52 protein-coding genes, 5 pseudogenes and 1 other annotated feature are annotated in these 57,671 nt (G+C 35.7%); of the genes and pseudogenes, 21 read left to right on the top strand and 36 right to left on the bottom strand.

What is annotated here, in order from left to right:
• Positions 1–345: 345 nt before the first annotated feature.
• A complete protein-coding gene (locus MHB48_RS09680) occupies positions 346–1,350 on the top strand; it encodes a nucleoid-associated protein (protein ID WP_342601229.1) in 1,005 nt (334 codons plus the stop codon).
• 215 nt (positions 1,351–1,565) lie between these two features.
• On the opposite strand, the gene MHB48_RS09675 is transcribed toward MHB48_RS09680, so the two are convergent.
• From MHB48_RS09675 to MHB48_RS09665, 3 genes are all read right to left on the bottom strand, one after another.
• Positions 1,566–4,736, bottom strand: coding sequence for an ATP-binding cassette domain-containing protein (locus MHB48_RS09675; protein WP_342601228.1), 3,171 nt, complete (start codon positions 4,734–4,736; stop codon positions 1,566–1,568).
• Between the two features lie 135 nt (positions 4,737–4,871).
• Positions 4,872–5,288: an SRPBCC domain-containing protein gene (locus MHB48_RS09670; RefSeq protein ID WP_342601227.1), complete on the bottom strand. Its 417-nt coding sequence runs from the start codon at positions 5,286–5,288 to the stop codon at positions 4,872–4,874.
• Positions 5,285–5,611 carry a metalloregulator ArsR/SmtB family transcription factor gene (locus tag MHB48_RS09665; RefSeq protein WP_342601226.1) on the bottom strand — a complete coding sequence of 109 codons (327 nt, stop codon included), beginning with the start codon at positions 5,609–5,611 and terminating at the stop codon, positions 5,285–5,287. The genes MHB48_RS09670 and MHB48_RS09665 overlap by 4 nt, the downstream gene beginning before the upstream one ends.
• Positions 5,612–7,083: 1,472 nt before the next feature.
• On the opposite strand from MHB48_RS09665, the gene MHB48_RS09660 reads away from it, so the two are divergent.
• The 3 genes from MHB48_RS09660 to MHB48_RS09650 all read left to right on the top strand — a co-directional run bounded on the left by MHB48_RS09660 (position 7,084) and on the right by MHB48_RS09650 (position 10,268).
• Positions 7,084–8,175 carry a CotH kinase family protein gene (locus MHB48_RS09660; protein WP_342601225.1) on the top strand — a complete coding sequence of 364 codons (1,092 nt, stop codon included), beginning with the start codon at positions 7,084–7,086 and terminating at the stop codon, positions 8,173–8,175.
• A 258-nt stretch (positions 8,176–8,433) separates the two neighbouring features.
• On the top strand, positions 8,434–8,814 hold the full coding sequence (locus MHB48_RS09655; RefSeq protein ID WP_342601224.1) for a YmaF family protein: 381 nt from the start codon (positions 8,434–8,436) through the stop codon (positions 8,812–8,814).
• Between the two features lie 488 nt (positions 8,815–9,302).
• A complete protein-coding gene (locus MHB48_RS09650; protein ID WP_342601223.1) occupies positions 9,303–10,268 on the top strand; it encodes a DUF2268 domain-containing putative Zn-dependent protease in 966 nt (321 codons plus the stop codon).
• A gap of 135 nt (positions 10,269–10,403) precedes the next feature.
• On the opposite strand, the gene MHB48_RS09645 is transcribed toward MHB48_RS09650, so the two are convergent.
• The 6 genes from MHB48_RS09645 to MHB48_RS09620 form a co-directional block, all read right to left on the bottom strand.
• On the bottom strand, positions 10,404–10,823 hold the full coding sequence (locus tag MHB48_RS09645; protein ID WP_342601222.1) for a GNAT family N-acetyltransferase: 420 nt from the start codon (positions 10,821–10,823) through the stop codon (positions 10,404–10,406).
• Positions 10,824–11,278: 455 nt separating this feature from the next.
• Positions 11,279–12,394: an endospore germination permease gene (locus tag MHB48_RS09640; protein WP_342601221.1), complete on the bottom strand. Its 1,116-nt coding sequence runs from the start codon at positions 12,392–12,394 to the stop codon at positions 11,279–11,281.
• Between the two features lie 367 nt (positions 12,395–12,761).
• Complete coding sequence (locus MHB48_RS09635; RefSeq protein WP_342601220.1) at positions 12,762–13,883, bottom strand: endospore germination permease; 1,122 nt, start codon at positions 13,881–13,883, stop codon at positions 12,762–12,764.
• Positions 13,884–13,916: 33 nt separating this feature from the next.
• Positions 13,917–14,150: a hypothetical protein gene (locus MHB48_RS09630; RefSeq protein ID WP_342601219.1), complete on the bottom strand. Its 234-nt coding sequence runs from the start codon at positions 14,148–14,150 to the stop codon at positions 13,917–13,919.
• 2 nt (positions 14,151–14,152) lie between these two features.
• The gene (locus MHB48_RS09625; protein WP_342601218.1) at positions 14,153–15,343 is read right to left on the bottom strand and encodes a Ger(x)C family spore germination protein; all 1,191 of its coding nucleotides are present in this window, start codon (positions 15,341–15,343) and stop codon (positions 14,153–14,155) included.
• 2 nt (positions 15,344–15,345) lie between these two features.
• The gene (locus MHB48_RS09620; RefSeq protein ID WP_342601217.1) at positions 15,346–16,965 is read right to left on the bottom strand and encodes a spore germination protein; all 1,620 of its coding nucleotides are present in this window, start codon (positions 16,963–16,965) and stop codon (positions 15,346–15,348) included.
• Between the two features lie 940 nt (positions 16,966–17,905).
• Here MHB48_RS09620 and MHB48_RS09615 point away from each other — a divergent pair.
• Both MHB48_RS09615 and MHB48_RS09610 read left to right on the top strand, forming a co-directional pair.
• On the top strand, positions 17,906–19,129 hold the full coding sequence (locus tag MHB48_RS09615; protein WP_342598100.1) for an IS110 family transposase: 1,224 nt from the start codon (positions 17,906–17,908) through the stop codon (positions 19,127–19,129).
• Positions 19,130–19,308: 179 nt separating this feature from the next.
• Positions 19,309–19,710: a hypothetical protein gene (locus MHB48_RS09610; protein WP_342601216.1), complete on the top strand. Its 402-nt coding sequence runs from the start codon at positions 19,309–19,311 to the stop codon at positions 19,708–19,710.
• A 225-nt stretch (positions 19,711–19,935) separates the two neighbouring features.
• On the opposite strand, the gene MHB48_RS09605 is transcribed toward MHB48_RS09610, so the two are convergent.
• A complete protein-coding gene (locus tag MHB48_RS09605; RefSeq protein WP_342601215.1) occupies positions 19,936–20,535 on the bottom strand; it encodes a hypothetical protein in 600 nt (199 codons plus the stop codon).
• Positions 20,536–20,692: 157 nt separating this feature from the next.
• Positions 20,693–20,881, bottom strand: coding sequence for a hypothetical protein (locus MHB48_RS09600; protein WP_342601214.1), 189 nt, complete (start codon positions 20,879–20,881; stop codon positions 20,693–20,695).
• A gap of 343 nt (positions 20,882–21,224) precedes the next feature.
• Between MHB48_RS09600 and MHB48_RS09595 the strand changes: the two genes are divergently transcribed.
• The gene (locus tag MHB48_RS09595; protein ID WP_342601213.1) at positions 21,225–21,482 is read left to right on the top strand and encodes a hypothetical protein; all 258 of its coding nucleotides are present in this window, start codon (positions 21,225–21,227) and stop codon (positions 21,480–21,482) included.
• Positions 21,483–21,897: 415 nt separating this feature from the next.
• Here MHB48_RS09595 and kdpC read toward each other — a convergent pair whose 3' ends face one another.
• From kdpC to kdpA, 3 genes are read right to left on the bottom strand one after another with little or no spacing between them, the layout of a single operon-like run.
• Complete coding sequence (kdpC, locus tag MHB48_RS09590; RefSeq protein ID WP_342601212.1) at positions 21,898–22,536, bottom strand: potassium-transporting ATPase subunit KdpC; 639 nt, start codon at positions 22,534–22,536, stop codon at positions 21,898–21,900.
• 13 nt (positions 22,537–22,549) lie between these two features.
• Positions 22,550–24,616, bottom strand: coding sequence for a potassium-transporting ATPase subunit KdpB (gene kdpB / locus MHB48_RS09585; protein ID WP_342601211.1), 2,067 nt, complete (start codon positions 24,614–24,616; stop codon positions 22,550–22,552).
• 15 nt (positions 24,617–24,631) lie between these two features.
• On the bottom strand, positions 24,632–26,326 hold the full coding sequence (gene kdpA / locus MHB48_RS09580; RefSeq protein WP_342601210.1) for a potassium-transporting ATPase subunit KdpA: 1,695 nt from the start codon (positions 26,324–26,326) through the stop codon (positions 24,632–24,634).
• 495 nt (positions 26,327–26,821) lie between these two features.
• Between kdpA and MHB48_RS09575 the strand changes: the two genes are divergently transcribed.
• The gene (locus MHB48_RS09575; protein ID WP_342601209.1) at positions 26,822–29,533 is read left to right on the top strand and encodes a sensor histidine kinase KdpD; all 2,712 of its coding nucleotides are present in this window, start codon (positions 26,822–26,824) and stop codon (positions 29,531–29,533) included.
• Positions 29,526–30,230, top strand: coding sequence for a response regulator transcription factor (locus MHB48_RS09570; protein WP_342601208.1), 705 nt, complete (start codon positions 29,526–29,528; stop codon positions 30,228–30,230). Before MHB48_RS09575 ends, MHB48_RS09570 begins: the two co-directional genes overlap by 8 nt.
• Positions 30,231–30,621: 391 nt before the next feature.
• Here MHB48_RS09570 and MHB48_RS09565 read toward each other — a convergent pair.
• The 4 genes and pseudogenes from MHB48_RS09565 to MHB48_RS09550 all read right to left on the bottom strand — a co-directional run.
• A pseudogene (locus MHB48_RS09565) lies at positions 30,622–30,729 on the bottom strand (hypothetical protein); the annotation flags it as partial.
• Between the two features lie 84 nt (positions 30,730–30,813).
• Positions 30,814–30,954, bottom strand: a complete 141-nt coding sequence (locus MHB48_RS09560) for a hypothetical protein (protein ID WP_342601207.1) — start codon at positions 30,952–30,954, stop codon at positions 30,814–30,816.
• Between the two features lie 382 nt (positions 30,955–31,336).
• Positions 31,337–32,023 (bottom strand): ABC transporter ATP-binding protein, encoded by a 687-nt coding sequence (locus MHB48_RS09555; protein WP_342601206.1) that lies wholly within the window; start codon positions 32,021–32,023, stop codon positions 31,337–31,339.
• A gap of 1 nt (position 32,024) precedes the next feature.
• Positions 32,025–33,059, bottom strand: a complete 1,035-nt coding sequence (locus MHB48_RS09550) for an ABC transporter permease (protein ID WP_342601205.1) — start codon at positions 33,057–33,059, stop codon at positions 32,025–32,027.
• Between the two features lie 246 nt (positions 33,060–33,305).
• Here MHB48_RS09550 and MHB48_RS09545 point away from each other — a divergent pair.
• Positions 33,306–33,422: pseudogene (locus tag MHB48_RS09545) on the top strand ((2Fe-2S)-binding protein); the annotation flags it as partial.
• On the opposite strand, the pseudogene MHB48_RS09540 reads toward MHB48_RS09545, so the two are convergent.
• Positions 33,419–33,806, bottom strand: a pseudogene (locus tag MHB48_RS09540) (cation diffusion facilitator family transporter); the annotation flags it as partial. The pseudogenes MHB48_RS09545 and MHB48_RS09540 sit on opposite strands and share 4 nt — an antisense overlap.
• Before the next feature lie 79 nt (positions 33,807–33,885).
• Here MHB48_RS09540 and MHB48_RS09535 point away from each other — a divergent pair.
• On the top strand, positions 33,886–34,095 hold the full coding sequence (locus tag MHB48_RS09535; protein WP_342601204.1) for a cation transporter: 210 nt from the start codon (positions 33,886–33,888) through the stop codon (positions 34,093–34,095).
• Between the two features lie 58 nt (positions 34,096–34,153).
• A pseudogene (locus MHB48_RS09530) lies at positions 34,154–34,703 on the top strand (YdhK family protein).
• A 270-nt stretch (positions 34,704–34,973) separates the two neighbouring features.
• On the opposite strand, the gene MHB48_RS09525 reads toward MHB48_RS09530, so the two are convergent.
• The gene (locus MHB48_RS09525; RefSeq protein ID WP_342601203.1) at positions 34,974–35,585 is read right to left on the bottom strand and encodes an FMN-binding negative transcriptional regulator; all 612 of its coding nucleotides are present in this window, start codon (positions 35,583–35,585) and stop codon (positions 34,974–34,976) included.
• A 96-nt stretch (positions 35,586–35,681) separates the two neighbouring features.
• Between MHB48_RS09525 and MHB48_RS09520 the strand changes: the two genes are divergently transcribed.
• Positions 35,682–35,954 (top strand): DUF2277 domain-containing protein, encoded by a 273-nt coding sequence (locus MHB48_RS09520; RefSeq protein WP_342601202.1) that lies wholly within the window; start codon positions 35,682–35,684, stop codon positions 35,952–35,954.
• A 111-nt stretch (positions 35,955–36,065) separates the two neighbouring features.
• On the opposite strand, the gene MHB48_RS09515 is transcribed toward MHB48_RS09520, so the two are convergent.
• From MHB48_RS09515 to MHB48_RS09500, 4 genes are read right to left on the bottom strand one after another with little or no spacing between them, the layout of a single operon-like run.
• Positions 36,066–37,013 carry an ROK family protein gene (locus MHB48_RS09515; RefSeq protein ID WP_342601201.1) on the bottom strand — a complete coding sequence of 316 codons (948 nt, stop codon included), beginning with the start codon at positions 37,011–37,013 and terminating at the stop codon, positions 36,066–36,068.
• Positions 37,014–37,038: 25 nt separating this feature from the next.
• On the bottom strand, positions 37,039–37,734 hold the full coding sequence (locus MHB48_RS09510) for a copper homeostasis protein CutC (RefSeq protein WP_340920505.1): 696 nt from the start codon (positions 37,732–37,734) through the stop codon (positions 37,039–37,041).
• The gene (locus tag MHB48_RS09505; RefSeq protein WP_342601200.1) at positions 37,731–39,170 is read right to left on the bottom strand and encodes a leucyl aminopeptidase family protein; all 1,440 of its coding nucleotides are present in this window, start codon (positions 39,168–39,170) and stop codon (positions 37,731–37,733) included. The genes MHB48_RS09510 and MHB48_RS09505 overlap by 4 nt, the downstream gene beginning before the upstream one ends.
• 26 nt (positions 39,171–39,196) lie before the next feature.
• Positions 39,197–40,198 carry an asparaginase gene (locus tag MHB48_RS09500; RefSeq protein ID WP_342601347.1) on the bottom strand — a complete coding sequence of 334 codons (1,002 nt, stop codon included), beginning with the start codon at positions 40,196–40,198 and terminating at the stop codon, positions 39,197–39,199.
• Positions 40,199–40,503: 305 nt separating this feature from the next.
• Between MHB48_RS09500 and MHB48_RS09495 the strand changes: the two genes are divergently transcribed.
• A complete protein-coding gene (locus MHB48_RS09495) occupies positions 40,504–40,887 on the top strand; it encodes a hypothetical protein (protein ID WP_342601199.1) in 384 nt (127 codons plus the stop codon).
• Between the two features lie 73 nt (positions 40,888–40,960).
• Here the strand turns inward: MHB48_RS09495 and MHB48_RS09490 are convergent.
• Positions 40,961–42,323 (bottom strand): annotated as a pseudogene (locus MHB48_RS09490) (sodium-dependent transporter).
• Positions 42,324–42,556: 233 nt separating this feature from the next.
• Positions 42,557–42,783, bottom strand: a binding site (T-box leader).
• A gap of 385 nt (positions 42,784–43,168) precedes the next feature.
• Positions 43,169–43,474: a hypothetical protein gene (locus MHB48_RS09485; protein WP_342601198.1), complete on the bottom strand. Its 306-nt coding sequence runs from the start codon at positions 43,472–43,474 to the stop codon at positions 43,169–43,171.
• Positions 43,475–43,752: 278 nt separating this feature from the next.
• Here MHB48_RS09485 and MHB48_RS09480 point away from each other — a divergent pair, with 278 nt between their 5' ends.
• Positions 43,753–44,430 carry a response regulator transcription factor gene (locus MHB48_RS09480; protein WP_342601197.1) on the top strand — a complete coding sequence of 226 codons (678 nt, stop codon included), beginning with the start codon at positions 43,753–43,755 and terminating at the stop codon, positions 44,428–44,430.
• Positions 44,420–45,901: a HAMP domain-containing sensor histidine kinase gene (locus MHB48_RS09475; protein ID WP_342601196.1), complete on the top strand. Its 1,482-nt coding sequence runs from the start codon at positions 44,420–44,422 to the stop codon at positions 45,899–45,901. Before MHB48_RS09480 ends, MHB48_RS09475 begins: the two co-directional genes overlap by 11 nt.
• A gap of 284 nt (positions 45,902–46,185) precedes the next feature.
• Here MHB48_RS09475 and MHB48_RS09470 read toward each other — a convergent pair whose 3' ends face one another.
• The 4 genes from MHB48_RS09470 to MHB48_RS09455 form a co-directional block, all read right to left on the bottom strand.
• Positions 46,186–46,644: a (2Fe-2S)-binding protein gene (locus MHB48_RS09470; protein WP_340920487.1), complete on the bottom strand. Its 459-nt coding sequence runs from the start codon at positions 46,642–46,644 to the stop codon at positions 46,186–46,188.
• An 87-nt stretch (positions 46,645–46,731) separates the two neighbouring features.
• A complete protein-coding gene (locus tag MHB48_RS09465; RefSeq protein ID WP_340920485.1) occupies positions 46,732–47,175 on the bottom strand; it encodes a hypothetical protein in 444 nt (147 codons plus the stop codon).
• A gap of 194 nt (positions 47,176–47,369) precedes the next feature.
• Positions 47,370–47,789, bottom strand: a complete 420-nt coding sequence (locus MHB48_RS09460; RefSeq protein WP_342601195.1) for a GNAT family N-acetyltransferase — start codon at positions 47,787–47,789, stop codon at positions 47,370–47,372.
• A 30-nt stretch (positions 47,790–47,819) separates the two neighbouring features.
• Positions 47,820–48,857 carry a serine hydrolase domain-containing protein gene (locus MHB48_RS09455; protein ID WP_342601194.1) on the bottom strand — a complete coding sequence of 346 codons (1,038 nt, stop codon included), beginning with the start codon at positions 48,855–48,857 and terminating at the stop codon, positions 47,820–47,822.
• A 455-nt stretch (positions 48,858–49,312) separates the two neighbouring features.
• Between MHB48_RS09455 and MHB48_RS09450 the strand changes: the two genes are divergently transcribed.
• The gene (locus tag MHB48_RS09450; RefSeq protein WP_342601193.1) at positions 49,313–50,251 is read left to right on the top strand and encodes a magnesium transporter CorA family protein; all 939 of its coding nucleotides are present in this window, start codon (positions 49,313–49,315) and stop codon (positions 50,249–50,251) included.
• A gap of 316 nt (positions 50,252–50,567) precedes the next feature.
• On the opposite strand, the gene MHB48_RS09445 is transcribed toward MHB48_RS09450, so the two are convergent.
• The gene (locus MHB48_RS09445; RefSeq protein ID WP_342601192.1) at positions 50,568–51,035 is read right to left on the bottom strand and encodes a DUF3291 domain-containing protein; all 468 of its coding nucleotides are present in this window, start codon (positions 51,033–51,035) and stop codon (positions 50,568–50,570) included.
• 447 nt (positions 51,036–51,482) lie between these two features.
• Here MHB48_RS09445 and MHB48_RS09440 point away from each other — a divergent pair, with 447 nt between their 5' ends.
• Genes MHB48_RS09440 through MHB48_RS09430 form a run of 3 tightly spaced genes read left to right on the top strand, consistent with a single transcriptional unit; the run spans position 51,483 to position 52,826 of the window.
• Positions 51,483–51,824, top strand: a complete 342-nt coding sequence (locus tag MHB48_RS09440) for a helix-turn-helix transcriptional regulator (protein ID WP_342601191.1) — start codon at positions 51,483–51,485, stop codon at positions 51,822–51,824.
• Entirely contained in the window at positions 51,817–52,299 is a 483-nt protein-coding gene (locus tag MHB48_RS09435; RefSeq protein WP_342601190.1) for a hypothetical protein, read from the top strand. The genes MHB48_RS09440 and MHB48_RS09435 overlap by 8 nt, the downstream gene beginning before the upstream one ends.
• Positions 52,296–52,826 (top strand): permease, encoded by a 531-nt coding sequence (locus tag MHB48_RS09430; protein WP_342601189.1) that lies wholly within the window; start codon positions 52,296–52,298, stop codon positions 52,824–52,826. Before MHB48_RS09435 ends, MHB48_RS09430 begins: the two co-directional genes overlap by 4 nt.
• A gap of 180 nt (positions 52,827–53,006) precedes the next feature.
• Here MHB48_RS09430 and MHB48_RS09425 read toward each other — a convergent pair whose 3' ends face one another.
• Entirely contained in the window at positions 53,007–53,549 is a 543-nt protein-coding gene (locus tag MHB48_RS09425) for a hypothetical protein (RefSeq protein WP_342601188.1), read from the bottom strand.
• A gap of 1,052 nt (positions 53,550–54,601) precedes the next feature.
• Here MHB48_RS09425 and MHB48_RS09420 point away from each other — a divergent pair.
• Complete coding sequence (locus MHB48_RS09420; RefSeq protein WP_342601187.1) at positions 54,602–55,201, top strand: SET domain-containing protein; 600 nt, start codon at positions 54,602–54,604, stop codon at positions 55,199–55,201.
• 134 nt (positions 55,202–55,335) lie between these two features.
• Here the strand turns inward: MHB48_RS09420 and MHB48_RS09415 are convergent, their stop codons facing one another.
• The 4 genes from MHB48_RS09415 to MHB48_RS09400 form a co-directional block, all read right to left on the bottom strand.
• Entirely contained in the window at positions 55,336–55,590 is a 255-nt protein-coding gene (locus tag MHB48_RS09415; RefSeq protein ID WP_342601186.1) for a hypothetical protein, read from the bottom strand.
• A gap of 138 nt (positions 55,591–55,728) precedes the next feature.
• On the bottom strand, positions 55,729–55,863 hold the full coding sequence (locus MHB48_RS09410; protein ID WP_342601185.1) for a hypothetical protein: 135 nt from the start codon (positions 55,861–55,863) through the stop codon (positions 55,729–55,731).
• A gap of 249 nt (positions 55,864–56,112) precedes the next feature.
• Positions 56,113–56,619: a nucleoside deaminase gene (locus MHB48_RS09405; protein ID WP_342601184.1), complete on the bottom strand. Its 507-nt coding sequence runs from the start codon at positions 56,617–56,619 to the stop codon at positions 56,113–56,115.
• 122 nt (positions 56,620–56,741) lie between these two features.
• Positions 56,742–57,290: a histidine phosphatase family protein gene (locus tag MHB48_RS09400; protein WP_342601183.1), complete on the bottom strand. Its 549-nt coding sequence runs from the start codon at positions 57,288–57,290 to the stop codon at positions 56,742–56,744.
• Positions 57,291–57,671 lie beyond the last annotated feature (381 nt).

Below are 57,671 nucleotides of genomic sequence, written 5' to 3'. Positions count from 1 at the left end.
TTCTCCCCCTTTTTACCATTGCTGAATAACATCTAAAGTTTAACATAATGACAGAATTATTTAACCAATCCTTATTCAACTAATCTGCCCCTTTAGCCACCCATGAAAGCCTGCTTTACCACAGAATATGCAAAAAATTACGTTCTTCCATGGTAGTTAAAGAACAAACTTTACTCAATTGTTATTTATCCAAAACCAATAACCTCCTGTTTGAGGTTCGAGTGAAAGAGGAAGTATTTGGCTTACACCTAAAAATAATCATCAATGTATGTAAAATGTATGAAAATATTGTATAGAGTGTGATATGGTAGATTATCTACAACTAATGATTAGAAGGTGATGACCATGCTAGAAGTAAGTGAAAGTAAATTAGGACAGTATGTCGTACATTATGTAAGCGATACGCTTGTTTTGGGAGATGAGGTCTTCTCTCAACCAGATGTAATGCTTGAAGCAGCTTTTACACAATTGGCGTTTAACAAAATTGATTATGAGCAGCAGTACGAATTTTTTCACGAAACGGATATTGGATTAAATGAGGTCTATACATATGTAAATTCCATTTTTGATCAGAAGAGCAGTTTCCTTGAACAATCTAAGCATATCGCCACTCACTTACAAAGTGTATCCCAACACCCAAATATTAAAAGTGGTGAATTGTTTATTGGATTATTCGATAATTGTTTATGGCATACAGAGGTAAAAAAGGTAATTGCCATTGTAAAAATTGATGAAAAAGAAATGTTTTTAGATGTGAAAAACGAGCAGAACAAAATGATTGTGAATGGCATCGACGGTATTAATGTGAAGAAAATCAATAACATGGCCGTAATCATGGACATGGGGCCAGACGTAGCACCTGCTGTCTTTATCAAAACCAAAAAGAAAGAAGATGTTGTTTACTGGCAAGAGCGTTTTTTAAAAATTAAGGTAGCGGATGAACATTATCATAAAACCAATTTAGCGTTAACAGAATGCAAAAAATATATATTAAAAGAAGAAAGTTTTACGAATACGGAGAAACTCGGTTTTTTAAACAAAACGCTCGATTATTTTAGAAATGAAGAAGAATTCCAGGTAAATGATTTTATTGATACCGTATTTAAAAAGGCAGATCCGGTACAAAAAGAAGTCATCGTAAATTCGGTAAAACCCTACGAAACTGTCATTTCCGAAAGTGCGATCGAAAAGGTAGAAAAAACTTATAAACGCAAAATAAAACTTGATTCTAATATTGAAATTCAGGTTAACGTACGAAATATCGAGCAAGTCGATGAACTGATTGAAGTAGGCTATGATGAAGCAACCAATCGAAAGTTTTATAAAATCTTTTTTCATGAAGAAATATAATCAAAAAACGATAGAATCCCACAACTCGTAGGAAACTCCAATGTAAAAAGCCTGATTCTCAGTATTGCAACTGAGAAAATATTCTATTAAACCAACAAGTTCCTCTTCAGAATAGAATAAAAACTCATTTGCAATTTATTATTGCAAATGAGTTTTCTATCACTAGCTGACATCTAGCTTTGTTTTAAAATGTGACTTGTTTTAATAATATTAATTTACTTGTTTTGCTCAAGAAATTCGTAAACAGCCATCATTTCTCGTTTATTCAATTCCCGAATACGATTGAAAATTGGAATATCCGCAACAGCGTCAATATTTAAGGTTTCAGTAACAACATCACTAACTGTGCCCGTTAGCCATGTTTCTACATCTATGCCTTCGACTATTTCCTTAAGTCCTTCATTATTAACACCAGTTTCATTACACGTCACACAAGGGATCGTTAGTTTAAATACGCCATCATGGAGATTTTCTTCTGTAATAGCTTTCTTTCCGTTACAGAATGGACACGGATGACTTTTTCTAATCTTATTAATTAAAGTGACTATCTTTTTGTAACCTAACGCTTCATAGACATACGTCAGCTTTTTATATTTTCCATTAGTGAAGTACTTATCAATGATCGTTTCTCTCGTTTCTGTGATATTGTCAAAATCACAGATGGTAATTCGATTGTTAACGCCGATAGATTCGATATTGTTGCTAATACTGCTCCAGAATGGCAGTACATTTTGTAAAACCATTTCATAGTGGGCAAAGCTAGCCTGCTCCAATTCAAACATTTTCAGAGCGACTTGCGTTTCTCTCGGTAATAAGGACACATCTTCGCATAAAGTCATATCACCGCCGACAATATCCTTTAATTTTACTAGTTGCTGTAAGTTGCCAACTGTTTTTATTACTTGATCGAGTGGCTGGTTAATAATCTCACGAATATCCGTGTCGCCAAATTTCAGCTTTTTATGATGGTTTAGTACGGTTCCTTCACAGACTGGACACGTAATCATCTCTTTGGATTCTTTTATATGCTCTTTAATAATTGATTTGGATACAAATATATAGCGTCCAATGATTAAATTAAAGCCTTCCCAAGTCCTCCTTGTCTTGCCTTCTTTGTCATAAAATGACTTTTCCCAATACCCGTATAAAAAGGTATGCTTTTCTGCTTCTGTCATATCATTAAAACTTTTGCTTATATCCTGACCGAGCTCATTTTTAATCTCTTCAAAGAGGAATTCTAATTTTGAAAACTGATAAAACTTTAAAACTTCCATTACATCTTCATGTAATTGGCCATCCCAAAATGGCACGGTTTTATCCTGAAGAACAACATCAAAATCAAATTTTTCAATCACTCGACGGCCCGAACAACAAGGGCAATGATTGTCTTGATGATAGAAATCGAAGCTTCTCGTATCTTTAATTGTCGGATGTGATGCTACAATATGGTTAATCACGCCGCCAAGTTCATAAAGAAAACTATATTGACTATACAAGTGGCGTTCCAAGTCTATAGCGATAACAGGTGCAATTATGTCTGTTTCGTATTCACCATAAATCAAACGAGCCATGGAGGATAAGCTTTTTAAAATGCCACCCTTATAGACGTTTTCTGCATTTTTAAAATAGTCAACATGATTTTCTGTTAAGTAGTCTATGCCATTTGGTTGATTTAGTGTAGAAGAAATTTGCAATGGTGCAACCTGTTCTGGACCGTTTTGCCCGCGATAATAATCATCATGACTGACAACATCAAGACGCTCGACAGGTGCAATCTGCCTGTTCCCAAAATCAACGATAAAATCAGAGTTGTCTATCATATAAGCATTATGCTCAATCATCATAATGGAGACAGATTCATCTTGCAGAATGACCCTTGCACTATCAATGAATTGATTTAAAATATTTTGTGATAATCCTTTGGAAGGCTCGTCAAAAATAAAGAGCGTATGTGGGTTTCTTGAGTTAGCAAACAGCTCAGAAACTAAATGGACACATTGAAATTCACCCGTCGATAAAGACTGCGTTTTTCTTTCCAACGTCAGATAACCAAGTCCAAGTTTGATCAATAAGCTCAAGCGTTTATGAGCAATATCTTCCTTTGGCAGTTCTTCAATAATATCTTCAATCGAACGCTGAAAAATATCATCAATATCTTCACTATATTTTGTAAGTTTCCTTTTAATATCAAGAAACGTCGCAACTGTAGACCGACTAGTAATCGATTGGTTTCGATCTTGCCCAACTATTACGAGTTTATCTTTTGGATATCTCTTCTGGAAATCTTTGGCGATACACTCATTAACAAGTGTAGACTTCCCACATCCTGATTCCCCAGTAAAAGTGACAATTCTATTTTTAGGAATCTGAATTTCTTTCATTTGAATATTACGGCAGTAAAGATCTTGAAATTGATAGTACTCTATTGGCATTTCTTTATTTCTTTCCGAAGTGATTGGTTGTGGTCGTGGGGATTCTTCTACAATTTTCCCACCGTATTTTCCACTACCAGGTCCAAAGAATAATTGTTCTTCCGATGTGTTAAGCACCGTGTCAGAATGGTCAATGAGCCAAATCTGATTCTTGTAGCCCAATTGTTTAATCTCTTCTAAAATTTTCAATAGTGTTTGGTGGTCTAGACCTACTGAAATTTCATCAATAATAATAACGGTATTTTCACTTGTTGCCATAAATTCAGCCAAGTAAAGTCGTGTTATTTCTCCACCTGACAAGGTACCCATAATACGATTTAATGTTAGGTAACCGATATTCATATTGATAATATTTTTAAGAATATGCTGTTTCGCTTCACTAATATGTAATTCTTCTCCAAGAGAAAGAATCGATTCAATGCTTAAGTTGTTAATATCGGAAATACTATGTGCTCGATTCAATATTTCTATCTTATGTTGCTCCACTTCTGGATTATAACGCTTGCCCTCACACTTTTTACATTCGATATTTTTCGTAGTGCCGCGCCCTTTACATGCAGGACACCAACCTAATTCATTATTAAATGAAAAAACTTCTGGAGAAAAATTAAATTTTTCAGCAAGCAGCACGCGAATCTCTTTAAAAACGCCCGTATGGGTGCCAATCGTTGACCGTGGATTCGAAGAAATGGATGATTTTCCGAGAAAAAGTACTAAAGGCATTTCTTCCATCTTAATGGCACTGAAATTGGTTTCCATAATATTAGGAAACAAATATTGATATTCAGCCTTTGGCAATAAAGAAACGAGACGCTTCTTGGATTCTTCACCAATTGTTTGACAAAAAGTGGTTTTACCAGAACCAGACAAACCAGCAATTCCTAAAGATTTATCTACTGGAAGTGCTACATCCAATTTGTTAATATTGTTCGCAATTAATTGATTTACTTTCATAGTGGTATCATCTCCATTCTCTAAATTTAGTATTGCCATATTAGTAAAACTTCATCTGTTATCCGATAAAGTAGATAAATAAGAAAGAGCACAATTCTTGTTACGGAATTGCGCCCTATTGTTGAAAAAGCGTTTTTACAGTTCTGCTAAAACTTTTTCGAGCTGTTCACCCATTTTCATCCAAGCATATTTAGCTCCCTCGATAGCTCCCTCACGTGCTTTTGTTTCTTCACTAAATCCAGTTTGATCGAAATGTAGATGTATAGTTCCATCTGAACCTTCTTTCAAAGTCCATGTAACAGTAGTGCTTTCTCCGGCACTCACCCAAGTGTAAGAAAGTTTATTAGGCTCTTCCACTACTAATACTTCACTATCTACAATTCCATTCCACCATTCATTTGGCTCAGCTCGGAATTGAAATTTATGTCCGACGATTGGTTTAAAGTCATTATTCCATATCCATTTTGCAAGAGTATCCGAATCTGTTAATGCGTTCCACACTGTATTGATTGAACTTGTAAACTGAAAATCTAATGATACATCTGATTTCATTTTTTTTCCTCCAATAAAAGATTTAATTTACCAATTCTGTCTTTCCAGAATCCTTCGTAAAAAGATACCCAATCTTTAATTTCCCTTAAGGGGGCTGCATTTAGTCGATACCTTGTTTCTCTACCAACTTTACGATCAGCAACTAGACCCGCTTCTTTAAGTATAGCCAAATGTTTAGAAACAGCAGTACGCCCCATTTGAAATTGAACGGTTAATTCGTGAAGTGGTAACTCTTCCGCATCTGCCAACAAACGAAGCAATTTCCGTCTTGTTGGGTCAGCAATAGCCACATAAACATCACGTTCATGATTTATATCGTTCAAAATCACCCACCCCTTTATAAATTGGACACCAATTGGTGTTATTATTATATGACACTAATTGGTGTCCTGTCAAAATTTATTTTATTCATAAGGCAACCATTCTATACATTTGTCATTCATATCTTTATTTTAATATCCTTATACATTCATTTGGCCCAATACAAAAAGTCGCCTTCTTACATGGAATCATTTGTTTCCCACTGTCCTTATTTTTATTGTTTATTTAACTAACATGCCCCGTTAGCCACTCATGAAGACCTGCTTCACCACAAAATTTGCAAGAAAATTACGTTCTTCCATGGTAGTTCAAAAAGAACATATCAAACCATTAAGTTAATGAATAATTGGTTCTAGATGCCAATTATGAGTGGCTGTAGAAGAGGTGATTTACGGAACAATCAAAATCATTTCACACAAAGATTTCGAACATGGGTTTTAGTCTAAGCCTTTTCGTTCATTATACATAGCCTATATTATATCCTAGAAAAGGAGTTAAAAAATGGAAGGTACAATGCGTTTTAGTGGAGGATGGTAAATGTTTTTCGGTTTTCCTAGATAAATAGGAGGATCGCCTGACGGTCCCTGCCCGTTAAAGTGAAATCTTTTTCGAATTTCTGGTTTGAACGGAAAAAGTGCATATACTACAGTGATTTAAACAATTCTGATAGATTATGTGTAATTCACAACAATATCAATTCATCTAGAAGAATATACATACAAGAAAAGATCAGACAGACCCCCCCCAGCCTACCTTTCATTTTTCATTCAACCTTGGATTTTGATAAGAATAACACGAAAAAAAGTTAACTAGTAAGAACTAGTTAACTTTATAATACAGACGCATTCAAAAGTCCATTGAAGAACATTAAGTGACATACTCTTCAGATAGCGATAAATCGCCTCGAAGTTTTTTAAAATAATAAGTCATTCCAAAAGGAGTTCCTTCTCGTACATCGTTTGTTTCGTGAAGTTCGACGTCTACTGCTCGTGCGTCGTTGGTTTCGCGAAGTTCTACGTACTCTGCTCGTGCGTCGTTGGTTTCTCGAAGTTTGACGGACTCTGCTCGTGCATCGTTGGTTTCGAGAAGTTCGACGTATATTGCTCGTGCGTCGTTGGTTTCGCGAAGTACGACGATTCCTACTCGTGCATCGTTCGTTACTAAAAGGATCCTGGTGCATGAAGTGACCTAGCCCTGTGTTGTTAGCCCGATATACTGCATTCTGTATAAGTGACATGTTCAAACCTCCTTTCATCTTTATTAAAGAAAGAAGGTAAATGATTATTCTTTTTTCAAAAAAAATCAACCAGTGCTGTTGCATTTTTCTTTCCCTTATCGCAATATATGAGATTGTACTTAATATGTTAGAGACAATCGTATAGTTTTCGAAAGTATAAAATAATTTTGTATCTTTCTGCGGCATCTTACAATTTTGTTTCATACGAATAATTTAAAATGAAGGGAGAGAATTCGCGTGGATAACGGCATAAAAATACCTGAATATCAGCTTTTTATTCATCCTTTAGATTTAAGTGAACTTCGGAAAGATATTTGGTGTGACGATCCTATATCTGCCAAGCTTACGATTAACAAAAGAAAGTATGATATTGATATCGCCTATCGTGGCTCCCATATCCGAGATCTTCGAAAGAAGTCATATCACATTTCGTTTTATAAGCCAAATACGTATAGGAATGCCAAAGAAATTCATATCAACGCAGAATATAAAGATCCTTCTCTATTAAGAAATAAATTATCGCTCGATTTTTTCAATGAAATAGGGTGCTTATCGCCAAAGTCCCAATTTGTATATTTGAAATTGAATGGAAAAAATGAAGGGCTTTATTTGGAATTAGAATCAGTGGATGAGCATTTCCTTACGAATCGACAACTACCGCAAGGACCAATATTCTATGCGGTTGATGGCGATGCTAACTTTTCGTTAATGAGTGATCTTGATAAAGAAGTTAAGAAATCACTTAAAGCTGGCTATGAACTAAAATATGGGAAAGAATCTGATGAATTTCATTTACAAAACATGATCATTGAAATTAATACTATTTCAAAAGCGGAATTTGAAAATGAAATTGTGAAATACCTCAATGTTGATAAGTATCTCCGTTGGTTGGTTGGCGTTGTTTTCACCCAAAATTTTGATGGTTTTGTTCATAATTACGCACTTTACCAGAATAGCGAAACAAGGCTATTCGAAGTCATCCCGTGGGACTACGATGCAACATGGGGAAGAGATGTAAATGGGAGAGTGATGGAGGAAGACTATTTACGAATCGAAGGATTTAATACGCTAACCGCAAGGATTCTCGACGTGAAAACATTTCGACGTCAATACAAAAATTTGCTAGAAGTTATTTTAAACAACCAATTTAATGTAGACTTTATGAAACCAATAATACAAAGTATGCATGATTTAATAAGACCTTATATACAAATAGACCCTTATAAAAAAGACGATATCCATTTATTTGATCAGGAACCGGAGTATATATTGAATTTTATTGAAGCAAGGTCGAAATATATAAGGGAGAAATTAGATACATTAGATTAAGTTGTTGCATCATCCTACAAACCCCTCTATCTATTTGGTTAGGGGTTTTTGTTCCCCCTATTATTTTTAAAAAACATTCAACCTTTATTACGCATTTCCTTCTTTAACAAAAAAGCGCCAAACCTTCTTAAATCAAGGCCACCGAACTTGTGATCATCTCCTAAGAGGACATTGTACTACTCTCATTTTTAATACAATTTGTAACCTTATTTATCTCAATTACATAAATTATTGAAATTGGCAAAAGGAGTTGTACATTTGGAAATACCTGTTTCAGGATTCATGTATCATTCTGACGATTCGGATCCTCAGCATTCCCACCAACTATTTATCACTTCATGGGATGGTAGACCTGTCCCTGCCCATGTCCATGGATTTAGAGGCGTAACTTCTTTTGAAGCGGGACATAATCACATGTACGCTGGAACTACGGAACCAGCACCAAGTGGAGTCCAACACACCCATCAATACTTTACCTTTACATCTGTGGACGATCAACATCAACATGAAATTCGTGGAGTTACTGGTCCATCTATTTCCCTTCCTAACGGCGGTCATTATCATGAGTTTAGTGGAGTTACTACAGTAAACGGAATGAATCCTCATAGACACAATTATAGCGGGAATACTAGTTTATAAGGTTAGTTTCTTGACTCCTAATTTATAACTAAAAGAATCTTTCTAACCATTCATTTTCTTTTAATAGATACATCATCTTAAAGCCAGATTTATGAAAATTTGGCTTTTTTTCATATTTTCTTTTTTTAATAACCTGCCCCTTTAGCCATCCATGAGACCTACTTCAGCACAGAATATAGAAGAAAATTACGTTCTGCCATAGTAGTTTAAATGTAACAATTCACAATGAATTGCCGAAATCTACTTGATGTTTCGGACGTAAAAATAGAGCATCGAAATGATAGTCTTGATTGACTAAAGCCTCCGTTAGTTGAATTAGATAATTTAATTCAACTTGTTTGTCTTTACTTCATTAGTCTTTAGTGAATTTTTTCCGATAGTTGAAACTTGTCTTCATTCATACCGTATTTATATTACTGCATCCATTATTAGATTCAATAGTTAAAATTATGTGGAGATAAAAGAGGTTCTTTGAGAGGAGTAATAAAATGAAGAGAATAGTTGGCTTGGTAATCTTTGTTTCAGTATTATTTGCAAGTTGTTCTGATGACATAGTGCAAGATAAAGAGGAAGAAAATAATCTACCTTCCCAAAAAGAAGTTAGTTTTTCATATGAAGGAAAGAATTTTAAAATAATTCCATTTTATGAGGAAGTACTTGAGTACACTGACTATGTTAAAAAGAACCCATCTGAAAGTAACCCAGGGGCATATGTGGAAAAAGTGTTAAAACCTCTTAAGGAAAAATCCTCGTTAGATTTACCTTTGGAATATCCTTTTACAGCTTCTACCGAGGTTGAACAGTTTGAAAAAAATACGGTTCAGCTCCTTCAAAAACAAGAGCAAATAAATGAGTTAATACAAGAAGCACTTATAAAGTCAGCAGAACAACTACCAGGTGGAGATAAAAACATATATATTATGCCTCTAAGACCTGAAGACAACTTTGCCATTAGTAAAATGGAGGGAGTAAATGGAGTAACATATAACGATAAGGATATATTCATCCAGATAGACACTTCCATTAGTGAAGATAAGTTAAAATATCTTGTTGCACATGAATATCACCATGCAATTAATATTTTAGCAAATGGTGAGAGGGCTTTTTATACTGTTTTAGACATGATTCTTTCTGAAGGAAAAGCAGATTCCTTTGCCCATATTGTCTATCCTGAAATAAGTGCTCCATGGACTGAACCGTTATCAGAGGAATCTACAGCAATCGTTTTAGAGGAGCTAAGGAAAAACGCTGATTCGACTTCTGTTAAAATATATAAAGATTTCTTCCATGGGAATTCAGCAAAAGGAATACCATTATGGTCAGATTACAAAATAGGCTATGAAATTACTCAAAGTTATATAGAGAATAACCCAGATACTTCAATCTCAAAATGGACAAGACTTTCTTCTAAAGAACTCCTTCAAAATAGTGAATATAATAATTTATTAAAGTAAAAAAGCTATATTAGCCATCCATGAAGCCCAGCTTCCCCACAGAATATGAAAGAAAATTACGTTCTTCCATTGTAGTTGAAGAACAATAAAGGCTGTCTACTAAATCATCACATTAATTGAATAACTCAGAATTACTTATATTGATTTAAAGTAAATTATCTCTGGATCTCCTTCGTCTAAATTTTCAACAAATCCACTTTGGATAAATCCATTTGCTCTAAATACCTCTTGCATTCTTTTATTTGACTGATTGGTTGAAGAGAATATTTTCTTAGTTGGCGATATGCTTATAAAATACTCCATAAGGGATGTTGCATATCCTTTTCGTCTTTCAGTCGGTTTAATTATTATCAAGGATATAAAGCTACAATCAAAGAAGTGAGTATCAAAAATTAAAAAGCCTACAATTGAGAACTCGTTTTTAACAACTATACACCTTTCTTCCTCAATAGCTTTTTTTATGTATTTTCGTCTGCTATCACTACCAGTTACTACTCTATCAATATTCACTATTTCATCTACATCGTTTAATTGAGATTTAATCAAAAATTCCATATTAAAGTTCCCCTTCTTGAAGTAAAGCTTCCGTTAGTTTTAGTACATTCCTTCACAATCTATCATATAAAATTCCATATATCTGAGTGGAGATAATAACATCGTTTAAATTTCTAAAGGCGAATAGTTCATAATCGTCCCCGATTTTATAGTAACATTTTTTTAAACTCGATAAATTTTCTTCAATAAATAAAGCATTTTTTTCAATTACAAGATGTACTTTAATATCTTCCTTCACTTTATTCAACTAAACTGCCTTTTTATTTATTATACCTACCTCTGCGTGTAGCACTTGTAATTAGTTTTCTTGGAGAAGTTTTTTATCAATCTTCCAAGTTAACTTTACTTTCGTTTCTCACTAATGCACATATTTTATAGAAAAAAAGCCGAATTCCACATTTTGAAAATCGGCTTTTTTCTATAAAAATGATAATTTATTATACCATTCTTTACACTTAAGAACTTTCAGGATCTTTTTTCAATTGTTTTTTTCGTATGGCATATACGACTACCAGTAAAAGAGGTAAAAAAAGTCCGATTAATAATGATAAGGATTTACCCGTTGTACTGTCAAATTTTTGTTGATAGATGACGTTAGGAAAAATCACGATAGAAAGGACAACGGCAATCATGCCTAACGGTAATGTTATAGGGCGGTAATCTTTCAAATTTAGAATTTGTGCCATCCCTAAAACGGAAGCGTAAAAATAAAGAATCGTCTTAAAGTAGAGAGAAATAATCCAAAGCGTGGACATCAACCCCTCAATACGCTGTACAAAGTTCCCGATATTTATCCTTTTTGCTAATTCATAACTAGGATACATCTGTCGTGTAGTATCCGCAGCACCTAATACAGAAATACTTAAAAATGTAAGGACGATGATGATGATGCCGCCTATTAAGTTTCCAATTAAAAAAATTTTTTTAACTTGTTTCATTTTGTTAATACAGGAAGGAAAAATCATTAATAAAACAATGGCATTAACTGAAGATATTGCTACATAAAATAAGGATGATTGAACGATCTTTTTTGTACCCATCTCAAATACAGGCTGTATGTTTTCAAACTTGATGTCAGGTGAAATAAATACCACTAAAATGAGAAAAAGAATGAAGAAACCGACAATTATGATTTCTGCGGAACGCGCGATGGTTTCCAATCCAAGACGGACTCCCATCACCACTATCGCCGCCATAAGAAGATTAAGAGCTACCATTGGAGTATTTGGCAGCGTATGGATGTTTAGGAATGACCCACAATAATATATAAGTTCTGAGGTAAAAAGAAAAGAAATGAGTACAAACAAAACAGAAAAGGTTTTACCTACCCATTTTCCAAATACTTTTTCATTGATTTGGATAAAGGTGAGGTGAGGGAACCAAAGAGCTATAGTGATGAATAGCCATATAAACAATAAACCGATTCCCGTACCAATTATAGCGGAAATCCAAGCGTCTTGTTTCGCGCCGGCTGCTAATACTGATGGTACAGTTAAGATGCTCGTACCAATCGTAAAAAATATAACTAAAATTAGAAATTGGTACGAATTTATTTTAACGTTTTGTATCATTTCAAATCATGCCGTCCCCTCCATTAGGTTCTTTTACTTCAACAAAAGAGCAATAACATCATTACGCGGTTTAAACACAAAAAAAGAAGAGTTGAAAAAACTAGCAACTCTTTTTTATACTTTTTTCCAAGAGAGGTGGAACTTCAATCAACAGAATGGCAGCTGCAAACAAAAGTATTCCTATACTTATCCGAACTTTTTCCAAGTGTATCTTTTAGAGTCTGAATGTTTTGTTGAAGACTAGTTTTTAAGGCATCTTTTTGATTGGTATCCACCTCGTGAATGAGTAGAGGTTTCACGGGCTAGTTGATAATTAATATCCTTCTGGTCTTCAAAGGCCCCTATTTACTGATTAATCGAATCAACCTTACACTTTGGAACTTTCAGGATCTTTTTTCAATTGTTTTTTTCGGAGGGCATATACGACTACCAGCAAAAGTGGTAAAAAAAGTCCGATTGATAATGATAAGGAATTACCCGTTGTACTGTCAAACTTTTGTTGGTAGATGACGTTAGGATAAATCACGAGAGAAAGGGCAACAGCAATCATGCCTAACGGTAATGTTATAGGGCGGTAATCTTTCAAATTTAGAATTTGTGCCATCCCAAAAACGGAAGCGTAAAAATAAAGAATCGTCTTAAAGTAGAGCGAAATAATCCAAAGGGTGGACATTAACGCCTCAATACGCTGCACAAAATTCCCAATATTTATTCTTTTAGCCAATTCATAACTAGGATACATCTGTCTGGAAGTATCAGCAGCACCTAATACAGAAACACTTAAAAATGTAAGGATGATGATGATGATGCCGCCTATTAAGTTTCCAATTAAAAAAGATTTTTTAACTTGCTTCATTTTGTTAATGAAGGAAGGAAAAATCATTAATAAAAAAATGGCATCAATTGAAGATACTACGACATAAAATACAGATGATTGAATGATCTTTTTTGTACCCATTTCAAATACAGGCTGTATGTTTTCAAACTTGATATCAGGTGAAATAAATACCACTAAAATCAGAAAAAGAACGAAGAAAACGATAATTAAGATTTCTGCAGAACGCGCGATGGTTTCCAATCCAAGACGGACTCCCATCACCAATATCGCCGCCATAAGAAGATTAAGAATGACCATTGGAGTATTTGGCAACGTATGGATGTTTAGGAATAACCCACAATAATATATAAGTTCTGAAGTAAAAAGAAAAGACGTGAGTACAAACAAAACAGAAAAGATTTTACCTACCCATTTTCCAAATACTTTTTCAATGATTTGGGTAAAGGTGAGGTGAGGGAACCAAAGAGCTATAGTGATGAATAGCCATATAACCAATAACCCGATTCCCATACCAATTATAGCGGAAATCCAAGCGTCTTGTTTCGCGTCGGTTGCTAATACTGAAGGTACAGTTAAGGTGCTCGTACCAATTGTAAAAAAGATAACTAAAATTAGAAATTGGTACGAATTTATTTTAACGTTTTGCATCATTTCATTTCATACCATCCCGTCCATAAGTTTCTTTTACTTCAACAAAAGATCAATAACATCATTAAGCGGTTTAAACACAAAAGTTAGTAAATCCATTGGATTCGGAATAGGTTTTCCAAATCCTTGTGGAATACTTATCCCAACCCCAATTGCAAGAAGAATTGAAAACACAAGTAACTCTTTTTTATATTTTTTTTCCAAGAGAGGTGGAACTTCAATCCACAGAATGGCAGCTGCAATCAAGAGTATTCCTATACTTTTTATCATGATTATTTATCCTTTATCTCTTCTAAGAAGGAATTAGTTATTGTACCCGTATGTTGAAGTTCCATGACAACTTTAACATTCACTGTTAAGTTAGAAAATTCCTCATCCCAGTTTTCTTTCATCTTATTCCACTCTTTCGGATTGGATCGATGAATGGCTTCACCAAATCCAAAAATATCTGTTTCATATTTGTTTTGAACAGTGTTAATGGTATCGCTAATGATCTCTTTCAAATCCTTTTCGTAAATTTTCTCTAACTGGTCAATTGTTTCTGGTTTTGTAAGATCTATTTCACATTCTACTTCCCCTACATTTCCCTTTACCTTAATATTGACATCCACTTCGGCCTTTCCTTTGTTTATTTTACCTTTAACATCAGAATTGAATTTAATAACCTCTATAGTGGCTTTTCCCTCTTTAGGGCACGATATTGTATTTACTGTTGTTTTTACTTTGTTGGTGATATCGTTATACCCCCTACTTTCACGTTCAGTTAACCATCCAACAAGTTTATCTTTTTTAAAAACAGCAAAGTTATCATATCGAATTCGAGCAGAAGGAGTAATCGATTCTACATTCTGTTTGCTTGGCCCTATTTCTTGGTCCCCCGTTACAAATATCCCCGTTAACACAGCCTCCTTGCCATCACTTACAAGATCTGCAACTAAATCATCTAATGTAACTCCACTCGTTGATGCAAAAGCCTTTTCTGACGTTTCAAGAGCATTAATCATTTTATTGGCTGGTATAGCTTCTATAGTTGTTGTAACATTCAGTATTTCTGCCGCTGTCATATCTTTAGCAATAGCAATATAAAAATCATATCGAAGTTCCCTGTCCCTAAACATTAACTCTAATGAATCCGCTATACCTTCCTTAGCTAATTCCTCACCTATCACAAGCATTCGAAGATGTCCAGGATATATTTTACGAGGCGAGTCCCTTGTAAGTTTTCGAATTGCTTCATAAACCGTATCTCCTTTTGCCTGAAAGAGTGTTACCGGTGAGCGCCCTAAACCTCCTTTCATAGACAATTCCGAAGGTACAATCACTTGAGTGGTAACCTGGTATTCATCTTCAACTTTATCGATTCCTATTGCCATCGTAATAGCGAGTTCATTTAATTCCCGCCGGTCCCAACACCCCGAAAGAAAGAGGCTGAGAATTAGGAGACCAAACATGCACTTTTTCATCGTTAAACCCCTTCATACTCCTTATTTTTTGGTGGTGCTGGTTTTGCAGCGGCTGAATCTTGTTGCCTGACCCTATTTTGTTGATTGATTAGGCGAGGTCGAGTAACCAATTTCCATATAGGCAAAACAATAAACGTATCCTTTTGATCAGAAACATTGAATGGAGCTAACGGAGTCATATAAGGTACGCCAAAAGAACGTAAACTACATAAATGGAGAATAAGAGCAATTATACCTACCGTAATTCCAAATAAACCAAACGTAGCAGCTAACGCCATAAATACAAAGCGCAGCACCCTAACAGCAATCGCTAGGTCGTATGAGGGCGAAACAAAACTAGATATGGCGGTTATTGAAACGACGATTACCATCATAGCTGAGATTATGCCTGCTTCAACCGCTGCTGTTCCAATAACAAATGCCCCTACAATAGACATGGCTGAACCGATGGAGCGTGGCATTCTTACGCCTGCTTCGCGCAAAATTTCAAAGGTGACTTCCATTATGAGCGCTTCAACAAATGCCGGAAATGGGACACCTTCTCGCTGAGCTGCCAGACTAATTAGGAGTGCAGGAGGTAGCATGGTTTGATGATAAGTTGTGATCGCAATAAATAATGCAGGTGCTAGCAGAGCAATTGCGAATGCTACAAACCGAAGGAGTCGAACAAGACTCCCAATAACTGTACGCACATAGTAGTCTTCAGCAGACTGGAAAAATTGAACGAATAATGCTGGAACGAGTAACACAAATGGTGTTCCATCTACTAAAATAGCTATGCGTCCCTCAAGTAGTGCTGCAGCTACTACATCCGGACGTTCTGTATTATAAACGGTAGAAAAAGGTGAATATGTTGAATCTTGAATTAATTCCTCTATATTTCCACTTTCGATAATTCCATCAATGTTTATTCGATCCAAACGTAAACGGACTTCTTTTACTATTTTGTCATTTGCAATGCCATTGATATAGACTAGGGCAATGTTCGTTTTCGTACGTGTTCCAATATTTTTTGACTCCATCCAAAGGTTCGGATCTTTAATTTTCCGACGAATTAAGGCCGTATTTACACGCAAATTTTCAGTGAATCCTTCGCGTGGTCCTCTAACTACCGTCTGGGCCGATGGTTCAGTTACAGCACGTTCTACCCAATGCTTATTGGAAATGCTTAAACCTTGGGCATATCCGTCGATTAAAATAATGGTTTCCCCCGACAAAAGGCTGGTAAAAAGATCGTCAAAATTAGTTATTTCTTTAATTTCTCCTACTGTCAGGGCAACATCTTTTAATACGCTAATAAGATTTTGATCAGGAGAAGTTTTTTTCTGTAATTCAATCCCCTTGATATCTAGCATGAGCGTTTCCAAAATAAAGTCTTGTAATGAAGGGGTATCGGTTAATCCGTCTGTATAAATAATACCGGTTTTAATGGTTCCTTCATTTCCAATTCGAATTTCACGAATGATAATATCCGAACTTTTTCCAAGGGTATCTTTTAGAGTTTGTATGTTTTGTTGAAGACTAGTTTTTAAGGCTTCTTTTTGATTGGTATCTACCTCTTGACTCGGTGAAGGGGTAGATGTATTTAACTCTTTTATATTTTTATTCTTTAAAAACCACATAGTCTCCCTCTCTCTTTTCCTGTATTAACTTTTTATGGTACCAAAAAGTCTTTTCTACTTTCATATATATATAAGATAGGAAAAATCGCTTACTATTACCGCCTCTGTTGGTTAAATATGGCTATCTATAATATTAAGTATTAACTACTTCAGTTTTTTTATACGTTCAATATAGACCCCCTAGTCGATAATTGAAAACCAAACACTGGTATATTAATAAAAGGGTGCAAGGAGTGGACAAAGTTTAGTACATTGGAGACATAAATTTGAGTACATAGAATTATTTATCTTCTCAAAACCGCACCATTTCAATCCTGAGCCGTTTTGAGATGCAAATTTGAAGAAATTAAAGAATTTCTATAAGTCTTAACTAAAATTATTTTGCAGAGATTGCTATACATTTACCACAAGTCAGTTTTTTTCTTCAAATACTAATCACCAACTATAAAGTTGTTCTTTTTTGCTCTTATAAACATACATAACACCGTCCACAGAAGTGGACGGTGTTATGTATGTTTAATTATTCGTGTAATTGCAGAATCACACTTTCAATATGTAAGTTTATTTCCCTTTTTCAAAAAAGAAGCATGGTCCATTTTCTTGCGACACAAATCCTGAAAAAGAAGAAAAGGGACAAATTTCGATCCTATTTAAGTCTTATTGAAGTATCGCTAACCGTTAGCCATCCATGAAGCGCAAAATCAGCGCTTCACCACAGAGAATGAAAATGGTGAAAAACCGTCCATACTGATTCTACGGCTGGGAGAGGAAGGTCGATGAACTATGGTGCCTTAGAGCCCATCCGTTAGTCTGACTCCAACGACCACGGTGCACCACTGACTGTCGCTCCCTTACAGGAAGCACACATGGTAGATTAATCCTATTCTGATTGTTGCACCAGCCTCCAATAATATTAAGAGCCGTAGAAAGGATGTTTTCAATGGATATAGTCATTGAAAGAGCATGTGGTATGGATGTTCATAAGGACAATATAACTGCATGTATTATCACACCAGAAGGAAAGGAGATTCAAACGTTTTCAACTAAAACTGTATTTTTAATACAGTTGGTGGACTGGATTAAACAGCTGAATTGTACGCATGTCGCCATGGAGAGCACGAGTGTTTACTGGAAACCTATTGTGAATTTATTAGAAGCTGAAGATATTGAGTTTCTAGTTGTGAATGCCCAGCATATGAAGGCAGTGCCTGGACGTAAAACAGATGTGAAGGATGCAGAATGGATTGCCAAACTACTCCGCCATGGTCTTCTCAAAGCTAGTTATATTCCTGACCGTGATCAACGGGAACTACGTGAACTTGTTCGCTATCGTCGGAGTATTATTGAAGAACGTGCCAGACAGCATAATCGGATTCAAAAGGTATTGGAAGGTGCGAACATTAAGTTAGGTTCTGTTGTTTCAGATGTGTTGGGCGTTTCAGCAAGGGATATGCTTCATGCGATCGCCGAAGGCGAAGATGATCCTGAAAAACTTGCAAATTTTGCTCGACGAACAATGAAAAAGAAGAAAGATGAACTGGAACTCGCCCTTAAAGGTTATATCAATTCACATCAACGTCTTATGTTGAAAACCATTTTAAAGCATATTGATTTTTTGACGGAGCAAATCGAGATGCTCGATCAAGAAGTGGCGGAAAGAGTAAGCGCCAATAAAGAAGATGTTGAACGACTAGATTCTATTCCTGGCATTGCTACAAGAATGGCGGAGCAAATTTTATCTGAAATCGGAACGGATATTAAGAATCAGTTTCCAAGTGCAGCTCATATGTGCTCTTGGGCAGGATTAGTTCCTGGACATAATGAAAGTGCGGGAAAAAGGAAATCAACTAAAACCAAAAAAGGAAACAAATATTTGAGATCAGCATTAACAGAAGCAGCTCATTCTGTAAGAGGTTCCAAAAACTATCTCGGTGCTTTGTATCGTCGTACAGCAGCAAGAAAAGGTAAGAAACGAGCAGGAATTGTCGTCGCTCATGCCATGTTACGCATCTCCTATTATCTCTTAACTCGAAAAGAAATGTACGTAGACTTAGGCGAAGACTACTTTGATAAAAAGAGACAACAGTCAATTGTTCGACATTCCTTACGAAGACTTGAGAGTTTAGGATACACAGTTACGTTACAAGAACCTGAAGCGTCTTAATCCAGTCCACCTACCTACAATAGTTCAATGAATTACGCGCTCTCCTTTTTTTTTAACGAATGAGCTGCGTCTTATTAAGTATTGCCTTTTTCCCTAAATTACAGAAGTTTATTTTCATGGTAGTTGAATAACGTATAGCAATCCTCATAAAGTAAATACTACCTATTGAGGTGAAATCAATGTTATTAAAATTATTTCTTGCTTTAAATATCTTAACAGCATTTCAATCACTTATAAGCGAAGATACCACTTCTCAACCACCCAGACCTGAAATAAAAAGTATTAACACAGTGTATGCTAAAGAAGGAAACTGGGTATCCATACCAAATGGGACAAAGAAAATTACATTTCATGTTGAAGCAGAAAATACGGAAACTGTATTATTTTGGTTGATTCCAACAGGTACTCAAACATGGACAGAAAGAAAACTCATTGGATACGATATTCAAGAAAATCAAAATGATAATAACTTTTCTTTAACATGGAATATTGATAAGCCCTATCTACATGAGCATTTACATATTCAAGCAATAGGTGAAGGAATGGTAGCGAATGACTTAATCAATTTATCAATGGACTAAAAAGTGGGTGCTTCATTAAGAAACTGCCTCTTTAGTTGAATAAGAAAAAAGAGCAGTCTAAACAGCTCCATGATTTTCATGTAAAGCACCCCGTTAGCCATCCATGAAGCCCTCCTTCACACAGAATATGTAAGGGAAATACGTTCTTTCATGGTCGTTGAATAAGCCAAATAAAAGGTGTTAATCATTAATAGATCAACACCAACATGTGACTTTACGATAATATTAATTTAAATCCTCATTATCCTTGCTTCGAACAATAATTTTATAAGGTAATTCCTCAACATATAGTTCTTTTATTTTTTGCTTTATTATTTCATCTACATATTCTTCAATCTGCTCTATCTTTTCTAAATTAGAGGTACTTTTATTATCTTGTAAATGAGTTTTAATAATAATTTGCAAAGGTTCTGGGGAGAAGGAATAGGCAAACCCTCTGTATTCCTCAAATTCTTCTTCCGTCTTTTCGTAAATAGCTTTGAAAATTGGATGCCATTTTTCGTCTCGCAGTTCCTCCTCACTTTTTGATCGAATTAACACATTAAATGACACATTTGTATTTGAATAAACAGCATCTTGTATACGTTTTTGAACTTCCTCTATTTCCACACTGGTTAGCTCTTTCTCATCCTGTAAAATAATTTCGATCCTTGGATTAGAATCTGCTGGATTAATCATTACCGCGACACTACCAATCCCCTCCAACTGTAATGTTTCAGATGTGACTGAAGAAGCAGCTTCAACTAGTTCATTTAAATTTTGGTCTGTATCCGAACAAGCAGTTAATATCATTACTGTAAATAATATGGTATGTATTTTTTTCACTTACTTCCCCCATAATTTGTATAAATTACTTAGTAAAGCAACCCAATCATCTTTAACTAACGCCTCCGTTAGCCATCCATGAAGCCTGCTTCACCACAGAATATGGAAGAAAATTACGTTCTTCCATGGTAGTTAAGTACCAAATCCGTTCGTTCATTTAAAACGGTCCACTTTGATGGTTATACCGTCCAACTTCTCGTGGAGCATCTGCTTCCGCCGAATTCTGGTTGAAAGTCTTTTCCTGTTCTTTGAAATTATATTTCCGTCCAGTTAGAAAATCCACAAGATAAGTACCTATAAGTAGAGCCGCAATGGAACCCCAAAAAATCCACATCCCCCAATGCACTCAGTTCCCTCCCTTTTCATTTCAACCATCGCTTCCATCTCCCTATTCCCTTCAAGAACGGCAATACATTATAATACGTTAATCAATCCCAAAAAGATTCAATAATTCCTTTTTTTAGAATTAAAATCAAAATTTTGTTTCCAACGACAATTTAATGACTGGATCACTGTTGATGAATAAAATTGCTTAAGTACTTATTCAACTAAACTGCCCCGGTAGTTGAACAAGCAACTTCTCTTCTATTGCACATTATGGCCGAATTGTGCATTTACGTGTCTCTTTCACAAAATAATACTGAATGCATAAAATGTTGGAAAAGGTATTTTGACTGGAGGATAAAAGCTTGAATAATAAAAATAATAACAATGGACAAAATAGTCCAAGCCTCCAAACAGGAAATCAGTCCGCTGTGCTTGCAGTGATTGGTTCAGCAATATCTACACTTGGCGATGGAATTTCTACAATATCAGCTATACTGGCTTTAGAAGAACAACAGCAAGCGAATAGTAATAATAACGATAATAAAGACTTGCAAAAACAGATTGACTATTTAACGGCTGAAGTAAAAAAACTCAAAAAACAATTAGGTTCAAGGAAATAACAGATAAAATATTAACTAAGGTATATCCCTTATTTTATTTGTTGATAATGCTTTACACTGAACCGAAAGCAGTCTGGGAAGCACTGTTGACTAGACGTCGGTATAGGTTCTTATTCTTGGAGGACTCGGTTTTACAGTCATATTTGATATTCATCTGAAAAAGTCGTTCTTCTCTCACATTGTTTTTCTTGCTTATGAAAACGAAAAAAGTTCCTTATCGCTATCCATACGATTAAGTATTTACAGGATTAGTATTGAGAGCCCATTGACCATTGTCGATGGGCTTTAAATACATCTATCAAAATTATTATTGAAGGAATGCACCCCCTTGTTAAACAAAGAATTTCAATTATTTTATTGCTACCTCTTCTCGTTATACCAAGTTAAAAGTTTTACAAATTCTATATTTTGCGATTCATCTTCCCTTCGTTTTTTTTAATATATCCAAGTTCGTTGCTAGGACGTTGACTTTATCTTCTCCCATTACACCTAACACACGGCTCTCCGTGTTTGCTTTTATAATTCCCTTCACTTCCTCAACAGAAATCCCGCTTGCCTTTGCAACACGTTCTATTTGAATTTGCGCTGCATCCACACTAATATGTGGATCTAGACCGGATCCAGAGGCGGTCATCAAGTCAGCAGGAATTTCTTCTCGCTTCACTTTTGGATTAGATTTCAGAAATGCCTCAATATCTGCTTCTATTCGTTTTTGCAGTTCTGGATTAGACGGAGCGTAATTGAAAGTGCCTGAGCTAACACCACTATAGGCTGTTTCACCATTTTCATCTGGCACCGTATCCTCTTTTGTATAGACATTGTAATTCACAGAAGATACGCGACCCCAGAAATACTCAGGTGCAGTAAATGCTTGACCTAATTTTTCTGATCCTACAACTTTACCATCCACCTCTATTAAACTACCATTTGCCTCGTGTTTAAAAAATGACTGAGCAATCCCTGTGACTGCAAATGGGTATATTAAACCACATAAAACAAACATGACTAAAGTGACCAGCAGTGCTTGTTTAGAGTTTTCAAAAAATCCCTTCATAAAGCTTTCCCTCCTATAGACCCATCATGTGTAAAATTGGCCCAATAATTAAATCAATTATTTTAATACCAATAAATGGAGCGATAATACCGCCTAGTCCATAAATTAGCAAGTTCTTACTTAATAATTTGGATGCACTCATCGGCTTGTATTTTACTCCCTTCATAGCAATTGGAATTAGCATTGGTATAATGATCGCATTAAAAATCAATGCAGAGACGATAGCGCTTGTTGGTGAATTCAGCATCATAACGTTTAGAACGCTCATTTCTGGTACTGCCACCATCAACATTGCTGGAATAATAGCAAAGTATTTTGCGACATCATTCGCAATACTAAATGTCGTGAGAGCACCACGAGTCATGAGCAATTGTTTTCCGATTTCCACAACTTCGATAATTTTCGTTGGGTTTGAGTCCAAATCCACCATATTAGCTGCTTCTTTTGCTGCATTTGTCCCAGAATTCATCGCTAGCCCTACATTTGCCTGCGCAAGGGCTGGTGCATCATTTGTACCATCACCAGTCATTGCCACAATCTTACCAAGTGCCTGCTCATCTTTAATGACCTTTATCTTATCTTCTGGCTTACTTTCTGCGATAAAACTATCCACGCCTGCTTCTTTTGCGATGGAAGCGGCAGTAAGTGGGTTATCACCTGTACACATAATTGTTTTAATGCCCATTGCACGAAGCTGTTCAAAACGTTCCTTTAAACCAGGTTTCACGACATCTTTCAAATAAATGACACCTAAAATTTTATTGTTTTCCGTTACAACTAGAGGTGTTCCTCCTACTATTGATACTTGATGGACTAGCTCCTCTAAATCTTTAGGAATAGGATGACCAGCAGCAATACTTTCCTTTTTAATCGTATCGTAAGCACCTTTACGAATTTTAGTGCCGTTTTGCATATCAAGCCCACTCATGCGTGTTTGCGCTGAGAATGAAATGTGATCGCTCGTGTTAATAATCATTTTTTCATCAGCAGTATCCACGTTTAATTTGTAAGCGAGTGATAAAATAGATTTCCCCTCTGGTGTGTCGTCAGTCAGTGAACTTAGCCATGCAGCTCGTATCAGCTCTTTTTTATTTACTCCTTTCACAGGTGTAAATTCAGATGCCATACGGTTACCATAAGTGATTGTTCCTGTTTTATCCAAAATCAATGTATCTACGTCACCGCATGCCTCAACAGCTCTTCCTGACATAGCAATTACATTGAACTGTGTTACACGATCCATCCCCGCAATACCGATTGCAGATAATAGACCTCCAATAGTCGTTGGTATCAAGCAGACTGTCAGTGCAATTAGCGTTGCTATCGGAATATGCACGTTTAAGTAAGTGGTCATCGGATAAAGTGTCACTACAACTAGTAAGAAAATAATCGTTAAACTAACTAATAGTGTGTTTAGTGCAATCTCATTTGGTGTTTTTTTACGACTTGCTCCTTCGATAAGGGTAATCATTTTATCTAAGAACGATTCGCCAGGTAATGATGTGATTTCTATTTTCAGCCAATCACTTGTAACAGTCGTACCACCTGTAACAGATGAAAAGTCGCCACCACGTTCTTTCACGACAGGAGCTGATTCACCAGTGATAGCCGACTCATCGACTGTTGCAATCCCTTCTAATACTTCTCCGTCGTTTGGGATGACTTCCCCGGCTTGCACTAAGACGATATCTCCTTTTGTTAGCTCGTGTGCTTGTTTCATGACCTCAGATCCGTCAGGAAGTAGTACACACGCCTGCGTCACTGTTTTTGTTTTCTTTAATGTCTGTACTTGTGCTTTTCCTCGTCCTTCTGCAATAGATTCAGCAAAGTTAGCAAATAAGATAGTGATAAACAGGACAAAAGCTACTATGGCATTATAGATACGATCATGTTCACCTGCTCCAGCATCCAACATTGTCGGAAAAATAGTTAGCATTAGGACAAATATAAACCCAATCTCTACTACGAACATAACAGGATTTTTTATCATATATACCGGATTGAATTTCTTGAAAGCCCCTAAAATAGAGCTCTTCATAATATCACGCGTTATAAAACTTTTCTTTGAAGCAGTTTCCATTATTGTCTCTCCTCGTCAAGAACGTATTTGTAAATGTTCTGTAATTGGACCGAGTGCCAGTGCAGGTAAAAATGTTAAAGCGCCAATCATCAGTACAATTGCGACAAGCAGGAATGTAAACATTGCATTGTCTGTTTTCAATGTCCCTACTGAATCGCTATGCCATAATTTTTTAGCAAGTAGTGATACAATAGCTAGTTGAATAATAATAGATAAATAGCGACCAAAGAACATCGCCAGGCCAGTCGTTACGTTCCAAAATGTCGAGTTATCAGCTAACCCTTCAAAACCAGAGCCATTGTTTGCTGAGGAAGACGCAAATTCATACAATACTTGCGATAATCCATGTGCACCTGGATTTGTGATTCCATCTACCCCTGCGGTTACTGACACAGCAAGCGCTGAAAACGCTAGTATAATTGCAGGGTGGATTAGTATACAGAGTGCTATTAACTTCATTTCTTTTTCCTCGATTTTCTTTCCTAAAAACTGAGGAGTTCGACCAATCATTAGACAGGCGATGAAAATAGTCAACAGTACATACATCATCATGTTCATTAGGCCGACCCCCTTGCCTCCAAACACAACGTTTAACATCATATTAAACATCGGTACAAGTCCACCGATTGGCGTTAAGGTGTCATGCATATTATTGACTGAGCCTGTTGTAAAAGCAGTTGTCACAGTAGTGAACAATGCTGATTGTGCGACGCCAAATCGCATTTCCTTCCCTTCCATACTGCCAAGATCTTGAGTAATGCCAAGTTCACTAATAATCGGGTTCCCTGCACGCTCTGCCACATAACAAGTAACCAATCCGATTAGAAACAGAATACTCATTGCTGAAAAAATAACTAATCCTTGTTTTCCAATTATCGTTTTCTTACGGCGGTGGGCAACCATTAAGCCAAATGCAACAACACAAGCACCCGGCAACAGCATCATAGAAAGCATTTCTACAATGTTTGAAATAACAGTAGGATTTTCAAACGGAGTAGTTGAGTTGGCCCCGTTAAACCCTCCACCATTTGTACCTACATGCTTAATAGATTCTAGAGATGCTATAGGTCCAAGAGCGATATCCTGCATTTTGCCCTCTATCGTCTGTACGGTTTTATTCGAACTGAGGGTTTGTGGAGAACCCTCAGATACTAAGATCATTGCAACAACAATAGAAATTGGCATTAATACACGTGTAATCACACGTACAAAGTCCACAAAAAAATTGCCTAGTGTATCCGTCTTCGCCACTAATCGTCTACAGAAAGCCATGCACGCTGCATAACCGGTAGCCGCAGACGTAAACATCATAAACGTGATGACAAGCATCTGAGACAAATAACTTAATCCTGATTCACCACTGTAATGTTGAAGATTTGTATTCGTCATAAAAGAAATTATTGTATTGAAAGAAAGCGTCGCTTCCATATTATCAATGCCATTTGGGTTTAAAAATGAAGCTGACTGAATCCGCAATAAGACGTAACCTATGAATACCATAAAGGCATTCGAAAGAATCAGTGCCAGTACATATTGCTTCCCGGTCATATCAGCTTGCTTGATGCCACAAAATTTGTAGATAACATTATCGACTCGGTTCAACACCGGATCGAGCCACGTCTTTTTCTGCATGGTCACCTGATACAAATAATGACCAGCTAGAATGACTAGTGGTAAATAAATGACTAAAACAATGGCTATTTGCCACATACTCCCTACCTCCTAAAGGTATTATCAATTACGCCCCGGCGTAATTGCGTCCAAATTTTGAATTGCGCTTGCGCAATTAACTCCTTTCAAAATTTGTGACATCCGCCGGAGGCTTAACTTGAATCAGCAGTTATTATTTACTGATTCAAGTTAATAGTTTTCTGGATAAAGTAATGCATGACCTAGATAGCCGAATAGCAATACGATGATAATCCCCAATCCTAACCACATAACTATTTCCCCCTTAATGATTTACTTGCTTGTAACACCAAATTGTCAGTCCATAAAGACTAGCAAAACTAATGACTAGCAAACCAATCATATAAACGTCCATCAATTGAATCATCCCTTCCTCTGTTGGATGTTTTTATCATAATGTAATTCAAATTAATGTAGTGTTAGGAAAAAGCGTTTTATATTAAGACGGTATAAAGGTTAAATCTTTACGCGGTCTTAATGGTAATTGGAGTTATAATAGAAGAGAGGTGAAGGGTGATGGAAGACACACGTCCAAGTCCAGAGGCGTTATTAGCACAGATTAAACAAGAAGAAAAAGAAGCAAACGTAGGAAGACTAAAAATTTTTCTTGGATATGCCGCGGGAGTAGGTAAAACATACGCGATGCTAGATGCTGCCCAACAAGCAAAAAAACTCGGTACAGATGTTGTGGTCGGTTATGTAGAACCACATCCTCGACCCGAAACAGCAGCTTTACTTGAAGGGCTTGAGCTAATACCAACTAGAAAAATAAACTATAAAGGAAAGACTTTTGTAGAACTGGACATCGATGCGGTACTTAAACGTAATCCAGAGCTTGTACTGATTGATGAGTTGGCTCATTCAAATGTACCAACGATGCGCCACTTAAAACGTTTTGGTGACGTGGAAGAATTGCTTGCAAAAGGCATCCATGTATATACGACTGTTAATATCCAGCATATTGAAAGCCTTCACGATTTGGTGGAAGAAATCACTGGGGTGAAGGTACGCGAGCGCATTCCAGATTACTTAATTGATCATGCAGCACAAATAAAGCTAGTGGATCTTGAACCAGACGATTTAATTCAACGATTAAAAGAAGGTAAAATATATCACTTAAAACAAGCAGAAAAAGCGATGGACTTTTTTTTCCGAAAACAGAATCTGGTGGCGCTTCGTGAAATCGCACTACGCCGAACTGCAGACACAATTTATCATCAACAGACACAAAAGAACGACACTTTCAGCCAAAGTGCTCATGTAGAGGAGCATATATTGGTAGGTATCAGTAGTTCACCAACCAATGCAAAAGTTATTCGGACAGCAGCTAGACTTGCACAGGCCTTACATGGTAAATTTACAGCACTTTATGTACAAAAAGTGAAAACAAATGATCGGAACGAAGCGAACTCCGAGCGACTACAGCAGCACATCAAACTGACAGAACAGCTTGGTGGTCATATAGTAATCGTACAGGAAGATGATGTAGCAGCAGCGCTTGCGAATTATGCACAAATAAGCGGTGTGACGAAGCTTGTAATAGGAAGAACAGCTATGAAAAAGAAATGGTGGCTTCCTAATTCCAAAATAAGCGATCGTTTTAATGACTTTATACCAAACTTAGCAATACATATTGTACCTGATGAAGACAATGAACCGATGCGCTTTCCAGAAATAAAGCCTCAGCTAAAGTTTGAGTGGATGGATTTGCTTAAAATGGCAATCGTGTTCGGTTTGGCATCATTCATTGGTCTGTTTTTCTTAGCAATCGGAGTTAGTGAATCGAATATTATCACCATCTATATTTTAGGCGTGTTAGTACTTGCAACATGGACATCCGGTTGGATGGTCAGCATCATTAGCTCGCTAGGGGCAGTGCTCATCTTCAACTTTTTCTTTACCGAGCCACGGTTTTCATTTGAAGCATACCACCGTGATTACCCAATGACGTTTTTAATCATGTTCCTTTCCGGTTTTATTACAAGTAGTCTAACTAGAAAAGTAAAGGAGCAGGCTGTCGTTGCAGTTCGTAAGTCTTATCGAATGGAAGTGTTGCTAGAAACAAATCGTAAATTACAACACGCAAAGTCAATAGAAGAAATCATCAATGAAGGCATGTCTCAAATTGTAAAACTAGTAGAAAAGCCAGTTGAATTCTTTGAAATAGACAATAAATTGATAGTGAAGTCTGTTTTTTTTCGAACAGATAGTATGACGACTTTAGAAAATAAAGAAGTGGCAGCAATGTTTTACAATGCAAGCGAGCGTGGCATAGTGAGCTGGGTTGCCAGTAATAAGCACGTAGCAGGTGTGTCAACAGATATCTTTCCAGAAGCACAAGCCTACTATTTACCGTTCGTATCTGGTGGCAATGTAAAAGGTGTTATCGGAATCGCTCTATCAAAAGAATCGCCGTTACCTGCGTTTGAACGTCATATTTTACATGCCGTCATCAATGACTTTTCGTTCGCTCTTGATAAATGGTATTTACAGAAGTTGAATGAAGAAGTTGCTCGAGAAGCAGAGCTTGAACAAATGCGAGCAAACCTTTTACGAGCAATATCCCATGATTTAAGGACACCTCTTACTAGCATTTCAGGAAATGCCGATATATTGTTGACACGCGGCGAACAGATTCATGAATCTGAAAAAACTCAACTATACCGCGATATTTATAGCAACTCTAAATGGCTCGTTCAAATGGTTGAAAACTTACTTGCCGTTTCAAGACTTGATGATGGAAAACTTGCAATTGAGATACAGCCAGAACTTGTGGAAGATATTATGCAGGAAGCACTTTTGCATGTCGTCCGCATAAACAATACGCACCAAATCTCTTATCATGTAGAGCCAGAATTACTATTGGCATTGATGGATGCACGTCTCATTATTCAGGTGCTCATCAACATTATCGACAATGCACTGACCTACACGCCGGCAGGTAGCGAGATAATCTTAACTGCAAAGGAAGTGGATAACTATGTGCACTTTAACATTGTGGATAATGGACCAGGAATTGAGGATTCAGTAAAGGCAATGCTGTTTGAACCTTTTACAACAGGTAAGGTACAGCGAAGTGACAGCCGGCGTGGTCTAGGACTCGGTTTAGCATTGTGCCAAACGATCTTAAAATTACACGGAAGTGAACTAACTGTTTTGGATAATGAACCGCTGGGTACAATTTTTAATTTTTCACTTAAAAAAGGAGTTGTGAATATCGATGAATAAACGAATCCTTGTGGTCGAAGATGATGTAGCTATCGGTAACTTGATCAAAATGACATTAAATACGCAGCAATACGAATACGATATTGCACAAGATGGTCAAAGTGCACTGCAAAAGGCACTCTCGATGAAGCCAGATGTGATTATTCTAGATCTAGGTCTACCGGATATGGACGGCATTGACATTATTCAAAAAATCCGTAGCTGGTCTCAAACCCCTATCATAGTAGTAAGTGCGCGAGGCGAAGAATCTGATAAAATCAATGCCCTCGATGCTGGTGCGGATGATTACGTGACGAAGCCCTTTAGCGTAGACGAGCTACTTGCTCGTATTCGAGTAGCACTAAGAAGAAGTGCGAGCGAGCGTAATTTGGAACAGGAGCAGCCGGTTTTTGTGAACGGAAATTTACAAATTGATTATTTAGCAAACACAGTATTCGTGCGTGGAGAGGAAGTACATTTAACACCTATTGAGTATAAGTTGTTAGTCGTGCTCTCAAAGCATGTTGGGAAAGTTCTGACACATAATTTTCTACTCAAGGAGGTGTGGCAAACCGTACTTCAGTCGGATGTCCCTAGCCTGCGTGTTTTTATGGCGACGCTCCGTAAGAAAATTGAAGAGAACCCAGCCAACCCCAAATATATCCAGACGCACATACGAGTTGGATACCGAATGCTACGCTATGGCGGTGACGAATAAATAATATCTATACTTCGCAAAATTTAGGGGGTAACATTCGAAATAATGATTAATCAATAGTTCCTCCTGATCACCTATAATTAGGGTAAATAAAAAGAATCCATTTTGAAAAAAGATTAGTCAACATGGATTCTTTTCTTATGATTTAGTTTGTATTTTCATTAAAAAAGTTTGATTACTCATAGTGGTCCTTCTTCAACAAAAGTCCCCGTTAGCCATCCATGCAGCCAAAAACGCTTATCCCGCAGGAGTCTCATACCGCCGCGCTAAATCCTTTTAAGTAAAGTGAATTTTCCGCAAAAAAATAGTATAAAAAAAATACTACTTTATAATTTTTCAGTGCCCTCGTAAAAACTAAGAGTTTCGCCCTAACTTAGATCGGGATATGTATCCGATGTGTATCCGATACTTCACGAGCGACTAGCTTAACTCGTTTCTCTCCTAGTAGTGTAAGTATTGGTTTTACAGCAGTATAGTAATTCTTTGATAAACCATCCCCCTATGATTCCAATCAAACAAAAAACACCGTTCTGTTTAGAACGATGTTATTATAATTCAAAAATTTTTGTTTATAAACGAACAATTATTGATTATTATCTTTTTGCTGCTCTGAAGGTTCTTCAGTTGGGTCCGGCTCATCTTCATCGACACCGTTGCATCCGAATAGTAAACCTGTTGATAAAATAACAGACATTATTGTAAGAATATTCCTTTTGTGTTTCATCCTAATCCCTCCATTCTTCATTTACTACTGTTAATGTTGTCTAACTTATAGAAAAATATACAAAAAGATAATAAATAATATTTTTTTGGATTACTAAACAAATTTGGAGAATTAACAGAAGGTATATCATCTTATTGTTTTTTTTGTTGTTGTCAATGAATCTAAAATAACTCCTTTTCATACTTGTTTCTTGACAATTCAAATATAAAAATGAGTAGTTGCGTGCATTTTTATGCGCAATTGTATTAAAATCCAAAGAATATTATAATACCAAAATAAAAGAACGCTCCTAGTGGAACGCTCTTAAGAGTTGCTATTTAATTTTTTGTTATAGACGCTTAATGTTCCAGATTTGCAAAATTATATCCTGAATTTTAAGGATTTAATTTACATTTTGCAAAATTAGACCATCGCTCATTTTAATTATTTGATCAGCATAAGAAAGCATTTCTTCATCATGTGTAACCATTAAAGTAGTAATATTAAGTGTTTTAGTTAAATCTTTGATTAACAACATAACATCTTTAGATCTTTTTGAATCTAAACTTGCCGTTGGTTCATCTGCGAAGAGAACTTTAGGTTTATGAATTATTGCACGAGCAATTGCAACTCGCTGTTTCTCCCCACCTGACAATGAGGAAGGATAGGCATTTTTCCGATGATCCATCCCAACTAATTTTAGTAATCTATTAACCTCTTCTTTTTGTTCATGTTTCTTTAATTTCGATTCAGAAACATCTAGCATTAGCATTAGTTGTTCTTCTACCGTAAGAAATGGAACAAGATGTGCAAATTGAAAGACAAAACCAAATTTACTTGCTCGTACTTTTCGAACTTGCTCTGAACTCATGGTAGTCATATTTTTTCCTTCGAATATTACTTGCCCATCTGATGTAGGTTGAAGTCCCGCAGCTATAGTAAGAAGTGTACTTTTACCAGAGCCTGATGCACCCACTAATGCTGTTATCTCCCCTTCTCTAAGAGAAAGATTAATTCCTTTTAATATTTCTTCCTTTACTTCACCATTAGTAAACGATTTTCTAACTTTATCAATTGTAAATAGTGTCATATTAAACCTCTCCTTGCTGTATCGCTTGTAATGGTTCGATTTTTTTTATTTGAATTCCTGAGAGTGTAGCTCCAATAAATCCAATAATCAGGAATACTATAGACAATTGCCCAGTTGTTTTAAGCGTTAAACTAAAAGGCATACCCTCAGGCGCAATCATATTAAAAACTTGACTGAGTGTAATAGACAAAACAAGTGAAATTACTGTAATAACAACCATCTGCGTCCAAATCATTTTGAATAACCTACTTGTTTTTAAACCTATTGCTTTTAAAATACCGTATAAACCAATTTTTTGAACGTTCATCATGTAGAAAAAGATTGCAAACAACATTCCACTAATTACTACTAAAAACCAAACAATCATGTTTAAAGACATCTGTTCTGCGCTATAACTTGGAATGGTATTGAGAAAATCTTTCTTTGAAAATGATTGTAGCCCAGTGAATTCTTGTGAAGAATCCCCTTTTGGTGTGAAAACTAATTGCATTTCTTCAACTCGGTAAATTTCTTTGTAATCCTCCATACTGATGTAAGCGACAGGAGCATGACTATATTTTTTTTGATCAACAAATCCCTTTACAACAAACTTGCCACTAAATTGATTATTAGTTAATGTATCTCCAACCTTTATACCTTTATCCTTCAATGAGCTATCTAAAATAATTTCCTCGTGTTTAACATTTTCAAATAAATTTGAATCGGTGGATGTCACAAAGGCAATACTCTGTTGCTTATCAGCCTCATCATTTAAAAAGCCCATTTGAATTGAAAACGCCACAGCATCCTTTTGTTTGTTTAATATTTCATCTTGGATATTGCTATCTATTCTTGACAGATTATAAGTTTCATCTGCATCTTCATTCATATAAAATTGCCCTTCTGGTAAATCTTTAATAAGGGCAGCATTGTCTTGTGATAATCCATTTGCCAAACCTGAAATAATAAAAGTTAGTAAACTAACAAGAAACACAATAGAACCTAAAATCAAAAATCTTACTTTGTTTTTCTTAATTTCTTTCCAAGCAAGGTTCATTATTAACTCCTCCATTCTTTATATAAACACATAATAAACTGCCTATATAAACTGAAAATGAACAAATCATTACTTTTGAAGCCCGTTGTAGTAATTTCAAAATTTAGATTTGCAAGAAGATAGTTTGAAAACGATTCGTTGAGAAAGAAACAGAAAATCCCTTCAACTTTTCCCCGTCATCTAGCTTCTTCGACAGGAAAAATATTAAAATAATTGCGTGTACAACAAAACATTTCCGTAAACAGTATTTATTGTTGTAGTAGTAATCCAAAAGAAATAAAAAACGAAAATAATGGTGTTTGTCCGTCTTGTAATAATAAAGCTAAAATCTTAAAGCAAATTACTTTAAAGTCACTACTAAGATATGCTCCTCGCATATTTAAGTTTTCTTCTGTATCGCCACCACGCATCATAATCCACGCAACAAGAATATTAACCGACAATCCGACACTGCTAATAATAAGCATTCCTGTTGTCGCTACTTCCGGTGGGTTAGCAAATCGCTGGATTGCTTCATAAAAGATAAATAAGGCAATCAATATTAATGTGACTCCATTTAGCACAGCTGCTAAAATTTCAAATCGTTTATATCCATATGTTTTACTCTTTACTTGCAACCTTTTCACCTAATATAAAGGCTATTAATGCAATCGCTAATGAAACAGAATCACTTAGCATATGACCTGCATCTGATAAAAGGGCCAAGCTATTTGTTAAAAAAACTCCAATCACTTCTATTACCAAATGCGTTTAAGTATGCTGTTATTTTCTTATCGTCCATATACCCCCCTGCTGTACAAAATCACTTAAAAGGAGCAATTATATTATGGAAAACGTAACATTAAACGTACAAGGCATGTCATGTGGTAGCTGCGGAAACAAAGTAGACGGAAGTATCCGTAAATTAGAAGGTATCGAAGATGTTCAAGTAAATGTAGCATCTGGTGAAGTAGCTGTTGTATTCGACAAAGGACAAATAGCAGTCGCACAAGTTGTAGCAGCAATCGAAAGCCATGGTTACGTAGTAGCTAAATAATCAAACCTTGTAAATGTCTTCAACGTACACCCATTAATACATGTGAGGAAGATGGAAAATGAAAAAACAAATCGGTATAGGCATTGCAACCGTTAGTACTGCACTCGAACTTGTCGCTTGTGGTGATAATCAAAAAGAACACCAGACAAATCACGTAGACACAGAAGAACAGGCACATATGAATCACACAAATTCTGGTGAGTTACCTGAAGGCTTACAAGAAAAATCAAATCCAACATATCCTCTTGGGAGCCAAGCAATATGAAAACAGATCATATGCAAGGTATGAACGGGGCTAAAGCGACAATTGTCGGTTCTTACAGTACTACTGTTTATCCTGTAACTTATACTCCAACGACTGGTGGAGGTAAAGTATCTAATCATAAATGGGTCATTTATGAGGAACTCAAAGGAGCTGGGGAACAACCTTTTGCCGCTAATGATCGCTTTATATTAGAAGCAAATCATATGGAAGGCATGGATGGTGCTGTTGCAACAATTGATTCAGCAGAACAAACTACGGTTTACATGGTTGATTACACATCTAAGGGTGAAAAAGTGAAAATCATAAGTGGGTAACTGAAAGTGAATTATCACCTGGAAAATAATTTTGCGGTGATGTTATAGTTTCCGATTACTTTATGTTACACGAGTACCTTAAAAACATAAGAGCAGCTAAAAGTGACAGGATCACTTTCAGCTGCTCTTTTTTCATGAAAGGTACGAGATTCTAAAACAATTTGTAATCATATGAAAACCTGTCACTCAACCACTTACACAACAAGTAACCTATCGTTTATTGAAAAAGCAGTATTAGCACAAATGTATATTAATAAGGTACTGGAATCTTGCTAGAATCCAGTACTCTAACATTAACTTTATAATCTCTTTTTCATCACATTTGCAACTTCGTGAGCATTTTGGTCTTCTTCCTCATTTAGCTTTTCAATGATATGACGGTAATCTTCCTCGTTACGGTTCTGACTTAATTTATAGGCTGCTTGAATTTCTTTTACTTTAATCTTAAATCCAACAACACCTTTTAGCTCATTTTCTAAAACTTCTGGAGAAAGCGTATCCCATAAAACTGGATTCTCACGATGCTTTTCATATTTTTCTAGCATTTGTGTAAGATCTTCTTTTAATTCTTCTTCACTTAAAATACTCGCTGCTCCATATACATGTACTGCTTGATAATTCCACGTTGGAACATTTTCATGAGCGTACCAGGAAGAGGAAATATAGGCATGCGGCCCTTGATACATAATGAGCACTTCTTCATTCGTTTCAAATGTTCTCCATTGGGGATTTCCATAAGCCATATGCCCTTTTATATAGTAATCATCCCCTACTTTACTAAAACCAAAAGGTAAATGAGAGGCAATTGGTCTTCCTTTTTTCGTTGTAACAATCGTTCCAAATGAGTTTTGTTGAATAAACTCTCTTACTTCATTTATATCTGTCACTTTAAAATATTTAGGAATGTACATAATTCCCCTCCTCGTATTATTCTGGCTATCTAGTTAAATTATCTCATAAAAAAAGAATATGCTACAATCGAGAAAACAACAAAAGGAGTGGACTCCATGTGCCGCAACATAAAAACATTATTTAACTTTGAACCTCCAGCTACTGATGATGAAATTTATGCTGCTTCACTTCAGTATGTGCGTAAAGTCTCGGGTTTCAATAAGCCTTCGCAGGCAAATGAGGACGCTTTTAATCGTGCCGTTCAGGAAGTAGCTATTGCCACACAGCATCTATTCGACACACTCGTCACGAACGCCGAGCCTCGTGATCGAGAAATAGAAGCAGAGCGAGCTCGAGCACGTTCTGCGAAAAGATTCGGATTAGAATAGACTTCCTATTGATCCATACGATAAAAGATGCAATTCATTATCCAATTGCTCAAACAACCAAAAAAATCCTTAGTTTTCGAAACTATTCGAAACTAAGGATCTAACAACCAATCAAGTAAAACTCAAAGTTGCTGCCCCCACTACTCCCACATCCTCGCCTAGCAGTGCAGGTACGATACGGAACGTTTCACGGTAAGGTTCCATAACAAGTCTTTTCGTTTTCTCCAATACTGGTGCAAATAAATCATCACCGGCCAGACTCACCCCGCCACCGATTACAATACAATCTGGGTTAAATGTATGTATCACATTCTTCAATCCCGAAGCTATATAAGAGGTCGCTTCATCTATCACGCCAATAGCAACTGAATCCCCAAGACTAGCAGCTTTGAACAGATGCTTTGCCCCAATTACTGTACCGTCTTGCGCCGCTAATTCTGTCATCAATGAAAACTTTTTCTCAGCAGCTTCCTTTGCAATTCGTGCAATGGATGTACCTGATGCATATGCTTCCCAACAACCTAACTGTCCACAGCCGCATAGTTGCCCATCTTGTACAATCATTGTATGTCCTAGCTCTCCAGCGTAACCATTGCTACCAAGCAGTAACCGACCATCCAAGATGATTCCCGAACCGATGCCAGTACTAATCGTAATATAGGCCATTGTTTTAGAACCTTTTCCAGCTCCTGCATAATACTCTCCCCAAGCAGCTGCATTTGCATCATTGGCGATTTGAACAGGGAGCTCTAGCTGACTTTCCATCTCCTGACGAAGTGGAATATTGACCCACTCCGGCAAATTGGCTCCATTCAAAATAATTCCCCGTTTTGTATCAACCGCTCCCGGTGATGCAACGCCAACTCCAGTGATAGGTATATCGCCACGAACTTTATGAACCGAATGTATTAAGCAATCGATCACTTCCTTTGCACTTTTAAGGGGAGTAGTTTCATTGCGCACTCTTCGCAATATCTTCCCATTGAGATCGAGTAATGCCGTTGCTATTTTTGTCCCACCAAGATCTACTCCAACAATATATTCCATATTCTGTTCCATTACCGATCCCTCGAATTCTCCCAATCTATTTTCTCAATTGCTGAAGATTGCTTTTTATGTCTGTAATAACGGCCTCATCAATCGGATACATAAAGCTTCTATTCGTACGAACTGCTGACCCAAAATGTACTTCTTCCAATCCAGTTGCCTTAACTAAGGCTGATAACGTTTCTGGGTTCATTCCATTCCCCGCTAAAATTTGGATAGATGTATTTTTGGATTTATCGACTAACTTTTTCAGTTGTTCAGCAGACTCCGGTGCAGGTGCTTGTCCTCCAGAAGTTAAAATTCGTTGAATCTGTGGAAACGTAGCAATTACTTCTAATGCTTCCAACTGATCGTCGATTTCGTCAAAAGCACGATGGAAAGTGACATTCATATCCCCACTCTCCATCAATAAACGCGAAATGACCCCTGTATTCACTTTATTATCCTCATCTAATGCTCCAATAACGATACCTGCAGCTCCGACCTTCTTAATATGACGAATATCTGTTAGCATGACAGCTACATCCTCCTCGTCATATTGGAAGGTCCGGCTATGCGGTCGGACAATGACATGAACCGGAATATCAACTCCTTGAACTACTGCTTCTATCAACCCTAAACTCGGCGTTAACCCTCCTTCAGATAAGGCTGAACATAGTTCCAAGCGATCTGCACCAGCACTCTCTGCAGCAATCGCATCTGCTAAGCTTGTAGCTATAATTTCTAACATCATTTGAAAAACTCCTCCTGTCTACTCAGAACAAAGTCAACTAACAAACGAGTTCCATACCCTGTTGCACCTGCTGTATAATAGCCTTTATCACCTTTGGACTGCACCGTGTTGGCCATATCAATATGAGCCCAACGAATCGACGGGTCCACAAATCGGCGCAAAAATAGCGCAGCCACAATCGCACCGCCATATGGAATGGAGCTCATATTATTCATATCAGCGTAATCACTATGTAACAGTTCTTCGTATTCATCTATCAATGGCATCGGCCAAACTCTATCACCATTTTGTTCTCCAATAGAAGCAAATTCCTCTACAAAAGATTGATCTCCCCAGACTCCAGCTATGCCTAAGCCAAGTGCTTCTCCTACATTGCCCGTCAACGTGCAAATATCCACTACTTCCTTAGCGCCAAGACGATTTGCAAGCAATAAAGCATCCGCTAACACAAGTCTCCCTTCCGCATCCGTATTGCCGACCTGCACTGTTAACCCGTTCGGATAAGTGATAACTGTAGAAGGTACAAATGCGCGCGAATCAGGCATATTATCGGCAGTTGCGATCAATGCAGTAATATTCGCTTGAATGCCAGATCGACTAATAATACCCATCGCTCCAAGTACCGCACAAGCTCCTCCCATATCGAAACGAGCATCACTAATATCTCTGCCCGACTTTACATTCATGCCACCCATATCAAAAGTAATCCCTTTACCAACAAGTACTATAAGTGGCTGCTTAGGATCAGTTGCATAAGACAGTTCAATCATCGCTGGTTTATAACTGCTTCCTTGTCCAACTGTCAATAACCCATTCATCTGCTGTTTCACTAGTTCTTCCTCTCGATAAATATGAATATCAACAGGAAGTTCTGCAAAATGCGTTTCTACAAACTCCACAAGTGATTCAGGGTGAAGAATATTTGGAGGTTCATTGCATAAATCACGTGCTAACATAGTTCCTTCAGCACGAATTATTCCTTTTTGTACTGCTACTTCCCCGTCTGTAGACGTACTGATAATATGTAGCTTCTCTAATGGAAACACTTTTTTCTTCGACTTGTAGCGGTCGAATTGATAGGATCCTAACAGCCAACCTTCCGTCCATGAGGTTATGTTTTCATTTTCCTTAATCTCTTCTATTATATTTAACGCTTCAAGATGGACGGCTACTGTTTGGAAGCCTTCCTTTTGTACCGTCCTTGCTGCAACTCCAGCGGCATTTCGCAGTATTTCATAAGAAATTCCGGCTACTTCACCGAGTCCAATAACTAAATGATGTGACTCTGTACCCCTACCGTACAGTAAATGAGCTGCTCCCCGTTCCCTCATATGAGGTTTTAGTTCGACCCCCGCGATAACAATTGGCTCAGATGTCTTCCAGCATAGATGGATTGTTGCTTCTGTAGTCCGCTCGCTTCCAACAGTAATAAGCATATGCAAATCATCCTTTCCTCTTATTATTAAACTAACTGAAATACAGTCTTTCTTTCTCCAACCACTTCTCCGTTATCATTTATAATTACTTTGGACGATAATGCATACAAACGCTCAATTGTCTCATGATTTTCATAACCAATCTGTTCTAAAATAGAAGCAACAATATTTGGCCATACAAGTTCGGATCCATCCATTACTTTTAACGCAAAACTCATTCGTTCCTTCTTCAAAGCAAAGCCGTAAACACCCTTAGCTCCACCTTTTGCAACAATATTTGGATCTGCAAGCAATACCGTACAGATAAAATCATGACTAGCAATCATCTCAGGATGTGCATTCATATAATTTGCAACTTTAACAACTGCCTCTCTCATTTCTCGTTGTTCAATCAAGTCTGGACAAGCTAATTTCAAGTATGCTTGTGCAATATGTTGTAGCGGTATCACATAAACTGGAAATCCACAGCCATCAATACCGATCCCAATGTCTTCTTTCGGATAGTTCGCCATGTCCGCCATCGCTGCAAGACTTAACTGCTGGACGGGATGCTCCAGCTTCCAATAGCCATCAACCTCATGCCCCAATACTTTCGCTAAAGCCATAAAGCCACTATGCTTTCCAGAGCAATTATGAAAAATTTTACGTTTCTCTCCATGCTTGCGATGATATTCAGCTTTCGGTTCGTCATTCAATGGATACGTTGGACAGCAATAAAACTCCTCTTCTTCAATACCAGTTTTATGCAAAATCGACTCCATCGCTTCCAAGTGATAGCTTTCTCCACGCTGTGAAGCTGCAAATAATGCCGCTTCCTCTGACGTCAGTCCAAATTTTTCATCAATTCCATTTTGAATAACCGGAATTGCTTGGAAAGGTTTTGCGGCAGAACGCAAAAAAGTCATATGATTTTCATCACCAACCGAATAAATTACCTCTCCTTTTTCATTAATGCCACAAACAACCCCCATATGCGTATTTTCAAGCATACCTCCACGATATTCTTCCACTAATACTGGATAGTTCATCATTTTCACCCTTTGTCTTTTATACTTTTTCTAAATTGATATATGAATACACTAATTATTCTAACTTAAATACATTACATATTCTCTCTAATACATATACAAATTTTAAAACTATTACAATTCTTGAGATTTATTTACAAAATTGATTAAATAGTATTATTTTTTATCTATTCTTAATTATATTACTAATCAAATAGACCTAAATAAATAGACCTAAACAAAAAGACAGATGAACCGACGCAGTCGTTGCCGAAGAAGTGCGCAAACTCGCTGAACAATGAGCTCGCTCGACAGAAGTAGTTAAAGTGACTATTCAGGAACTGCAAGCGGAATCTAGACTTGTTACCCAACAAATGAATGACACACGTGAAAACTTCCAACGTCAAGGAACAGTTGTCAACAGTACTGAAATCACTTTTGGAGAAATTTCCACATTGATGGCAAATATGCAAGGTTCCATCGATGCAGTTTATGTAGAAATTCAAAAAGTAGCAATCCATAAAGATGACGTCTCTGAAACCATCCAAACTATGGCAGCCACGGCCCAAGAAACAGCCGCTGCTTGTGAAGAAGTCAGCTCCTCAACAGACGAACAACTACGTGCTATTCAATCTGTTACAACTGCAGCAGAAACATTAACAGGATTGAGTGAAGAACTAAGCCTAGCTGTTAACCGTTTTAAAGTTTAAATAACCTCTCAAAAAAAGAAGCTCCTTTTATCGGATAATAATCCGATGAAAGGAGCTTCCTCTTTTTTTCTATTTAAAAAAGTTCGACTACTTTATCTAAAATTCCAGTTATATCTAAGAATACGATGATAATTACTAAAGGAATAACGTACTTCATTATAAAAAACCATACATTAAATGCAGTCGCACCTATACGAGAATGTCGTAATATTTCCTCTCGAAGTGTACTTTTCTTTATCTTATGAGAAACGAAAATAGAAATTAAAAATACACCTAATGGCATTAAAATATTACTTACTAAATAATCAGCTGAATCGAAAATATTTTTCGAGAAAATTAAAACATCCCCTAAAACACTATAAGACAATGCAGAAGGAACACCTACTGCGAAAATTAGTCCACCGATTATAAATGCATACTTCGTTCTTTTCTCCTCGTTACCTTTCACAATAGCCGCTACTATTATTTCTAGCATCGAAAAGGCCGAAGTTAATGTGGCAAATAAAAACAGAGCTAAAAATCCTAATAAGAAAAATTCTCCAAAAAGAATTTGATCAAACACAGCTGGCAATACAACAAATAACAAACCTGGCCCTTCCGCTGGCTCTAACCCAAGTGAAAATACAGCTGGGAAAATTGCTAATCCTGCCAATAAAGCAATTAATAAGTTCAACGAAACAATAGAAATAGCTGGTTGAATTAAACTTTCTTTCTTAGAAAGATAAGAACTATACGTGACCATTACCGATACTCCGACACTTAAAGAGAAAAAGGCTTGTCCCATCGCAAACAGAACACTTTCAGATGTAATTTTCGAGAAATCAGGTGCTAAAAAGAATTTCACACCTTCCATCGCATTATCAAGAGTAAGTGAGCGAATAATTAAAACGAGAAATAAAATAAATAATGCAGGCATCAAAATCTTACTTACTTTTTATCAATTCCATTTTGAATCCCTTTTGCTACAACTAAAACCGTAATAACTAAAAACCCTAATTGAGCTCCAATCACTAAAAGAGGATTTCCAATCGTCGCACCAAAAACAGATCCATAATCTACTCCTTCGCTAATGATTCCACCAAACATACCTTTAGCAAAATAAATAACAATCCAACCACCAATGACACTATAAAAAGACAATAATAGAAAACAAGTAAATACCCCTAGCTTTCCAATCCAATGCCAATTCGTATTAGGAACTAAACTGCGATAAGCACTAATCGCTTCTTTTTGCGTGCTTCTACCGATAACGAACTCTGCTAAAGCAACGGGAAACCTATAAACAAGGAAAATGCAATAAACAGAAGAAAGAATGCGCCTCCCCCACTAATACCAGTAACATAAGGAAGCTTCCATATTGCCCCTACCCCTATAGCGGAGCCTGCTGCAGATAAAATAAAACCAATCTTCGATGACCACTGCTCTGTTTTTTGCACACGATTCAATCCAATCTATTTTTATTATATCCTCAAGAAATGCGTAAGCGCCTATGCCTGCCCCGACAGGCAAATGGGAAAAGCGAGGAGGCAGCTCTCCAGCCACCACAGCTTTTTCACATTTGACCCCGAGGGGCTAGGCGCTGTAGCTAGACAATTACTAAGTATGAAAGCATATACTTTCTTATCAGTTTAAAGTAAATAACAAAAAAAGCCATGTCTCTATCGATAACGATAGGGACGTGACTTTACACGCGGTACCACCCTAATTGGAAACAATACATATTTCCCACTTGATCAAATAACGGTTTAATCCGTTTTATACTACTTACTCCATGATGCAGTATAAAAAAAGCTCCAAGAATGAAATTCACCTATGTTTTTGTATCAGTTTGCACCAACCACTGATTCTCTATTAACAGGGAGACCGGCTTAATAAGGTTCTCTTCAAAGCTCATTTACTATTATATATTAAACGGTATTATAGTATGATACGCGCTAAAGGTCAAGCCTTTGTCTTGCTACTTTTATATCCACACAAAATCAAGGTATATTAAACTATTTAAATGGTTATTTATAGAACCAACTTATTGTATAAGACGAGCTAAATTTGCAATAAGCGATTGCAGGGACTTAGTATAGATGGTTATTTAGTAGATCGCTGGGACTCAACGGGGAAGCTACTTACTAGCTTTTATATGAAGTGAATACCAGATCGCTTGTCATTTTATCATAAAAAAACTTCCAACTAATGCCTGCGCTATGACAATCACATAGCACAGATTTCGTTAGAAGATTTTTTTCATTTAAAATCTAGTCTGAAGTCTCATGCAAAAGTAATTAGCTTATTTTTTTGACGTTAGTTCTTTTTCATGTGCTGCAATTTCTTCCGCTGTTGCTTTTGTTGCTGGCGTCAGTTCTGCTGCTGGTGTCGATTTCGTAGCCTCTGTTGATGTTACTGCTGGTGTTCCTTTCACTTCAAGTGCTTCTTTTTCAAGTATTGCTCTTTCTTCAGCTGTTACTTGTACTGCTAGCGTAGAGCTTGTTGCAGGTACCGATTCCTCATTTGTATTCTGTGTAGAAGCTAAAGCTGAACCTGCCATTCCTGAAACTGCCAATGTTACTGCACCTAATAATAAAACTTTTTTCATTTCTAATTCCTCCTAATTATTATTCGCTATGCGATATAGTATGGGATGTTGTTTCCCACATACTTAATTTAACGAATGAATGTGACCGCAATATGACGACTTGAAAAATGTAGTGGATCATCCTGGCAAATGGGTAGTAATCTCCAGTCATAACCACTGCTTATAATAGGAAATAATGCGTCGTTGTCATTTTATTGTCATATTCAAGGTATACACTAACTACTTAGCTCTTATTATGATAAGTTTATTACAAAGTATTGTAGAAAGGATTTTTTATAATGAAGCGCATCTTACTTATTGAGGATGAATTGCCAATTGCTCAGTTATTAAAAGTATATTTGGAAAGAAATGATTTTTCGGTTTTGCACGATTCAGGTGAAGGCAATATAATTCAAACTTTTTTAAATTATAACCCTTCATTGGTACTTTTGGATTTGATGTTGCCTCAAAATGATGGGCTAGAGATTCTAAAACAAATTCGTCAATATGGAAGTTGTCCTGTCATTATCCTAACTGCTAGAGGGAGTGTGCCCGAACGATTAGCAGGGCTTGGACAAGGGGCGGATGATTATATCACAAAGCCGTTCGATCCCGAGGAGGTTGTTGCTCGAGTACAAGCCGTATTACGTCGCTCCTCACATTTAGAAGATAATGAAATTATTAGATTAGGTCATCTCATCATAAACCTTACAACTCGTACAGCTTCTTTTTTTGATGAGTTAATTCCTTTGTCACCACGTGATTGGGGACTGCTTGCCTTTCTAGGACAACATCCTAATCAATGCTTTACTCGCGATCAACTATTGGATTCTGTATGGGGGATGAATTATGACGGTGCAGATAGAGCTGTAGATGCTTCCATTAAAAGAATCCGCCAACACTTGCGTGATTGGTCAGTTGATGAGGGAGAAATTAAAACAGTGCGTGGAATGGGGTATATGCTATATGTCAACTAACTTACCGTCTGATAACAGTATCCCTTTACTACGTTTTTGGACTCGTAGATATGCAGGTGTATTAATAGCAATTCTTATCTTTTTAGGGATTATCGCTGGTGTATGGATAAAAGTAAATGAAAATCGACAAAGTTTTCAATTACTACAGGCGAGAGCGGAACAACTCAGCGTTTCCTATATTCGCTCTATGGAAGTATTACAATCACAACCAAGTTCTAGCCAAGATGAACTACATATTCCACCTTCTACACCTGCTGTACCCGTTACACCTGCTACACCAGCGGAAATAGTACGTCCTGTTGCTCAAGATTTTATGCAAATTTTTAATGAAGAGGGCCACAATCTTGTTAACTTTTCTAGTCTAGATAAATCATTGTCCGAGACTCTTGCCGAAACACCTTCTACTATAGAAAGTGTGCTAAGTGGTAAATCAACTAAAGAAAAAATCAAAATTAAGGATATTACATTGCTACGTGTAGGCATCCCTCTAAGTAAAGAGGGCGAAGTGATTGGCGCTTTATATTTAAGTACCCCTTCACCTGAAATATTTTTAGATAATATAGAAACTTATGGCTTTCTCGTACTAATTATTTTGGGAATCGCATTTGGAGGTTGGCTTGTAATATATCACCTTTCTAGAAAATTAACTCTTCCCTTACATCAATTAACGGAAGCTGCGAGACAAGTCTCGGAAGGAGATTACTCTCCGAACCTACCATCAGCAACGAAAGTAAAGGAAGCAGAACTACAACAACTATTTTCTTCTTTTGAAGTGATGACAAAGCGTTTGAAACAACTTGAACAAATGAGAACGGATTTACTTGCAGGAGTTTCTCACGAATTAAGGACCCCTGTTACTTCGATACGTGGTATGATTCAGGCCGTCCAAGGGGGAATTGTCACTGGGGTAACAGCAGATCAATTTTTAGTAACAACGTTAGAAGAAGCTAAGCGAATGCAAAAAATGGTGGAGGATTTATTAGATTTCGCATCATTAGAATCCAGTGCAATTCATGGGGAATTCGTATTATTATCCCTATCAGAAGTAGTAGAAGAAGTAATCCAACAGGTTCATTCCATAGAAGGTTTTAAAGATATAGACATTGATATCTCTCCTTTAATCAAACCACTGAAAATAGTAGCTGACAGAGGTCAGATTAAGCAAATTCTACTTAACCTCTTAATGAATAGTGCAGGGGCAGAGGCTACTAAAATCACTTTAAGACTCAATATCGAAGAAAAAAAGCTGTATCTTGATATATTAGATAATGGTAAAGGTATTGCAGAACAAGAAATTCCTTATATTTTTGAACGATATTATCGAGGAGACAGTAAAAGAAAGAAGAAGCAAGGATTAGGGCTTGGATTACCTTTAAGTCGATTACTTGCTGAAGCTAATAATTGTGAATTGTTCTTATTATCAACCTCACAGCATGAAACTATATTTCGTCTCATGTTACCCATTGAATAAAATATTAAGTGTGTATTAATTGACTAAGTGAATGTATAAAGAAGTAATAAGAGTTTTATAAATTCTACAGAATCAATCCTAAAAATCACCTCTTCAAAAAAATGAAAAGGTGATCTTTATTTTATTCATTAATATAAATTAATATTTTTATTTTTTGTTTAGTAACCCACTGCTAATTTCAGAAAAACCTTTGGATTCATAAAAGGAATGCATTTAAGATTTCCTTTTTGTATAAAAATCCACTGTTCTGTGACATTGTATTCGGTTCTTCCTTTATAAGCAATTTAAAGACTTTTTGTAAATAGTAAAACATTTCCCATACAGCAACTACCTTGAGGATTATTTACCTCACACCCACATCTGTTAGCTTTTACATTTTCTTTAATGTGTTCTAAAGGTTTAGGAGAAATTTCTTGTTCTTCATATTCCCGAATTTTCTCTTTTGTCCAACCAAAACAATAGCAAATTGGGACTGTGGAAGAATCATCTTTTTGATGTACAGATACCTTTACATCTGACGTAAGGTAAGATTCTTCCTCTGTATCAAAATAGACAACACCACAATCTTTCGTGGAACAAAAGTAATGAGTCAAATTTGGATTCGAAGAATCTAAAACTGATGGTTTTAGCATTGATTTCAATGTAATAATTTTCAACTTTTTCCCTTTATTATTACAAGAAGGGCATAAATCGGAACCATTACTTTCAATAATTTGTTCTTTTGTAGCACAACAATCAGTCATTTCTATTCCCCTCACTTTTAGTTTTCTAATACTAATAATAACATCTATTCACCCACTTACCTGCCCCGGTAGTACAAGAAGAACCAGCTATTTCTTTATACCTTCTAAACCGCCATAATGGACAGCTATTTTTTGTAACTCTTCTAATGTTGAGAACAAATAGCTTTGTTCACTTTCAAATTCAAAATGTAAAATATTTTCTTCACTCAATAACTCTTGGAAATATCCTTGTATAGTAACTTGCCCTAACTTATTGAAATACATTTCAAATTTAAGGTTAGATTCTGGGGCAAAATTCACAATACCATTTAATTGTCTATAACATTTCTGAAGTTCAATAAAAAACTCATATATCTGACCAGTAGAAAGCCATAATTCTGCATCTTTCACAAAATAGTTTCCACATTTAATATCAATCTTTCCTTTAACCTCGTATCCACCCTTAAAACTTGTTTCATTAGGAAAGCCAATAACTTCTATGATTTCTATTCGTATGAATCCTTGTTTGCCTCCAATTACAAATTCATTCACTTTTATCATCTCCTTTCATTCTCCAACTAACCAGACCCTTGACCATTTAGCCACCCATGAAGCCCTACTTCACCACAGAATATGCAAGAAAATTACGTTCTTCCATGGTAGTTGAATAAGAAAAAAGAGCTGTCGAGACAGCTCAATGATCTTCAAGTTAAGCCCCCGTCATTAAGTGAAGAAGTTCACAAAATTTAATTAGAGTGATTAAAAACCCATCTTTTAAACTCTTCACTTTGTTCTTGTAGATGCCAACCTGACTTGTAAAAGTATTCATTAAATTCTGATTCTAACGGACATAAAGCAAGGATTGGAAGGTCATTTATTGTTTTTAACATCTTTTTTAACAACCCTTGACCACGATAAACCTCATTTATAGCAAATTGATATAGCGAAATGCTATTGGTTGTTTTTTTTCTGTAAAATCGAAAAGCTCCTATTACTTGACCATCGATTATCGCTACTATCATTTGTTTTCTCCTAATCGCAGCTTTAATTCCAAGAGGACATAAAAACTCTTCAGAATAAACCGCACTATTATTACGTTCTAAATATTCGTTGAAGAAAGTCACAACTTCAGATATATGAGTTGTATTTGCTAAGGCTATCAGCATCTCAATCTCTCCCCCTTAAAATAATGCTTTTTAAGACATAAGAAATTTATATATTTCTCCTATAATCCCTTTCATTTGATGAACACCTAATTCTGCATTTGCCATAATGATTGCACCTTTTTCTAAATACGGAAACACTACCATCATACATTGAAACCCTACTCCCCAACCGAGTGATGTAATTTCTAGTTCTTTTTCAGAGCCTTCAAGAAACACACCTAACCCAGTCCAACTCTTACCACTTTGTGAAGTTATCATTTCTTTCGCTAAACTTTCCGAAATGCCAACCTTGCTTTCTCCTTTCAAAGCATTTATCAACTCAAGAACTAATTCAGCTAAATCTAAAGAAGTTGTCCATAGTCCAGAAGCTGCTGGATAAGGATAGATTGGATATTTTCCATCTACTAATTCACCATTTTTATTATGACCACAAGAAAAATTTTCCCTATCCATTTTCAATAACCTTGTATTTAATTGGCTATTTTCTATTTCTAATGATTCAAATATTTGCTCATTCATAACTAAATGAAATGGTTTTTCAGTAACATCTTCTATCAGTTGCTGAATGATACAAAAACCTGCATCAGAATAATGGAATTCACTATCTGGTTCACACTCCACTTCAATAGGAACTTTACAATAAGAGGTTTCCCCCTCCAATAAATCAACCATCGAAGGAATCCTTTTTTTCGAATTCAATTCAGAAAAACTACCTTCAGGGTCTTTAATTCCAGATTGATGACTTAATAAATTTCTCAAAGTAACTTTTTTATTTTTAGTATAATCATTTTCAGGAACTTTCCACGATACAAGCCTTTCGTTTACATCATCATCTAAATCAAGAAGTCCTTCCTTTATTACCTTCATAGCAAGCATTCCTGTTAAGAACTTGCTAATTGAACACGCACTAAAAGTAGAATTATCATTTACTTTCTTATCACATTCTACTTCTAATAAGCCATAATTTTCCGTTCCGATGATTTGACCGTTCCCAATCAATACTATACTTAAGCCAGGCACATTATAATGTTTCATTCGTTCTTCCATGTTGATGTTTTTTAATTGCATATCTATCCCCCTAAATAGCCCCTATCAAGGATAATTGTAACACGAACAAACGTTCCTTTGTGTGTTTGGGAAAATATTTATTTCATTAGCCTGCCCCGTTAGCCATTCATGAAGGCCTACTTCACCAAGGCCCCCCCTTTTGACAGCCCTGTTCTGCTAAAGCACAAGTTAGTTGAAATTTCAACAACGACTAAAGTGAGCCTTGAGGGATTTTTTATATTCATTTACAAGCAAGTGCTGTAAGAGTATGATATTAAAGGCATTTAATTTATTTAATGATAAGGAGTTGAATTTTTTTGAGTAGTCGAAGTTGCAACGAACCCGAACCCAGTTCCAGCAAGGGGGAAGTCATTAACGAACCATTCCTTAGAATGTTGAATACTGATAAAAATTCAATTCTTTATGTACGATAGGATCATTTTTGACTTCCTCGCAAAAATGAGGAGGTTTTAACAATGTTAAAGATTTATTTATCAAATGAACATGGAGTTCTTCAAGAAACAACTGAAATTAAAGACGGATGCTGGGTTAATTTGATCTCGCCTACCGAACAAGAAATTAGTAATGTAGCAAATATATTGCAAATTCCGTTTGAATTTTTAAAGGACCCATTAGACGAAGAGGAACGTTCAAGAATTGAAAAAGACGATGACAATGTTCTAATCATCGTTAATATTCCGTTGGTATCTAAAGATGAAAATGACAATCTTATTTATGATACGATTCCATTAGGAATGATTATAACTAAAAATTGCTTTGTTACCGTTTGTTTGAAAGATAACCCAATTTTCCACGTTTTTTCACAGAATCAAGTAAAAAATTTTTTCACATACAAAAAAACAAGATTTTCGCTCCAAATCCTATATTTAATGGCAACTTCTTTTCTCAAGTATCTAAAACAAATTAGCAAACAAACAGACGCAATTGAAAAAAAACTGCATAAATCGATGAAAAATAAAGAACTCTTTTCATTGCTGAATTTAGAGAAAAGTTTGGTTTATTTTACAACTTCTTTAAAATCTAACAACATTGTTATGCAAAAAATGTTAAAAACTAATTCCTTGAAAATGTATGAAGATGACCAAGAATTGTTAGAAGATGTAATTATAGAAAATCAACAAGCAATTGAAATGGCTGAAACACATACTACAATTTTAAGTGGTATGATGGATGCTTTCGCATCAGTCATATCAAATAATGTAAATATTGTAATGAAATTTTTGACATCTATTACTCTTGTCATGGCTTTACCTACAATGGTTGCAAGTTTTTATGGTATGAACGTTCCCATTCCTTTTCAAGAATACCCATATGCATTTTGGGTTGCAATTGGCATTTCTTTTATTTTGTCAGGTATTACAACAATTGTTTTCTGGAAAAAGAAATTCTTTTAATAAATATGAAAAAGCAGATGTTTCTTCTTAAAGAACATCTGCTTTTTTATGTATTTTATTTAACCCTACCCTTCTGACATAAACCTGGTCAGAGCCGACTAATTAACACCGTCAACTGCTAGGATTTTTAAATGAACATTCTACAATGGTGCTGTATTTCCTTGTTAAACTAACTTGCCCCTTTAGCTGAGCAAGAAAAAAGAGCCGTCTAGCAACTCAAAGATCTTCAAATACCCCCCCTTAGCCATCCATGCAAATGATGGAATAACATTAAATAATCCAATAAAAAATATTTATCAATAAACAAGAGACCCTGCTATTTAACCATGCACGTCTCCCCTTTTTCATCAAATGCGTGCTTAAAGTCAAACGCAAAAGGAGTGGGCCCATGCTGAATATAATAGTTGTATCTCTTGAAAGCCTCCTCCCATGAGACATCCTTCACCTTCTCTGTCCACCACACTACATATGAAAGGTGTTTCTCTTGATAAGGCTCCATCCATTTGCTTCTATCTCGCAATGCTTGTTTATGCTGACCTGAATAGGTGAAACGATATAAGGATTGAAGGTTTTTCCATACCGTTAGTGTAAGAATAGGTAAACCCTCCCCTTTAATGGCTTCTTCAGGGAAAAGCACTCCATTTGGTGAAAACGCCTCAATAAGATGGCCTGATTCAGATGCCTGACGGAATACTTCATATCCCACTTCAAAAAACTCACGAGAGGCAGGGTGATCATAGGGGTGGTTTAGCCTGCCAACAGTATAAATCGAAACTAATGCCATAAACATGCCCTCCATTTACAGTCTTTATCTAGATATATTCAAGTAAGATGGGATCTTATAACTTCTACTTACCACATACAAAATCGCTAACGCGAAAAAAAAGATTACTCATCTAACCTCACCCGTTAAGTCAAATACGAAAAAGATCCCCGCAAAAATCCATCTTGAACTCAAACATCGCTGTTAATCCAATAATTCAATATCATAAATCCGATTTCCTTCTTCTGTTTCATTCATTTTGTTGACTTTGTCAATTCCTTTTATGTATTTCAATTAATTAGATATGAACAGAAAGAAAAATCTTGTTAGATATTTTATAGTTGAACTGACATTCAATCAACTGTATACTGTCAGTAACACTTAACTGTTAACAACAGTATACTGTTGTTAACGGTATACATTTTAATTTTAAAGAAAAAAATTTTGAATTACGGAGGTTGGGTATTTATGAAACATACAGGAAGGCATACAGGTGCATTTCTATTACTGTTTTTGACTGAGGGAGATAGCTATGGAGGGAAACTTTTACAGAAATGTGAGGAAGAGCTTCCCGCCAATCCAATTGATAGTGCTATATTATATCGCACACTAAAACAATTAGAGAGTGAAGGTGCTGTTGAGTCTTATTTGGGTACATCTGAACAAGATAAGCCAATCAAGATGTACAAAATTACTGAAGCTGGAAAAAGAAAATTAGAAGAATTTCAAATAAATATTGAAACAAAACTTCAGAATTTATCATTTTTCTTAAACAAATATAAAGTATGGAAGAAGTCTAGTCATGATTAATGGTACTATCCTTTACGCGATAGCTATAATTCTTACTAGTATTTCTTTTATAAAGGATCGAAATAAAACAAAAGATGCTGTATTAAAGTCATGGAAAATGTTTTGTAATATTTTACCTGATATTCTATCAGTTATGCTTTTCGTTGGAATATCACTATCTTTATTAACTCCAACTTTAATTTCTTCAATCATTGGAGAAAAGTCTGGATTGATAGGTATTGCTAATGCTACATTAATTGGATCTGTTGCACTAATTCCAAGCTTTATTGTATTTCCTCTTGGAGAAACGTTAGTCCAAAATGGTGCTGGCCTACCACAAGTAGCTGCATTAATGTCTTCATTAATGTCAGTAGGAATCGTATCTTTACCTATGGAACAAAAATTATTTGGTCGAAGTTTTGCTTATACACGCAATGCAGCTGGAATACTAATGTCTGTTATATTTGCTTATATTATTTGGGTGGTGATGGTATGAATGAATTAAAAAAATATCGTTTCTTTTTCATTTTACTATTTGGCCTTATTATTCTTACTTTAATAAATCAATCACTTGGATGGAAGGCATTTGAATTAACTGGAAACAGCATCTTAAATATGCTGTTTCTCCTTCCTCCTGTCTTAATATTCGTAGGTTTACTTGATAAATGGGTGGAGAAAGAAACACTAATTAAATACATGGGAAAAAAATCTGGAATCTATGGTATCTTGTTCTCGCTATTATTAGGTGTTATTGCAGCTGGTCCCCTCTATTTAGCTTTTCCAATTGCTGTTCTATTGTTAAAAAAAGGAGCAAGCATACGTAACGTTGTATTTTTTTTAGGAGTTTGGACAACTGCAAAATTACCAGTTGTTGTATATGAATTTGTTTCTTTTGGAGTTAAGTTTACACTCATTCATATTTGTTTTGGTCTTGTATTTTACTATTTAATGGGTATTGTTTTTGAGAAGTTTTATGACAAACGACTATGGTTGAAATATGATAATGAAGATATATCCATTTAGATGAATAAGTTTTTATATTAATATGTTCATTAATGATGTAATGAAAACAGCCATTTCGTGAAGTTATCTAAACCTAAATTAATGTAAGGCAAAGAAATAAAAGGACATTACACATTTACACAATATGTAATGTCCTCCCTTTTTCAACTAACTACCCTGTTATCAAGCCAGTCTCTTTAATTATAATTTGTAGTTTAACTTTTTTTGAATGCTTGTTCGCTTATGATGATTAGGTTTCTTTACTTTGAATAAATCTTCAATTTTAAAATATCGGTCCAAACTTAAAATCAAAGCATCATTCCTAAAGAATAACAATCCAAAAGCAGACGTATAGAGAGTCAAGCTAATTAAATTCATATTACCCGATAGGATGAAATTAATATGCATGAATAAGCAAATACAAATAGCAGGTATTGTCATAAATCCAACTATTAGGAATACACCTAACATTATTTGGACAAGTGGTATTGAGTAATTAAAAAATGGAACATGATGTAACGCTACCCCATCAATGAAGTCCTTATAAAATACTGGGACATTTGGCTTTTCTAATGCTTTTGTCAAATATTCTGTAAGAAATACAGTAGGTTGGTAGTACCATGATACTTCCCCAGTTTTACCTGTCATTTTAGTTAATCCCGCTAAAAACCATCCTAGTCCAAAAAACACTCTCATTAGCACAACTAGAGATTTAAAAATAATATCATTGATTGATTTTTTCATATAATAGCCTCTTAACAAATTAATATTTTGATGTCACAAGTGAATTTCTACCTAAAAGGTATATAAAAAACTTAATAATTTGGCGACTTTAGATCAGTTACTTGTTTAATTGCCCAAGAAATAACAACTTCTCCGGTAATCTTCCCCCAACTAGCATGTAGCCATTTCCACCCTATGTATAGCAGAAGTAGAATTAGTATGTATGACGAATAAATATTTTTTAGTAACTATTGAAAACTCCTCCTTTAAAAAGACAATTGATAATAATTATCATTATCAACGGTATTGTTAATAAAGTCAATCATTTTTCATAACGTGGGTAGCCGAAAAAAAATCAATCAAAACACAATATTCAATTAAGTGGACCTTTGCCTATACCTTTTTTATATATGCTCCAAAAACTCAGATAGCCAATAACCAACGTCTAGATTGAAGTCAGATATACGCAAAAACTCATTTTAAGAATCAGAACAGACAGAAAAAAATTCTGTCCGTTTTTTATTACTTTAAATTCGTAAAATAAAGAGTTTTTATTAATGTTTCAATTCACACAAAAATCTCATACATTTTTTATACACGTATAGTATACAAAACATACGATAAAGCTAATGAACAATTGTTTTCAAACGACAATTGGAGTGTGACTGTATAGGTGGCGATTTACAGAACAATTCAAAATCAAATCATTCCACGCAAAGTTGCCGAACATGGGTCTAAGTCTAAGTCTTTTCATAAATTATACATAGCTTATACTACACCCTATGAAGGGATTTAAAAAATGCTAAATCCAATAATTTTAATGAAGGTAGGAAAACAAGCTTGGATTTCGTTAGGTATAACGCGAAAAAAGTTAACTAGTAAGAACTAGCTAACTTTATAATACGGACGGACTCAATAGTCCATTGAAGAAAATAAAGTGAGCCTACTCCAAACGTAAAGTAATAGCATAAAAATAATTGGAAAAATCCGATTTCGTGAAACGATCCATTTCCACACTAATGAGGTGTAACCTATCATTTAATGGGAATTCAATATTAAGGAGGAATAACAAAATGATGCACCCAGATACAGAAATTCGGTATGTAAGTGAGGAAGTAGGCGTTGGTGTGTTTGCAACAAAATTAATCCCTAAAGGAACCATTGTCTGGATTAAAGATGAATTGGATATGATTCTTACAGAGGAATATATTAAAAGTCTTGATGATTTGCGAAAAGAGTATATAAATAAATACACCTATTTAGATACTGACGGCATATATATTCTTCATTGGGATCACGCAAAATATATGAATCATAGCTTCAATCCAAATTGTGTAGATACAGCTTATGATTTTCAGTTGGCTGCGATAGACATTCAACCTGGTGAACAATTAACATCTGATTATGGAGCATGCGGTGAGGATGAAGAGTTTGAATGTATACCTGAAGAAGAAACATCAAGAACAAAAGTGACTGCAAATGACTATTTAATATATTATGCAGAATGGGATGAGATGGCAAGAGAAGCGTTTAAGTATTTCAATGCGGTAAAACAACCGCTAAAACATTTAATTAGGGAGCAATATATTGACAAAGTAAATGCGGTTGCTAATGGAACTGTACCACTAGATTCCATTCTCACGTTATTTATCGATGACGAAGACGGAAAATAAATTTTTAAAATTTTGGCTGTACCCTAAAATTACTGTAAAGAGTTTTATCAAAAGTACTGTTAATTAAAAAGGGCATCGTCATTAAGACGTTGCCCTTTTTACTAATGCACCTCGTTAGTTAAACAAGTTACTATTTAATTCTGTAGACCCTGTGCGAACTCTATGGCTTGTTCAGTAGAGCTAATCAATAATGAATTACATTTTAATTTTCTAAGTTCTAACGCTTCTCGAAAGCATATTATCGCTTCTTCAACTCTACTTAATTCTAAGAGACACTTACCTTTGTGTTGAAAAGCAAAATCTAAGTAGGCATTTTCATTCGCATAACATTTAATCAAAGCATGATTAAATTTCTCTAATGCTTCTTCATGTTTATTATCATATTTCAAAGCCTCTCCAAGACGAATCAAAGAGACGATTTCTCTGATATAGTTCTTTTCCTCGATTGCATGCTTAAGGTTTAATGCTAAATAGTTATTTGCAGTTTTGGGCTTCCCATATATTCTATAAAGATTCCCTAATGTTCCTTAAAGAAAATACTTTTCATTTGTAATAATTGAAGTTTCTTCTTTCATTTTTTCTAACAATACTTCAGCTTTAATAATAATTTGTTTTAACTTTGAAGGATTTGATGCTTTCTCACGAAGATATTGGTGAATCAAAATAATTAGTCTCAGTAAATGAAGAAAGTTCTTCTTTCAAATCTTTGAAATCCATAAACATCCCCCTCGTTAAGAACTTCGTAAATTCTAAAAAGCATTCCTTGTTAAACTAACCCGCAGTGTTATATTAAGTGTAGCATTTCAGAATAGATCGCCGAAATCTACTTGATATTTTGATCATAAAAATAGACCATCTAATAATTGATGGTCTTGTTTAACTAAAGCATTCGTTAGTTGAATAAGTAAATTCTATTTTATTGCATTTCGTAAGTTTATAACATTATTCGGATTAATTGCCCATTTACTCATAAGCTCTTTTTGCCTATTCTTTAGGTCTTCATATGGTTGTTCAATCATTTCTACTACATTAAACCTTTCATCGAAGACCTTAGTATCTTGTATTTTTCTATAACCACCAAATCCTAAGTCGTCATTTAGAAGCCAAACTACTCTTTTGATATTTGCAAATAAAATCCCACCAGTACACATAGGACAAGGCTCTAATGAAGTGTATATTGTGAATTTTTCTCTTTTTATTTTTGCATTAAATATTGCTTGACCCGCATTTCTTATAGCATCAATTTCCGCGTGAGCAGTTACATCTTTTGCTGGATGTACTCTATTTCGTCCTCTTGAAATTAAGTTAAAGTTTTCATCAACAATTACTGCCCCTACTGGGTATGTATTTTCCTTTAATGCTTGCTCTGCCTCTTCCAATGCCATTTCTAAAAAAAGTCTATCTTTATCAATACTCATAATTTTCCCTCCCTCAAATATTGGATTTGTGTGTTATGCACTTTTACTGTTTTACAAGAGTTTTTTAATTTTCATGGTAGTTTAAGTCCAATACTTCACAAATTGACAATACTTTTCCTATTTTATTTCCATAATCGTTCATAAGTTACTTGATTACTTTCATTTTTTAAGAGAAATACGTCAGGATTACTAAGATTTTTCCAATCATCGAATCCGAAATCATTATTAAAATACTTTAAAAGTAATGACATTATATTCCCATGCGTAACAATAATTGTATTTTGGGTTACATCGTTAAAAATTTCTTCTGCAACTTCAACTATCCGTTTCATTGCTTCTTGACTGGACTCTCCTCCTTCAAGTTTTAAATCAATATCAACAAATGTTTCTCTTAGTTTTTCAAACCAATCAGAAAGGTTTTTATTGCTAAGTATACGTTCTGTTAATTGGTGATTAATCTCTATCTCAATTTTTAATCGTTTAGCAAGTGGTTGTACGGATTGAATTGCACGTTCATATGGACTGGAGATAATTCGGTCGATTCTAATATTAGAAAAAAACTCTGATAAATCGAACGCTTGTTTAATCCCTCTATCTGTAAGTTGTGCTTCAAATGACTGTCCATGAGCCTCACAATGCCTTATAATAAAAATTTTCTTCAACAAAACCACTCCAATATATGTATGTATTACAAAGTTATTATGACAAATGAATTCGATTCAACGATTCGGCAAGTATGATACTTTCTTTTAAATAGATAGGTGATTTTGGGTGGCTTAATATTTCTTCAGTAGTTAACCATAATACTTTTTCTACTTCATCACGATTTTTAGCAAATGCCTCACCAGAATCATGTTCGCAAAGAAGCCACTTATCATTTCTCCTTATAGCTCCTTCCTAAAATACCTCTCATATTTACTTCTCCAAATTTCACTAATTTCCTGCTTAATTAATAATTGTTCTAACCTGCTTCGTAAATTTAAATGTAACATTTCACAATAGATCGCTGAAATCTATTTGATGATTTGGACATAAAAACACCCCGTAAATGT

It is taken from the genome of Psychrobacillus sp. FSL H8-0483 (genome assembly GCF_038637725.1).
Lineage (GTDB): Bacteria > Bacillota > Bacilli > Bacillales_A > Planococcaceae > Psychrobacillus.
Note: the sequence above shows the minus strand (reverse complement) of the source record. Positions and strands in the feature narration are given on the sequence as shown.

Excerpts from the sequence above, each read along its gene's own strand:
- MHB48_RS09680 (WP_342601229.1), top strand. The coding sequence starts at position 346 with ATGCTAGAAGTAAGTGAAAGTAAATTAGGACAGTATGTCGTACATTAT.
- MHB48_RS09675 (WP_342601228.1), bottom strand. The coding sequence starts at position 4,736 with ATGAAAGTAAATCAATTAATTGCGAACAATATTAACAAATTGGATGTA.
- MHB48_RS09670 (WP_342601227.1), bottom strand. The coding sequence starts at position 5,288 with ATGAAATCAGATGTATCATTAGATTTTCAGTTTACAAGTTCAATCAAT.
- MHB48_RS09650 (WP_342601223.1), top strand. The coding sequence starts at position 9,303 with ATGAAGAGAATAGTTGGCTTGGTAATCTTTGTTTCAGTATTATTTGCA.
- MHB48_RS09645 (WP_342601222.1), bottom strand. The coding sequence starts at position 10,823 with ATGGAATTTTTGATTAAATCTCAATTAAACGATGTAGATGAAATAGTG.
- MHB48_RS09640 (WP_342601221.1), bottom strand. The coding sequence starts at position 12,394 with ATGATACAAAACGTTAAAATAAATTCGTACCAATTTCTAATTTTAGTT.
- MHB48_RS09635 (WP_342601220.1), bottom strand. The coding sequence starts at position 13,883 with ATGATGCAAAACGTTAAAATAAATTCGTACCAATTTCTAATTTTAGTT.
- MHB48_RS09630 (WP_342601219.1), bottom strand. The coding sequence starts at position 14,150 with ATGATAAAAAGTATAGGAATACTCTTGATTGCAGCTGCCATTCTGTGG.
- MHB48_RS09625 (WP_342601218.1), bottom strand. The coding sequence starts at position 15,343 with ATGAAAAAGTGCATGTTTGGTCTCCTAATTCTCAGCCTCTTTCTTTCG.
- MHB48_RS09620 (WP_342601217.1), bottom strand. The coding sequence starts at position 16,965 with ATGTGGTTTTTAAAGAATAAAAATATAAAAGAGTTAAATACATCTACC.
- MHB48_RS09615 (WP_342598100.1), top strand. The coding sequence starts at position 17,906 with ATGGATATAGTCATTGAAAGAGCATGTGGTATGGATGTTCATAAGGAC.
- MHB48_RS09610 (WP_342601216.1), top strand. The coding sequence starts at position 19,309 with ATGTTATTAAAATTATTTCTTGCTTTAAATATCTTAACAGCATTTCAA.
- kdpC (WP_342601212.1), bottom strand. The coding sequence starts at position 22,536 with ATGAAGGGATTTTTTGAAAACTCTAAACAAGCACTGCTGGTCACTTTA.
- kdpB (WP_342601211.1), bottom strand. The coding sequence starts at position 24,616 with ATGGAAACTGCTTCAAAGAAAAGTTTTATAACGCGTGATATTATGAAG.
- kdpA (WP_342601210.1), bottom strand. The coding sequence starts at position 26,326 with ATGTGGCAAATAGCCATTGTTTTAGTCATTTATTTACCACTAGTCATT.
- MHB48_RS09575 (WP_342601209.1), top strand. The coding sequence starts at position 26,822 with ATGGAAGACACACGTCCAAGTCCAGAGGCGTTATTAGCACAGATTAAA.
- MHB48_RS09570 (WP_342601208.1), top strand. The coding sequence starts at position 29,526 with ATGAATAAACGAATCCTTGTGGTCGAAGATGATGTAGCTATCGGTAAC.
- MHB48_RS09560 (WP_342601207.1), bottom strand. The coding sequence starts at position 30,954 with ATGAAACACAAAAGGAATATTCTTACAATAATGTCTGTTATTTTATCA.
- MHB48_RS09555 (WP_342601206.1), bottom strand. The coding sequence starts at position 32,023 with ATGACACTATTTACAATTGATAAAGTTAGAAAATCGTTTACTAATGGT.
- MHB48_RS09550 (WP_342601205.1), bottom strand. The coding sequence starts at position 33,059 with ATGAACCTTGCTTGGAAAGAAATTAAGAAAAACAAAGTAAGATTTTTG.
- MHB48_RS09535 (WP_342601204.1), top strand. The coding sequence starts at position 33,886 with ATGGAAAACGTAACATTAAACGTACAAGGCATGTCATGTGGTAGCTGC.
- MHB48_RS09525 (WP_342601203.1), bottom strand. The coding sequence starts at position 35,585 with ATGTACATTCCTAAATATTTTAAAGTGACAGATATAAATGAAGTAAGA.
- MHB48_RS09520 (WP_342601202.1), top strand. The coding sequence starts at position 35,682 with ATGTGCCGCAACATAAAAACATTATTTAACTTTGAACCTCCAGCTACT.
- MHB48_RS09515 (WP_342601201.1), bottom strand. The coding sequence starts at position 37,013 with ATGGAACAGAATATGGAATATATTGTTGGAGTAGATCTTGGTGGGACA.
- MHB48_RS09510 (WP_340920505.1), bottom strand. The coding sequence starts at position 37,734 with ATGATGTTAGAAATTATAGCTACAAGCTTAGCAGATGCGATTGCTGCA.
- MHB48_RS09505 (WP_342601200.1), bottom strand. The coding sequence starts at position 39,170 with ATGCTTATTACTGTTGGAAGCGAGCGGACTACAGAAGCAACAATCCAT.
- MHB48_RS09500 (WP_342601347.1), bottom strand. The coding sequence starts at position 40,198 with ATGAACTATCCAGTATTAGTGGAAGAATATCGTGGAGGTATGCTTGAA.
- MHB48_RS09485 (WP_342601198.1), bottom strand. The coding sequence starts at position 43,474 with ATGAAAAAAGTTTTATTATTAGGTGCAGTAACATTGGCAGTTTCAGGA.
- MHB48_RS09480 (WP_342601197.1), top strand. The coding sequence starts at position 43,753 with ATGAAGCGCATCTTACTTATTGAGGATGAATTGCCAATTGCTCAGTTA.
- MHB48_RS09475 (WP_342601196.1), top strand. The coding sequence starts at position 44,420 with ATGTCAACTAACTTACCGTCTGATAACAGTATCCCTTTACTACGTTTT.
- MHB48_RS09470 (WP_340920487.1), bottom strand. The coding sequence starts at position 46,644 with ATGACTGATTGTTGTGCTACAAAAGAACAAATTATTGAAAGTAATGGT.
- MHB48_RS09460 (WP_342601195.1), bottom strand. The coding sequence starts at position 47,789 with ATGCTGATAGCCTTAGCAAATACAACTCATATATCTGAAGTTGTGACT.
- MHB48_RS09455 (WP_342601194.1), bottom strand. The coding sequence starts at position 48,857 with ATGCAATTAAAAAACATCAACATGGAAGAACGAATGAAACATTATAAT.
- MHB48_RS09450 (WP_342601193.1), top strand. The coding sequence starts at position 49,313 with ATGTTAAAGATTTATTTATCAAATGAACATGGAGTTCTTCAAGAAACA.
- MHB48_RS09445 (WP_342601192.1), bottom strand. The coding sequence starts at position 51,035 with ATGGCATTAGTTTCGATTTATACTGTTGGCAGGCTAAACCACCCCTAT.
- MHB48_RS09440 (WP_342601191.1), top strand. The coding sequence starts at position 51,483 with ATGAAACATACAGGAAGGCATACAGGTGCATTTCTATTACTGTTTTTG.
- MHB48_RS09435 (WP_342601190.1), top strand. The coding sequence starts at position 51,817 with ATGATTAATGGTACTATCCTTTACGCGATAGCTATAATTCTTACTAGT.
- MHB48_RS09430 (WP_342601189.1), top strand. The coding sequence starts at position 52,296 with ATGAATGAATTAAAAAAATATCGTTTCTTTTTCATTTTACTATTTGGC.
- MHB48_RS09425 (WP_342601188.1), bottom strand. The coding sequence starts at position 53,549 with ATGAAAAAATCAATCAATGATATTATTTTTAAATCTCTAGTTGTGCTA.
- MHB48_RS09420 (WP_342601187.1), top strand. The coding sequence starts at position 54,602 with ATGATGCACCCAGATACAGAAATTCGGTATGTAAGTGAGGAAGTAGGC.
- MHB48_RS09405 (WP_342601184.1), bottom strand. The coding sequence starts at position 56,619 with ATGAGTATTGATAAAGATAGACTTTTTTTAGAAATGGCATTGGAAGAG.